Genomic DNA, 57671 nt, shown 5'->3' on the forward strand with positions numbered 1-57671 from the left:
TCACGATATGGGCCGCGCGCCATCCGACATCGGGGTCAAAATTGGCACCAATCGTAACAGGCGCAGTGCAACTGGCGCCCGTTGACAATGTGCACATACCCATCATCGTGCTGGGGCTTGTGTCACCTACGCCAATGGAATCATCGACGTTAAATATTAACGCCTTGTGGCATCGTCGCCAATGGCACCACCGAAACATAAATTTCGTGTAGATCGGGCAAGCGCCGGGGCGATATTAATCTTGTCACTCGGTGTAGCCGGCGCGCCCGTTGCATGGCGCCTTCGATATTTGAGCCAAACGATTAATAAAACTCACAACAAAGTGTCAACACGCTAGTCCGTATCTCTATCTATTCGCGCCTGCAGGGCATCAAACTTGTCGTGCAGGCGCATTAGCTCGAGCTCGAGTTTTAGGTTGATTTCGTAGGTGGCTTTTTGCTCCATCCTATCTTTTGCCGCTTGGCGGTTTTGCGACATCATGATGATAGGCGCTTGGAAAGCCGCCAGACTGGACAATCCTAGGTTAAGCAAAATAAATGGATAAGGATCAAAAGAAGTGTCCCCCACCAACCAAACCGTATTCACGACAATCCAGCCAATAATGAAAGCGAAGAAAAGTCCGATAAACGACCAAGAACCACCAAATGAGGCAATTTTATCCGCCACCATTTGCCCGGGTGTCAGACTTTCGTGAAAGGACTTGTTAACGTTTTCAGAGACAGACGTATTATTGGCAATGCTTTCAATGACTTTTTTCTCACCTGAACTCAGGCTACCAAACGGCTGGCCGAGCAAGGCTTTTGCTAAATTCTCAAAATACTTTTTCATTTTCCACTCCGTGTAAATACGCGCGACACGAAAAACGGTGTCGTGCGTACCTCTTCAATTAAGCGATTGAAATAGAGTAGGTTAATTTAGCAGCTTAGCAAGCTAATCTATAGCTTACGGTAAAAACTAAACCCGGCGTGCGCGAATGGTGCGGCTTTTCACTTTTCCATCATTCAACTTACGCAACGCGGCTTTAACGCAAGATTGTGACACTGCAATAAACGCCACATTATCGAGCACATTGATTTTACCCACCTGTTTACCGTCAATACCATCTTGACCGGTTAGTGCGCCTAAAATATCGCCCGCGCGTACTTTTTGCTTTTTACCCGAGTCAATCATCAAGGTTGCCATCTCAGGCTGGTAAGGCGCAGTGTCAAGCAAGTGCTGCGACGGCAGGGCTTCGGGGAGAAAATCGCGGTCATACTGATCGCCAATCATCGCCAGCTTATAGTGCTCAGCATCGTTATACAGCGAACACGCCACCCCTTTTTTGCCAGCGCGACCGGTACGGCCGACGCGGTGCACGTGAGTTTGCGGATCGTGGGCGAGTTGATAGTTGATCACCATATCCATGTCATCAATATCTAAGCCTCGCGCGGCGACATCAGTGGCCACCAGCACGGACGCACTTTTGTTGGCAAATTTTACCAAAGTGCGCTCACGGCCACGCTGTTCAATATCGCCATGCAAGGCAACAGCGCTAAAACCATCATCTTCTAAGTTATCGCACACTTGTTGTGTTTGGACTTTGGTCGTACAGAACACCACACAACTTTGCGGCTGAAAGTGCAATAACAGTAGTTTTAACGCTTGGTAACGCTGCCTGTTGTCATCAACTTTATAGACGTGTTGCGAGATTGTACTTTGCGTTTGCACCTCATCCACTTTAACGGAGACAGGGTGGCTCAGCACTCGCTGGGCAATAGCATTGATCGAGCGCGGGAAGGTGGCGCTGAATAATAAGGTTTGGCGATGAGCGGGAACACGCGCAATGATAGCATCCAAGGTATCTTGGAAGCCCATATCCAGCATCTGATCGGCTTCATCCAACACCAAGGTTTCAACATCATCGAGGCGCAATGTACCCTTGCGTAAATGATCGTCGACACGCCCTGGAGTGCCGACAATAATGTGTGCACCATGCTCCAGTGAGCCAATTTGCGGGCCAATCGATACCCCGCCACACAGCGTCAGTACTTTGACATTATGGCGGCCACGCGCCAACTTGCGCATCTCCTCAGCAACTTGCTCGGCCAACTCACGGGTTGGACACAGCACCAAGGATTGCACGCGAAAGCGCTTCACGTTCAGTTTGGCTAACACGCCAAGGCTAAACGCCGCTGTTTTCCCTGAACCTGTCTTTGCTTGAGCAATAATGTCTTTACCATCGAGCACAGACGGCAAGCTCTGCGCCTGAATCGGTGTCATTTCGGTGTAACCCAGCGTCGCTAAGTTATCGAGTAAATCAGCAGGTAACGCGAGCGAGGAAAAAGCGGTATCAGTCAAAGTCGTATCCACAGCAAAAGTAAACAAAGCCGCGCCCAAGCACGGCCAAAAAGGGGACGTATCATACCAGAATCTGGCTGCTGCCACATTAGTCGATTATAGCCACACGCTTTGCTCCCTGCTTTGCCACTTTATTCATTTTGTTACGCAATTGTTAGACCAAGCTCCGTATTTACACTTGCCCAGCTTGTCTTGTCATTGTGCTTGGTGTGCAATCAAGGCACACAATAAAGGAGGATTGTCTTGTGGCAAATATCCCAGTAGAAAACTACCCACTCTCTCATACGCAGGCGATTGTTTGGAACGACATGGACGCCCTGCAACACATCAATAACACCGTGTACTTTCGCTATTTTGAAGATGTGCGCGTGGTGATGCTTGAAAAACTGGAAGTGTTCGAGCTAGCTAAACGACTGCATGTTGGCCCGGTGGTTGGCTCGACGCGCTGCGATTATCGCGCCCCTTTGGTGTATCCAGATACCATCACCACCGTGGCTTGGGTGGAGGATATTCAAGAAAAGCGCTATGCGATGAAGTATGAAATCTACAGTCACAATCAAGAACGCTGTGTGGCCGAAGGCGAGGCTTTGATTGTCTATTGCGATTTTAAAACCGGTAAAAGCTGTCCTATCCCAGCCGAAACGTTCGAAGGGTTAAAAGCCTTTGTGGCGAAATAGTAAGCATAGAGACGAGCACTGCGCGTTGCCTGACGTGACGCGCAGTCAGTAATCAATAGAGAACTTTTAAGTGTAATGACAAATTTAACGCGATAGTAAGAACTTACGTAGATCCTGCTCTGAACGCATAACGAATAAGATAAACACCGTGTCTTCTTCTTGTTTATAGAAAATACGACAAGGGTTCACCACTACCTCTCGGTAATTCAAGTGCGGTAGTTCAGGTGGCACCCGACCAGAATCAGGAAAAAGCACTAACCGCTCCACTGCGGTAAAGGCCGCTTGCACTAGCGCTTTCGCTGCAACCAGATTGTCCAGAGCAATATATTCAGCAACGTCATTCAGATCCGCCAGCGCAGGCTCAGTCCAAACTATTTGAGCCATTTGGACATTTGTTCCTTGGCATCATGGTGACTCAAGAGCTTCTCTTCGGTAATTGCGCGCTCGCCACGCGCGATCCCTTCTAAGATAGCAAGACGACTCTGCATTAATTCGTAATCATCCACACTTAATAAGTACGCTGAAGGCTTACCATGTTCGGTGATCAAAACAGGCTCTTTATTCGCCTTCAATTCAGACAAAATTTTGGTTGCCTGACGCTTCAGTGTGGTCACAAGTTCTACTTTCATCGCTCGCCCGAATAGTGGTATTAAAGTATCAGTATTGTAGCACTTAAGTATCACTGAAAAAGTTTTTTTTGATTCGCCTTATCAGCGACCGTCATTTCAAACTAATCTCTTCAGGCTCGCCCACTCTGGTCACAGTCGGCGCGCCTGGGGCGTTCCAGCGAAACAAGGTGATATGCCAAGTGCTGGGATCTTTTCGCGACGGGTCAATTAAGCCAATTTCATTACCACTTCTCAGCTTATCGGCCACCAACCAACTGGATGGTACTTCGCCATTTGCTAAGGCGGCTTGCCAATCAACGCTGGATAAGGCTTTGTATTGCAGAAGTTCAGGATGACGCAAATCCACCAGCTCACAGAGGTCAACCTGATACCGCACGAGCACGCGTGGCGTCGTGATCTGGCTGGCGTACTTTTGCATGGCCACGCGCGCACTCTCTGCACTCTCAGTCAAATACAGCGCGCTTTCACCCTGACGATTATACCGACCGCTCGGTCTGTCTTTACTTTCTCGCACCAAGGCAGCGTCGATGTGATCAGGGTGACATACTCTGACAAAAATACCCGAGATAGGCGTGCGGCACAGGCAGGGGATAGTTTTCGGTTCAAGTCCGTCCATGACTTGTGAATGTCCTTTATAAATCAATTATCAAGGCGTAGCTTAGCAAACAAAGAGGGTACAAATTGCGTGCTGACTAACGGATTACATCATCGCGTCTGGCTTGCTGTCGATACCACACAGGGGTACCATCCGTGCTCTGTGTAACACTGGGTGAGCAGCACCGCCAGAGGACAAACCGATGAAAAAAGCCGTTGTGGTATTTAGCGGAGGACAGGATTCAACCACCTGTTTGATTCAAGCGCAGGCAGAGTACGACGAAGTGCATTGCCTCACTTTCGACTATAACCAGCGCCACAAACAAGAAATTGATGTTGCCCGTGAGATTGCTGCAAACCGCAACGTCAGTGCGCACAAGGTACTGGATGTTGGTTTGCTCAATGAATTGGCGATTAGCTCGCTCACACGCGACAATATTCCCGTTTCCAACGCGCTGAACGAAAACGGCCTGCCCAATTCCTTTGTGCCGGGACGTAATATCTTGTTTTTGACGTTGGCCGGCATCTACGCCTATCAAATTGGCGCTGAGGCGGTGATCACCGGTGTCTGCGAAACCGACTTTTCTGGCTACCCTGATTGTCGCAATGATTTTATTCAATCAATGCAGCAAGCCCTTGAGCGCGGCATGGACAGAAAACTCGCGCTAGTCACACCACTGATGTGGCTGAATAAAGCCGAGACCTGGGCACTGGCCGATCAGTATCACGCCCTCGATTTTGTACGCGACCACACCCTAACCTGTTATAACGGCATTAAAGGCGTCGGCTGTGGAGAGTGTCCAGCCTGTCACTTACGCCAGCGTGGCTTAGATGAGTACCTCGCCAACCAAGCGGACGTGCAAGCCGCACTGCAGCAAAAACAAGCTAAAAACGCGTAACGGCGCGCACCCAACTGGAGCGACAAGAAATAAAAAACCGCCTCGCAATGAGGCGGTTTTTGTATCGAGTATCAAACAGCGGTTATTTATGCGGCTCATCATGCGGATGGGTATCAAACTCACCATGACTAGCCCGATGCACGGTTTCCACTGCAAGCGCTTTATCCAATTGCTGCGCCACATACTCAGGCGAGTGCGTGTGCACTGAAAGCAAGCGATACATCGCCGGGATCACCAGCAAGGTGACAAAGGTCGCAAAGGCCATGCCGGTGAAGATCACCGTCCCAACCGCGATACGACTTTCGGCTCCCGCCCCGGTTGACAGGATCAGCGGGATCATCCCTGCCAAGGTGGTAAACGCCGTCATCAAAATCGGTCGCAAGCGACGGACTGACGCATCGATAATCGCTTTTTCAAATGCAATACCACGATCACGCAATTGGTTGGCAAACTCCACGATTAAGATACCGTTTTTCGTCACCATCCCAATCAGCATGATCAAACCAATTTGGCTATAGATATTGATCCCTTGGTTGGTCAGCCACAAACCTAAAAAGCCACCTAGCATCCCCATGGGCACCGTCAACATCACTACCAAGGGGTTGATAAAGCTTTCAAATTGCGCCGCTAACACCAAGTACGATACCAAGAGGGCTAAACCAAACACCACCAGCACACTGGTTTGGTTGTCCCGAAAATCTTTCGACTCGCCCGAGTAGCCCACCGAGATATCAGCTGGCAGCGTCTCGGCCGCCGCGGAGTCGAGATAATCGAGTGCTTGGCCGAGCGTCACATCCTCACCTAAGTGCGCCGATAAGGTGATCGATTTTTGCTTGTTGGTATGGCTTAGACGCTGCGCAGAGGCGGTTTCTTCCACCGTGGTTACCGCATCCAGCGAGACCAATTGACCACTACGACTGCGCATATAGATACGACTCAGATCGCTCTTGCTGCTAAACGCATTTTCATCGCCACGGACATACACATCATATTCTTCACCGCGATCCACATAGCTGGTCTGCGCGCGACCACCTAACATGACTTCCAAGGTGTCGGAGACGTCCCGTACCGAAATGCCAAGTTCAGACGCACGACGGCGGTCTACTTTGACGACTAGCTCAGGCGTATTTTGGCTGTAGTCATAGTCCGGGCTATCAATCATGCCCGCATCACGACTCATTTCACCTAAGGTCTCAGCCCAGCGATGCAACTCAGGGTAGTCTGGGCCGCTGAGTACAAATTGCACCGGCTCAGAGCTTCGACCGCCAAAACCAGGGGCAAACGGGAACACTTGCACATCTGGCACGCCATTCAGTACCTGACGCACTTCCCCGAGAATGGCTTGTGCTGAACGGTCGCGCTCATCCCAATCGGGTAAAAGCATGATCACAAAGCCAGTTTGGTCGCCGGCGCGCCCCCCAAAGGCAGGCGTTTGCAAACTCACTGAGCTTAACGTGCCTGCTTCTACCAGTGGCATTAAGCGCTGTTCGATTTGCTCAATGTTGCCCACCATGCGGTTATATGCCGTCCCTTCAGCGCCTTTCACAAAGGCTAACAGTACACCACGGTCTTCTTGCGGCACCAACTGAGACGGTAAAGATTGCATTAACGCCCCACTGCCACCAAGGCAAAGTAGAATTACTACTGGGGCCATCCAACGCCAGCGCAGCACCTGCACTAAAGCGCGCCGATAATAACTTTCAAGCCGCTCAAACCCACGTGTCACAATGCGGTTAACCGGACTGGATGACACATTTAATCGCAGCAACTTACTGCCCAGCACGGGCGTCAGCGTCAGAGCAATCAAGGATGAACACAACACGGTCACGGCCAGCATCACCGCAAATTCTGTGAATAGCTTGCCTATCATGCCGTCCATATAGGTGATGGGTAAGAACACCATCACCAGTACCGCCGTGGTCGCAATCACCGCAAAGCCCACCTCCCGTGCGCCACGGTAAGCGGCTACCAACGGCTTATCGCCTTGCTGTAAATGGTGGAAGATATTTTCCACCACCACGATGGCATCATCCACCACTAACCCAATCGCTAAGATCAGCGCCATCAAGGTGAGAAGGTTAATCGAGAATCCCAGTGCCGAGGCGACGATAAAGGCCGAAATCAATGACACGGGCACGGTCACCGCGGGAATCAGTGTCGCGCGGGCTTGGCCAATAAAGATATACAAGACTAATACCACCAACGCGCCAGTCACAAAGAGCGTGCTGTACACCTCTTCAATCGAGCGCTCGATAAATATGGTGGTATCATAGTCGACCCAAAGGCGTGTACCTTCAGGGAGAAATGCCTGCATCTCATCTACGAGCTTGTGGGCACGCTCAGAGATATCGAGCGGATTGGCATCGGATTGTGGGATCAATGCTAAGCTAAGGTTGTTGATACCATTATTTTTATAGGTGGCATCTTCATTACGTGAGCCAATGGCGACGTCCGCCACATCCGACAAATAAATCGCCGTTCCATCGGCCGTGGTACGGATCACCAGCTGGTTAAAATCTTCCGCATTACGATATAAACGATCGCTACGCACCGGCATGGTCATCACGTCATTACGGATTTCCCCGCCCGGGCTTTCTAGGTTTTCCTCCCGCAATGCATCGAGAATATCTTGGGTCGTGATCCCATGTCCTGCCATCTGGGTGGGGTCCAGTTTGACATACATCACTTTATACAGCGCGCCGTATAAGTCGACCGAGCTCACCCCAGAAATCAAACTGAATCTGTCTTCCAGGGTGCGCTGAGCGTACTCGGTAAGCTGGTTGCGATCCATTTCCGATGACGCTAGGTTGATGTATATCGCTGCTTCACCGGTGCCGTTATCTTTATACACAATCGGATCATTGGCATCATCGGGCAGTCCACCTTGCGCACGCGCCACCGCATCGCGCACATCACTCACGCCTTCAGTCAGTGGATGATCGAGGTTAAATTCCACCGTGATACGCGATGAGCCATTACGACTGACTGACGTAATTTCATCAATACCGCTAATGCCGGACAGCTCATCTTCAATCAACTGTGTGACTTGGCTTTCCATAATGCTTGCCGACGCGCCCGAATATCCGGTGTAAATACTCACCACAGGGCTATCAATATCCGGCATCTCACGCACAGAGAGCGTCGAAAAAGACACAGCACCAAACACACATAGCAGTAAACTCAAAACCACCGCCATCACCGGCCGCTTCACCGACACATCAGATAACCACATTAGCTGGCCTCCGTCTCAGGTGCGGTCTCATCGACACGGCTTTGATCATCAGCTTGATGTTTAGGCGCTTCTGCATTTAACACTGATACTTGTGCGCCATCGCGCATGTTCACCAAGCCTTGTATGACGATGTTTTGCCCCGGTTCAAGTCCTTTACTTACTACCACTTGGTTATCAATGCGTGCACCGAGGGTAATTTCGGTACGATGGGCGATACCTTCATCATCAACACGAAACACATAGCGACGGGTGCCGGAATACTGCAGCGCTTGCACCGGGACAATCACCGCTTGCTGTTGTGGTAAGGCCAATTTTGCTTCCATCAGCATACCAGGTTGCAGTTGGCTTTCAGGGTTATCCAACGCGACCCGGACACCAACAGATAACGCGTCTTGATTGATACGAGAGTCCACGACCCGAACCTCACCATTGAACGTTTTGTCCGGCCAAGCTTGGGAGGTCACTACCACCGGCATATCAGGATATAAGCGGCTGAAATACTGCTCTGGGACTTGAATATCCAGATTCATACGCGACAGATTATCGAGACTGAACAAGGTTTCACCGATGTCCACACGCTGACCGACGCTAAGATCAAACAAACCGATACGCCCGGAAAATGGCGCGGTTAGGCGATGATCATCTAAATCAGATTGCGCCGACTGCAGACGGGCTTTGGCAATGTTGACGCTGGCTTGTTGTGCTTCTAGTTCGGTTTGCGTCAATGCGCCACGTTGCGCCAACTTATTGTATTCTTTAAGTTTACGCATCTCATCATTCAGATATGCCGACGCTTCCAGCACAGCCGCTTGGGCTTTGGCGCGGTTAAATGTCACCAAAGGTGCGCCCTTTTCAACCGTTTCCCCCGGCTGCACATGGACCGCTTCAATCCGTGCTGACACTTCCGATTCAATACTGATCTGTTGATGAGCTTTGATGTTTCCCACTAACGACAGAGACGGTGAAACAGACTGGGTTTCTACCGGCGCGGTCATCACATCCACAGCGCGAGCGCTGGGTGGTGGCGCTGATGTCTCACCGTTAGATGACGCCGAGTCACCAAACTGCCAGTACGCGATCCCCGCCAACACAGCGACGCCCAATAGCATCCATTTTTTCATTGCATGACACCTTATTATTTGAATAGCACCAGTGTACTGATCTACGTTTTTTTGTCCTTAAAGAATTGTAAAGACGTTGTTTTTTATCGTTATTACATCCAAATTCGAGATTTAGCTACATAGCACTCAGACTGTGAAAACGCAGGCAGGTTTCAAAAAGCGATAAAAACGACGCTTATCGCTGATTTTGGCCGCAAGACGTTGAAAAAAACACCAACCGCATTCTGAGATTAAGAAAACCCTTTACAGATCCAGTCGGTTTGGTAAGATTCGCCTCAATCGCGTGGTGGAGTTCCCGAGCGGTCAAAGGGATCAGACTGTAAATCTGACGGCTCAGCCTTCGAAGGTTCGAATCCTTCCTCCACCACCATTATTTAAAGGGCCAGCATTTGCTGGCCCTTGCTCGTTCTATCAAACGACATGCACTAAACGACATATTCATTATCTACTCAAGGCCGCTCGGCCATGCGGTGACCACAAATCTTGCTCTGGACCTTTAGGTACGATCCGTGTCGGATTGATGTTGCCATGGCTGTAGTAATAGTGGGTTTTGATATGGTGCATATCGACCGTTCCTGCCACGCCTGGCACTTGAAATAACTCTTTCATATAGCAGAACAAATTGCAGTAGTCGGCGATACGTTGTTTGTTACATTTAAAGTGACCCACGTACACAGGATCAAAGCGGATTAAAGTGGTAAATAATCGCCAGTCTGCTTCTGTGATCTGATTCCCAGCCAGATAGCGGTTGCGACTCAGATGATCGTCCAACACCGTCAACGCACTGAATAGCTTATCAAAAGCGTCTTCATAAGCCGCTTGTTCGGTGGCAAAGCCACATTTATACACGCCGTTATTCACGTTCGGATAAACAAATTCATTCCACTGATCGACCGCTGCACGCAGGTTTTCTGGGTAATAATCGTCATCATTCCCCGTAATGGCATTAAAGGCCGAATTAAACATCCGAATGATATCGGCCGATTCATTACTGACAATGGTCTGGGTTTGCTTATCCCACAAAATCGGCACAGTGACCCGACCCGTGTAGTCAGGCTTGGCTTTGGTGTACAACTGGTGCGCGTAGTCAAAGCCATATAAGGGCTCGGGCTCTGAGAATGTCCAGCCATGCTCCAGCATTTCGGGCGCAACAACAGTCACGCCGATATGGGATTCAAGCCCTTTCAGATGACGCATAATCAAGGTGCGATGTGCCCACGGGCAAGCGAGAGACACATAGAGATGATAACGATCAGACGCTGCTTTAAAACCCGCATCCCCGCTTGGGCCGGCTTCACCGCTCGCGGTTATCCAATGTCGGAATCCAGCATCTTCACGAACAAAACGCCCGCCTGATGCTTTGGTGTCATACCATACATCGTGCCAAATACCGTCAATCAGTTTTCCCATAGGTCCTCCTTTCTTTCTGAGCACAGTATATGAAGCATCGACGGTAATGTCGGTAGACCCGATTGTTGGAGTTATTCGAAAAAGCTGAGCAATGGCTCTGACATTGAGAATGTCATGATTTTGTTAGAACTTTCTTAATCGCCTTTTTCGCGTTTGACCTTCATTCACTATGTCCTCTACTGTGAACAGCGATGAATAAAAGGAGAAAATTGATGAAACGTATATTAGCGACCCTATCTTTTGCGTTTGTTGTTGCAGCCAGTCTGCCAAGTTTCGCTGCCAATGAGACAACCGAAATGTCAGCAGAACAGCTGACTGACCAAGTGGTGAGCAGCTACGCAGAAGCGGCTGAACAGGTTGTTTCAATATCTAAAGACTATCAAAGTAAGCTCGAGAGCATCAGTGATGAAGAGCAAGCTAAAGCACTGATGGCGGAGACGCAGAAAGAAATGGCACAAGCGATTGAAGCAACTGGCTTATCCATCGAAGAATATAACAATGTCTTTCGTCAAGCACGTGAAGATAAAGAACTACAAAAGAAGATCAGCAACATGATCAATGAGTAGGCATAGTCTGAAATAAGGGCAAGTGTATTCTCTTGCCCTTGTTGCTCTTCGTTTAGGCTTGAGCCGCTGATATGTGCGATTGAGGCAACCACAGTGAAATCACCGTGGTGATCAGTAAAAATACAAACGACACCCAAAGACACGCGGCGAGTCCCCATACTTGGAACACCCAACCGGATAACACGGTGCCAATTAAGCGTCCCATCGCGTTAGCCATGTAATAAAAGCCCACATCCAGGGACACACCATCACCTTTGGCGTAGCTGACAATCAAGTAGGAATGCAGTGAAGAGTTAATCGCAAATATCGCTCCAAACACCATAAGCCCGACGATAATCACCCCTTGCGGATGCCACTGCTCACCAATCGCGTAAGCAATAACACCCGTCACCACGGCTAATAAACCTGCCCAACCTAACGCCGCTTTACCGCCCGGCGAATGGCCAGCTTGGCGCCCGGTAATTTTCGGCGCAATCCCTTGCACCACGCCGTAACCAATCACCCATAGTGCAAGAAAGCCACCGACCATACTATGGCTCCAACCAAATGTGGTGCCAAGATAAATTGGCAAGGCCACCACAAACCACACATCTCGCGCGCCGAAAAGGAACATCCGTGCCGCTGAGAGAATATTGACGCTGCGCGACTTGGAAAATATTTCCGAAAACTTTGGCTGACTTTTGGCTTTCCCCAAATCGGCATGGAGCGATACCAGACTGCCGATAAACACCAAGACCAATACACCCGCCATGGCTGCCACCGCGTATTGAAAGCCAATCCATGAGAGCAATGCGCCACCGACAAAAAAGCCCACACCTTTGAGTGCGTTCTTCGAGCCAGTGAGGATCGCAATCCACTTAAACAGCGCTCCTTGTGCGTCTTCGGGCACTAGGGTTTTGATCGCACTTTTGGCACTCATTTTATTAAGATCTTTCGCAATCCCAGACAAGGCTTGAGCCGCCATCACCCAGGGAATGGTAAGCCAAACGGCTGGCACCGCTAACATGGCGAGCGCCACAATTTGCATGCCTAGGCCAATATTCATGGTGCGGTTAAGCCCTAATCGAGCCCCTAACCAGCCTCCGACCAGGTTAGTCACCACGCCAAAAAATTCGTAAAACAAAAATAGCGACGCGATTTCTAAGGTGCCATAGCCTAAATCATAAAAATACAGCACCACCAACATACGCAGTGCGCCGTCGGTGATGGTAAAATTCCAATAGTTAAAGGTGACCAGCATGTACTGGCGCACGGATTGGCTTAATTGAGCAAACATAGTGGCTGTCTAATTAGGTTTAATAAGAGCGGTAAATAAAGGCGATGCTCTGTATGCACCGCCACCGTTAAAAAGCATCACTTACTGATCGACTAAGCCAACGTTGCGTACCAGCTCGGCGGTACGCGTGGCATACCCCATCTCGTTGTCATACCATGCATAGATTTTGACCATACGCTTGCCCACTACCATGGTGGATAAACCATCGACAATGGTGGAGCGCTGATCGCCACGGTAATCAATCGAGACTAACGGACGCGCCTCAAAGCCAAGAATGCCTTTAAGCTCAACGTCCGCGGCCTCTTGCAACAGTGCATTCACCTCATCAGCAGTGGTATCGGTTTCCACATCAAAAATCACATCCGTTAGCGACGCATTGGCGAGGGGGACACGCACCGCGTGGCCATTAATCTTACCTTTTAGATCCGGGAAAATTTCTACGATGGCGGTCGCCGATCCTGTGGTGGTCGGGATCAAGCTCATGCCGCACGCGCGAGCACGACGTAAGTCTTTATGCGGCGCATCTAAAATCGTTTGAGTATTGGTTAAATCATGAATGGTAGTGAAGGTCGACTGCGCAATCCCCAGCTTTTCATGGATCACTTTCACAATCGGAGCCAAGCAGTTGGTGGTGCACGACGCTGCGGTAACGATTCGATGTTTGCTGGGATCAAATATCGCGTCATTCACTCCCACCACGATATTCGCCACACGCTCATCTTTGACTGGCGCAGAGACAACCACACGCTTTACGCCTTGGTCCAAGTATTTTTGCAGCAAATCCGCGTCACGGTGTTTTCCCGTTGCTTCAATCACCACATCGCAGCCTGACCAGTCGACGGCATCAATCGCTTTTTCTTGGCTTGTCGTCAGTGTTTGACCGTTAATCTGCACGCGGTTGCCTTCTGCACTCACCGCGTGATGCCAACGCCCTTGTACCGAATCAAACTCCAGCAAATGCGCCAGTGTTTCCGTATCTCCCGCCACGTCATTAATGTGGACAAATTCGAGCTCTGGCCAGTCAAATGCAGCTCGTAATGCCAAACGGCCGATACGGCCAAACCCATTAATCCCGACTTTAATTGTCATAACTCTCTCCTTTATACGCAGCAAGTTGGGCGTGACGCCATCTTGGCAAGCCGCGTGATATCGTCTTGATAAGTGTCTTTTAGGCAGTTGGAATCAACTAAGCCTTGAATTTGTTTGCGCATCCAGCCCGGTAAATCGTCGGCGAGACGATAAAACACCCATTGCCCTTGGCGCGTATCAATCAACACACCACTGGCACGAAGCTGCGCCAAGTGGCGTGAAATCTTCGGCTGAGAGGTATCTAGCGCTTCAGTAAGTTCGCACACACATAACTGTCCTTCACGAGCAATGAGCAGCAAACACCGCACGCGTGTTTCATCGGCCAATAATTTGAAAAACTGGTGAGGCAACATATCCTTTCTCACACTCTTCACTAAATGAACATATGGATATGCGTATATTATTACTAACGTATAAAAATGCAAGCAATCGGAGAAAGCTGTCATAAAAATTTAATCGTGGTTGTCTGGGAACCAAAAAAAGCAGCCCGTGGGATGGACTGCTTGGGGACGTCTCAATATATTGACTTTTATTAGACTAGAGCAACCATTGTTTAATCGTCTCGTTACTGGGCACGCCGCCAGCATGGACCACTTGCTCATCCATCACCACCGCCGGTGTCGACATCACACCATAAGCCATCATGGTTTCAAGATCGGTGATTTTTTCGACGGAGACGTCAACCCGCTGCTCTGACGCGATATCTTCAATCTGTTTGGCCGTATTCGTGCAATTGGTACAGCCTGATCCAAGGACTTTAAATTGTTTCATTGTTTTCTCCTAAAATTGCCAAAAAGGTAAATTAAAGACCCACCCTGTCACCGTGAACCCAGTCAGTAAAAGCGCAAACAGGATCGCGAGTAGGCGCCACTGCATCACCTGCTTTAGCATCACAAACTCTGGTACACTGGCTGCGACAGTGCTCATACAAAACGCTAGCGTGGTGCCCAATGGCAAGCCGTTGCGAAGCAAACTTTCCATGATGGGGATAACACCTGTTGCGTTCGAATACAGCGGGATCCCGATAAACACCGAGGCGGGCACCGACCACCACTGCCCCGCCCCTAAGTGAGATTCGATCCAGCCATCTGGCACAAAACCGTGCAATGCCGCACCAATACCCACACCAATAAACACCCATTTCCAAATGCGCCCAACAATGTCTTTCATTTCTTGTTTGGCGAACTGATGGCGGGCATTCAGTGAGATCGCCGATGCACTCGACGGTGATGCTGGGGTTGATGAAGTGGTCGGTGAAGCGGGTTGTGCTTGCGCCTTTTCCATCGCATTCGCCGCAAATGGCTGTAACCAGCGCTGTGCGCCGATGGCATCTAAAAACCAGCCACTAACGATGCCAATGGTGATCCCCAATGCCACATATGCAAGCGTAAATTCCCATCCCAAAAGACTAAATAACAACAAAATGGCCACTTCGTTAATTAGCGGCGAAGTGATGAGAAAGGCCATAGTGATCCCAAGCGGGATCCCTGCCGAGGTAAAGCCAAGAAAAACCGGAATACTCGAACACGAGCAAAAAGGCGTGATTGCGCCGAAAAAGCTTCCCGAGGCATAACCAAAGAAACGCTTTTTGCCCGCTAAATAATCACGGACACGCTCAACCTTGAGCGACGCGCGCAACAGCGCAATGACATAAATCATCACGACCAATAGCGCGAGGATTTTGGTGGTGTCTTCAATAAAAAAGTGAATCGCCTCACCCAATTGCGTATCCGGTGATAGCCCGATAAGTTGGTAAGCGAGCCAATCGGCAAAATAGGTAAAAACGTCAAACATACTGCGTCCTCTTATCGTGTGTTACACGCCGATGGTTTGAAGGCCATCAGCGCTCGTTATAGATAAGACGGACGAGGGCTAAAAAGGATGCAAAAAAATCACTCAGAATCGCGTAGGTGGCAACAGATTCGATGGTGTTCATCGAATTGAATGTTGCACTGCACCAGCAGTATTTCTCGCAAATGCTGTCGCGCACGCTGAATGCGTGATTTAACCGCCGGCAGTGAAAGTTGATGAAAGTCGGCATAATCACGCTGGGTGACGCCGCCGAGATCACATTGCTCAATCACATCACGCTGTTCGTCTGGCAAGCGCCACAACGCTTGGGGTAAGCACGCCATTAATCCGGTGATCGCTGGCCGCGTATCGCGGCTATCGGGGAGTGGCTCAGGATCCGCAACCAGTAATACTTTGTTTTGTTTTCTATACCTGTCGATCAACACATGCCGGGCGGTACGATACAACCAGGCGCGCGGCTGTTGCACCGCGCAAAATTGCTCATTGTGTTGCAATACTCGCAGAAAGGTCTCCTGTAACACATCGGCACTCAGCACGTCATCATGGGTTTGTTTGATTAGCCAACGATAAAGCGACGATTCATAATCATGCCATGCCTCAAGCAAGCATGGCATAGTCGACGTTGACGACAACTGACTAGTCATAACGCCGTTTCATCCGTAGCGCCACATTCACCAAGGCAATCAGCACGGGCACTTCAACCAGTGGCCCAATTACTCCTGCAAAGGCTTGATCAGAGTGAATGCCAAAGACTGCTATTGCCACCGCAATCGCCAATTCAAAGTTATTACCGGATGAGGTAAACGCAATTGACGCGTTGCGGTCATAGGGGATCCCCAGTTTTTTGCCCACAAAGAAGCTAATAAAGAACATCAACACAAAGTAGGTCACTAGCGGTACAGCGATACGCAACACATCAAGCGGCAACGCAATAATCGCTTCCCCTTTGAGGCTAAACATCAACACAATGGTCGCCAACAAAGCAATTAACGTCATCGGTGAGATACGTGGCAAAAAGACATCTTCGTACCAATGTTCACCCTTTTTAGCGACCAGCACAGTACGTGATAGATAACCCGCTACAAAAGGGATACCCAAGTAAATCAGCACACTTTGCGCGATGTCCCCCATGGTCACATCCACCACAAAACTTTGTAGACCCAGCATGGGGGGTAAAACGGTGATAAATAGCCATGCCATCACACTGTAGGTCAGGATCTGAAATAAGCTATTTAGGGCCACCAATGCCGCGCCATACTCTTTATTTCCGCCACTGATGTCGTTCCACACCAAGACCATGGCAATACAACGGGCAAGACCAATCAATATCACTCCCGCCATGTAGCCTGGCTCATCACGTAAAAACAGCACCGCCAGCGCGAACATAAGAATGGGACCCACGACCCAGTTCATGATCAGCGACAGCGTGATGGCTTTTTTATCGCGTGTGACCGAACCCAATAAACGATAATTCACTTTTGCCAGTGGCGGATACATCATTAAAATCAAGCCAATCGCCAGCGGCACATTGGTGCTGCCGACCGATAAGCGCTCACTGAGAGTTGCTACTTCTGGATAAATCCACCCTATACTGACCCCAATGGCCATGGCGAGAAAAATCCACACCGTCAAATACCGATCAAGCCACCCCATCTTTTGGGCGGCCGACGGCGCACAGGTTTCAGATTGAGACATAATACAAATCCTTGGTGATTACTGACGTTGAATAACAAGCACCATCATGATGCGATAGGTTAACTATTGATGATCCTCACAAGCCGTCTTTCCCTGCATCACAGGCGTGACAGGGCTCAGAAGCGAGGAATTATTGATGGCAGTGGTGCGCAAAACACCGCGCATCCACTCAGGTAATGCAGGATGAAGCTGATAATAGACCCACTTACCACGACGTTCTCCGACAACCAATTGGTGCTTACGTAGCTCCGCCAAATGCCGAGAAATCTTTGGTTGGCTTAGGGCTAACGCCTCCATCAGATCACATACACATAGCTCACCATGCTGAGAGAGCAGCAATAGAGAGGTCAGCCGAGTGGGCTCGGATAAGGCTTTGTAAAACGTTAGGGTGTCACACATTGAGATCATCCGCGCTTTTTATATATGGAAAATCATATATATGTTTTTCATATGTCAATTAAAATACTGAGCCATGATAGCCAATTGAGAACAATAGCCTCGTCTGCAGCCTGACATAACTTTTTAAAGACAACTCGGCTTTACCAAGCAACCTTCGCTGAGCGTTGCGTTATAGGTATAACGCTAGGCAAGCACTGACGCTTAATATTGATGTACGGACTCGACTAAAGCATGCAGCTGAAGCTTCTTAGCTTTGAGACAAAGCTAGGTAGTTTTTGCCGTTGCAAACAGGCTAAAAAGTCATCTGAAGTCATGGGAGGGTTCTTCAGGCCATGCCTTTGTTGTTGAGCAGCCTTAACGCAAGCGCTGCTATCTAGTTCAAACATGTCGCATAGGAATTCGTCTGGATGTATGGCAGATAAACCAAGTGGATCAAGTGCCTCTGAAGGGAAGTCTTTTAAATTGAAGGTGATGATAGACTCTGCTTGCCCTTTAATGGCAGCGGCAACAACATGTCTATCATCTACATCTGGTAAGGTTAAACCGTCTACCAATGGCTCATATCCTTCAATCAAGCAATCAGGAACATGCGCATTCATCAATTGTCTGGTTCTTGCTAGCCGTTCTGGATCGATATCTGGATTATTTTTGAGAAGATTTCTGATCCATTCATCATGTATTTTTTCTGTCCATCGTGCTCTAAATAACCCCGTGTTGGACAAATACATCAAATAGCTACGAAGCGGCGCGGGGTACATAACACATGCGTCTAAAATTACCGTATAGGATGTCATCAATACCCCATATCCATTTCTTGATCTAACGCTGATAGTTCAGCAAGTGCTGCTAGCCGTTTCTCTTCTAAGCGATTCTTATACGCCATCAAATCGGCATAGGCCACCTTCCTGCGGTTACCTGTACGACTATATGGGATCTCATTAGCATCAAGCAGCTTGATAAATGTCGGACGAGACATATTGAGCATGTCAGCCCCTTCTTGCGTGGTAAGCTCAGCATGAATAGGGGTAATACTCACTGAGTTACCATGGCCTAATTGCGTCAGCACCTCAATCATCATGTTTAGTGCACTTGATGGAATAGTGACTTCATGACTCTGACCAGACTTATCGACGACATGAATTTTTTGCGCTTCACCATTGGTTTCTATAACGGCTGATAACGCTTGGCTACTAAGCTTAGCCAGTGTGATTTCTTCGGCACTTGGCAGTGTTGTCATATTCATCGTATTTTTCTCAGCTTTGATTTCAGGCTGTATAAGCCTATGTACTGTTCAGTATCTGAAATATTCGAAAATCTGTCAACATTCGAAATTTTCGAAAGCCATTCAAACGCTCATTGCCGATATAGTCGAACACGAAACATAAAGGCACCGGGTTTCTAAAAAGCCCTTTACATCCGCATAAAATGCTGTAGTGTGACCAAAGCTCTAGATACGGAGCATCAAAAGACATCAAGTCAAAGTCGAGACAGACCACGCTATTTCCCGCATAGACTCTCTGCAGCAATCCACTTTCGCTTTTTTCCTAGATTGATAACCCGTTAACACCCCTTTTGCTATCACTCATTGGTAAGTATCACTGTATGGATGGTGATCACTTAATCCAAAGAAACCGACGCATCTGCGCGGCCCATGATGGATAACCACTGAGGGGGGCAGAGCAATAATCATTTAACTCATGGAGATAAAATATGGCCGCGACTAACGGCAGACTGCGTCACTGGTATCATTTACGCCGGGCGCAAACACAACCGCAAACACCATCAACCACATTTAAATCAGTAAGGAACGCCATTGATAGTTAATTTTGCTCTTCCCAACCTTGCCAACTGGCAGGTCGTGATTCATCAGTTTAACGGGGATATTATCCTCAAGCATTTGCTTCATCGTCTTCCTGTTTTGTCTCAACCTACCCTGCGTTTTGACCCCTGCACCCAAGAAGGCGCGATTTTTAGTCAAGGTGAGTGCTTAGGCGCCTTTTCGATCGCAAGCTAATCTCCCCCCATTACGTACCACGCATCCTCGTCACCATACGCCGAGCATTGCATTGAGGCCGCCTTTCCGTTCATTGAACGAAGCTGGTAAAGTGTCTTACTATCAATAAGACAACAAAGGCAGCCTCACACGTGAAAATCATCTCTTTTAATATCAACGGTATTCGAGCGCGTTTACATCAACTGCAAGCCTTAATTGAAAAACACCAGCCTGACGTGATCGGGTTGCAAGAAACCAAGGTGCATGATGATGCCTTTCCACTCGCCGATGTCGAAGCCATAGGCTATGAAGTACACTTTCATGGCCAAAAAGCGCACTATGGTGTGGCGATGCTATGCAAAAAGTCGCCAATCAGCGTACAAAAAGGGTTTCCAACCGATGATGAAGACGCCCAACGCCGTATGATTATGGCCACGTTTGAAGGCGAAAATGGCCAACCTGTCACCGTTCTCAATGGTTACTTTCCCCAAGGGGAAAACCGTAGCCACGAAACCAAGTTTCCTGCCAAGCGTAAATTCTACCAAGATTTGATGACCTATTTAGAGGGTCGTGATCCCAGCGAACACCTGGTGGTCATGGGCGATATCAACATCAGCCCTAAAGACGACGATATTGGTATTGGCGATCACAATGCCAAGCGCTGGCTACGCACCGGTAAGTGCTCTTTCTTACCTGAAGAGCGTGAGTGGTTAGAGACGTTGATGAATTGGGGCTTCGTGGATACATTCCGCACTCTACATCCAGCGGTGAATGATCAGTTCTCGTGGTTTGACTACCGTTCGCGCGGTTTTGATGATAACCGTGGCTTACGCATTGATGTGGTGTTAGCCACCCAAGATCTTGCCAGCCGCTGTATTGATGCGGGGATTGATTACGAGCTGCGCGGCATTGAAAAACCCTCCGATCACGCGCCAATTTGGGCCACCTTTAAATAAGCCCTCGAATTGGCCGCGCAAGCGCGCTTAACAATATCGCTTAAGACGCCGCTTAATATTATTACGCCGCAGCATGGCTATGCTGCGGCGTTTGTCATTTTGCGATATATGCCTATAACAGCTAGCTCAAGGGCCGCATATGACGTAAAAAGCGACGCTCTGCTAAGCGGAACATCCATAGGATGCTAAATGTCAGCGCCATATAGAACACACCCGCGGTCAAAAAAGATTCAAAGGGCGCATAATAACGCGAATTCACAATCCGAGCCGCCCCAGTGAGATCAACAATGGTGATAATGCCGGCGACGGCCGAGCCGTGAAGCATAAATACCACTTCGTTACTGTATGCCGGTAAAGCACGGCGCATCGCACTGGGCAGAATGATCCGCGAAAAGGCTTTATACGGGCTCATGCCATAGGCAATCGCCGCTTCCACTTCTCCTTTGGGTAAGCCATTGATGGCGCCACGAATAATTTCAGCGGTATACGCTGCAGTGTTGAGGACGAATGCGACGAGCGCACAAAACCATGCATGTTGCCACAACGAATCTTCAACGTTTACCACTTGGCTTAGGCCGTAGTAAATCAAATACAGTTGGATCAGTAGCGGCGTCCCCCGAAAAAAGTAAATAAACGCCCACGCAGGATAACGCCAAAGGGGAAACTGTGCATTGCGCGCCACGGCGACAGGCACGGCCACCAGCAAACCAATCACTAACGCGGAGGCCACCAGCCATACGGTCGTCCAAAGGCCATCGAGATAAATCGGCCATGTTTCGAGTACAAGTGAAAAATCCATAGTCACCTACCGCGTATGAATACTAAAGCGACGCTCCATCCAACGCAGCCCGGTGGTCGAGATGCTGGTAAAGAGCAAGAAAATAAGCGCGACGGTAAAGTAAAACGTAAATGGCATTTGGGTCGAGCCGGCTGCCAACGCGCCTTTACGTACCATGTCATCCAAGCCAATAATGGACACCAGCGCGGTGGTTTTTAACAGTACCAACCAGTTGTTACCAAACCCTGGCAGCGCATGGCGGATCATTTGTGGCAACAAGATGCGGCGAAACGCCAAACTACTGCTCATACCATAGGCGCGCGCGGCTTCCATCTCGCCGGCGTCGACCGCCATGATGGCCCCCCGAAAGGTTTCAGCCATGTAAGCACCAAAAATAAAACCAATGGTTAGGATCCCGGCGATAAACGGGCTAACGTCGATATAGTCGGGTAAATAGGCAGTCCAGTCATGATCGGGATTTTGTCCTGCCATGTACTCATTGAGCCATTCATTCATGCCATATAAGCTGTTATTGAGCAGCATTTGACCGCCGTAAAAAATCAGCATCATCAGTACCAAATCAGGGATTCCACGAATCACCGTGGTATAAACGGTCGCAATGCCACGCAACCAACCCAATTTAGATAATTTGGCAAGCGCCCCGAGCATCCCGAGTAACATGGCCAAGCCCAGTGATAATAGCGCAACCTGAAGGGTCACCCATGCGCCTTCAAGCAGGGACCACTCGTAACCTTTCAAATCAATCATATGATTCGGGCAGCACTTTCATGCTGCCCGCCTGCCTTTTACTCGCCGTAAACGTCGTAGTCGAAGTATTTGGCAGCAATCTCGTCATACACGCCTTTTTCACGTAATGAATCAATTGCTTGATTAAGTTTCTCAGTCAGCGCTTTGTCTTGTTTGCGTGTCGCAATCCCAAAGCCCTCGCCAAACCACTCAGGGTTAGTCAAAGAAGGACCGATAAATTCAAATTCATCGCCACCCTCTTTATCGAGAAGCCCTTGCTGCAAAGCGGAAGCATCACCCAAAATAGATTCAATACGACCCGCTTTTAGATCAAGATAGGCCTCATCAAACGTACCGTAACGGACGATATCAACCGCGTCGCCATAGTTGTCGGTAAGATATTTGTCGTGTGTGGTTGCACGCTGTACACCAATTTTCACCCCGTCGAGTCCTTCTTTGGTGAAGGTGAGATCCGTGCCCTTTTCGGCCACAAACTTGTTCGGGATTAACGCGTATTTATTGGTAAAATCTACCTTTCTTTTACGCTCTTCTGTGATCGACATCGCTGCGATAATGGCATCGTATTTACGCGCCAACAGTGACGGAATGATCCCATCCCAATCTTGCGCGACGATCTTACACTTGGCCTGCATTTCCTCACACAGCGCATTGGCCATATCGACATCAAAACCTTTGAGATCACCTTCGTTTGTGGTCCAGCTAAAAGGAGGGTAGGCGCCTTCAATACCAAAACGTACGACCTTCCAATCCTTGGCTGCAACGGAGGTTGACCCAACTGCGGCCATCACGGCGGCGGCAACTAGCCATTTTTTCATCTTCCTTTCTCCTGTCGTTTAACGATGTTGTGTGGGCAAAGGCCCTATTGCATGGTTATGCTATTGATAATTATATTTAATTAATCAGTATATTGACGATATAAATTGCTGCAGACGCTCAGAGTCAGGTGCATCAAACAGTTCTTTCGGGTTGCCCTGCTCTTCCACTAATCCTTGATGCAAGAACATCACATGATTAGAGACATCACGCGCAAAACTCATTTCATGGGTTACCACCAACATGGTGCGCCCTTCCTCGGCCAGTGAACGCATCACGCCCAACACTTCCCCCACTAACTCGGGGTCAAGCGCGGAGGTTGGCTCATCAAACAGGAGTACTTCTGGCTCGACGGCAAGCGCTCGTGCAATGGCAGCACGCTGCTGCTGGCCGCCTGACAAGTGGCCGGGATAGTAGTCACGGCGCTCGTATAAGCCAACCCGATGGAGAAAGGCTTCAGCATCTTCAATCGCTTTTGCTTTGGGCACGCCGAGCACATGCACTGGCGCTTCAATCACATTTTGCAGCACGGTCATGTGCGACCATAGATTGAACCCCTGAAACACCATCGCCAGACGAGAGCGAATGCGCTGTACTTGTTTATCGCTGACGGGCACCGGATCGCCTGCACGGTTATTTTTCATTTTGATCAATTCACCATTGACCCAAATTTCACCGCCAGTAGGGGTTTCAAGTAAGTTAATACAGCGCAAAAAGGTACTTTTACCAGACCCGGAAGACCCGATAATCGAGATGACGTCGCCGCGGTGGGCATCGAGTGAAATGCCTTTGAGCACTTGATGCTGCCCAAAGCTTTTTTTAAGTGACTTAACCTGTAGCGCTACTGCATCCGTCATGCGCTAACTCCTATCATCCGTGATAATTATTGTATTGAGTTTATCAATTGAAAATATCACCCCTTCTCTTAAGGAGCAACATTTTGTTAACCTTTAAATCTGTTTTATTATAGTCACTATTACTGCATAAAAAGTCAAATACAATATTTAATGCTGAAAAAATAAACACTCAGTATCTGGGCGACTACCCGCGATGCCTGAGTCCTCAACCACAATAAGTGTAGAGGCAAACGCAAGAAAAAAGATTGTTTTTATTGATAAAGACAAAATAAAAAGGAGGATAAAAGAGGATAAAGATGCAATTGATTTTATTTTTGCGACAAAACACAGGTGACAAAACTGTGAACAAAAAGGCGTTTCTTTTCTATTAGAAGACAGTATTGTACTCAATAATAGACATTTGCTAGATCGGATTACGAGGTGCGACTGTCACGCCGTGTTGCACGTTTTGCTTTAAGCAGTTCAAGCGTGTCTCGCCAGCGATCGACAAGCTCAGACGGATCCTTGCTTTGCCATTGGTCAAGCGCATAGTCAGCAAGCGTGTAGTCGCCCGCTTTAATCGCACTAATGGCCAGCCACTGCCAAAGCATCTTATCGTCTTTCAACCCATAAGACAGTGCCACTTGCGCCGTATCAATGACCTCTTTCCAATGGCCTAATTGATAAGCCAGCATTACCTGCAACTTCAACGTCTGTTTATCCGGCTGGGTTAAATTCACTTCACTAATTCGATTCAGAGCCGCTACACGCTGGTTATTTTTGATCAGACATTGCACCATAAATAACTGCTCATCACGCGTTGCTACACGGTCAAGCTGCTGTAGCCCCTGCTGCCAGTACAATAACGCCTGCTCAGCCTCGTTGGAATCAAGTCGAGAAACAGCAATCGCTCGGTATAGCGCAATATCCGCCCTGGCCCTTGCTAAATATTGCCGAGCAGTGCGATGCGTCCCCGCTTTAACATGCGCACGCGCGGCTTGCTCGAGCCACTTGGGCGCCACATCAGCCGCATTCACGAACTGATCAAACGTCGCCGCCGCGGCACCATAACGCGACAACGCCATTTCACTCAGCGCCTTTGTTTGCAATACAACGGCATCAAGTGCGTCGAGTTCTTGAAGCTGGTTGGCATGATCAATCGCCACATCAAATCGCGACAAAGAATAAGCAGCCTGCATCGCAAGACGGCCTGAAGAGGGGGATAAATGATGGTGCTCACTGAGTTGGCGCGCATAATTTAACACCTCATCATATTGCTTGACCCGATAGGCCAAACGGATCACGGCAGCAAGTGCATCCGCTTCGCTGGCTTCTGACAGTGAGTTCAAAGCTAACGCGTTTTGATAGGCACGATAAGCTTCGGCACGCTGATTAAGATAGAGATAGCTGATGCCCTGTAAGCGCCAGAGTTCGGCGCGCTGAGGTGACACAAGCTTTTGATCGCCTTGCTGCGCCAGTAACGCCGCTGACAACTTCAGAGCTTGCTGATAATTTCCACGCTCGATAGAGGCACTTACGTCCGCTATTTCTGCCGCCTGCGCCGTCGCGAATGACAGTAAAAACAGAAGCATCATTGCAAGTCGACGACTAACAGAAACAAGCATTCGAGACTCAACGGGAAACAAACATAAGCATCGCAACATGAAAATCCATTTTTAGAAGACAACACCTCGACTATAACCTATCTTTTTTATTCACTACAGCGAACAAACGTTTGCTGTCTTTATTTGTTAACATGCGCTCACAACAAACCCGACGAAACGCCACACAATAACGCCGTTATCTTGCTGTTTTGTGGCACATATTTACCGCCCTTATTGGTAATTAAATTACAAAATAGCGACTTTAGTAGGATTGTGAACGCGATAATGGGTCTAGAATCTCGGTAAACACCGGCGTAGCACGTAAAAAAATTACACGGTAATGATCTAAGTCAACATTCGGGAATCACCCTGTTGTTAGCATGCTGATAACGAAACAGAACACGGCCACAAGGCCAGCGTTAAAAATAAACCAAGACTGGCTAAGTCGCTGTTTCGAAAGCTTTTGCTTTCTGTAGACGAGGAAATTATGGCAACACATGCTCAAGACCGCAGTGTGAGTCACGATGAAAAGAGCGAATATCAAAAGAAGCACAAGCCGGCTTCTTCATTTGCCTCCCGGGCTGACTACCTGAATCACGAACTACAAATTATGCGTCCGCGCCGTTGGGGCTTGAACCTGCCTGGCCGTGACTTCCGTTTTGAAATTGAGGATCTTGTTCCCGCGCTGGCCGGTACCATCGGCATTATCGCTATGTATTCTGCAGTGATGATGTCATGGGCTGAGGGGCTAACCGCCGCGTGGGATCATGTGACTTTAGGTAAAGCGTTTGCTGTTGAGGTCGCGCGGGTTGAAATGCTTATCCCCGCACTCCTTTTTTGTGTCCTTTTATGCGGATTTATCAATCCACGCGCTAACCTGGCCGGTAACCATGGGCCAATGATCCCGCTTGTCGGGACCATCGCGCTCGCCGGCGCACATCCTCTCGCCTTGGGGATCCTAATCGGTGCCTTTGGCTTGATACTCAGTTATGTCAAAGGCGGGTCTAAATTAGTGAACCTAACCAGCCAAGGGGTAGCGGGTGGCTTGCTGATTTTCTTGGGCTTTGGCGGGGCAAAAGGTCAAATTGAGAGCCTGCTAGCCTGGGGTGCTGCCATTGATATGGGCTATATATCCATTGTCATTCTGGCCGTATCCATTGTGATTTATGCCTTTTTAGCTCGCATTGGTAAACGCTGGTTAGCGATTCCTGTCTGTGCCGTTACCGGTGGATTGATTGCTACCGCATTAGGTGCCGGCTCATCACTAGAGTTTGTGACACAACCGGGTGTGCCAAACCTAAACCCGGTTTACTGGTGGGGATCAACCGAGCAAGGTTGGCAAATGGGCTTACCAACCCTATCGCACTTTCTTGCGTCACTACCATTTGCTCTGCTCGCGGTAGCGATGTGGTCGCCAGACTTTCTTGGTCACCGTATTTTCCAGGAACTTAATTACCCGAAAAAGGCCGAAAAGGTATTGATGGACGTGGATGACACCATGACAGGGTGTTCTATCCGCCAAATCGTTGGGGCATCAGTCGGTGGGGGTAATATCACATCCTCATGGGGCACTTATATGATTCCTGCAGCGATTGCTCGTCGCCCGATTCCTGGCGGGGCTATTGTCCTCGGTCTGTTATGTATTGCGGTTGCGTTGATTGGTTATCCAATGGATGTAGCAACCTGGCCACCGGTGATGACCATTGCACTATTATCAGGTGTGTTCCTGCCGCTTCTTGAAGCAGGGATGCAAATGGTTAAAGACGCGAAGTCTAGCCAATCAGCCGGTATTTGTATTTTCGCCTCCATGGCTGTTAACCCAGTCTTTGGTTGGGCAGTCACTATGCTCTTGGACAACAACGGTCTTATCGGTGATAAAGAGCGTCCTGGTACGCTATCGACCATCGATCGTCTGGTGATTCCAACCGCCACAGTGATCATTTGTGTGGCTGCTATGTTGGCAGTCGGAATGATTCCCGGCATTCCACCTTTATTGTAATAACACGGCCCCGCTTTCGGGCGGGGCATCCGGATAAATCGATGGGTCACAGCGTCAGCCATACTGACACAACACTATGACTGGCCTTGGTCCCAACACATGTCTTTTTGAAAAGAGAACAGGTAGGTGCAACATGTCTGAGCACAATTCCAATGCATGGGAAGGATTTGTTGAAGGTAACTGGAGCAAAGCCGTTGACGTTCGCGACTTCATCCAAAAAAACTATACCCCTTATGAGGGTGACGAATCATTCCTAGTGTCTGAGCCAACTGACGCGACTCGCCAACTGTGGGCGCGCGTGATGGAAGGCATCAAGCAAGAAAACGCGACGCATGCCCCGGTTGATTTTGATACGTCTGTGGTTTCTACCCTGACCTCTCATGATGCCGGCTACATTGAGAAAGATCTGGAGCAGATTGTTGGTCTACAGACCGACGCACCGCTAAAACGCGCTATGCTGCCTAATGGCGGTATCCGTATGGTTCAAAGTTCGTGTGACGCATACGGCCGCGAACTGGATCCGCAAGTAAAGAAAACCTTCACCGAACATCGTAAGACTCACAACCAAGGGGTTTTCGATATTTACACCCCTGACATACTCAAGTGTCGTAAGTCAGGCATTTTGACAGGTCTACCTGATGCTTATGGCCGTGGCCGTATCATCGGTGACTACCGTCGCGTTGCTTTATACGGCATCGACTTCCTGATGGCGGACAAAAAAGCGCAATTCGATTCTCTACAAGAGAAATTTGAAAGCGGCGAAGATCTGCAAATGACCATGCAACTGCGTGAAGAAATTGCAGAGCAACACCGCGCGTTGGGCCAATTGAAAAAAATGGCAGCTTCTTACGGCTGTGATATTTCTCGCCCAGCAGAAAACGCAAAAGAAGCGATTCAGTGGACCTATTTCGGTTACCTGGGTGCGGTTAAAACACAAAACGGCGCGGCAATGTCGCTCGGTCGTACGTCTACCTTCCTTGATATCTACCTACAGCGTGATGTTGAAGCCGGTAAACTCACAGAAGAACAAGCGCAAGAGCTGATTGACCACTTCGTCATGAAACTGCGTATGGTACGCTTCCTGCGTACGCCTGAGTATGATGATCTCTTCTCTGGCGACCCAATTTGGGCCACCGAATCTGTTGCCGGTATGGGCCTAGACGGACGTACTCTGGTCTCTCGCACCAGCTTCCGTTTCCTAAACAGCCTTTACACCATGGGCCCAAGCCCAGAGCCAAACATCACAGTGCTTTGGTCTGAGCAACTGCCTGAAGGCTTCAAAAAGTTCTGTGCCAAAGTGTCTATCGATACCTCGTCTATCCAGTACGAGAACGACGATCTGATGCGCACTGACTTTGAATCTGACGACTACGCGATCGCTTGTTGCGTATCACCGATGATCGTTGGTAAACAAATGCAGTTCTTTGGCGCCCGTGCCAACTTGGCTAAAACGCTCCTTTATACCATCAACGGTGGTATTGACGAGAAGCTGAAAATCCAAGTTGCGCCAGAGCACCCAGCGATGACTGACGAAGTGCTGGACTATGACAAAGTCATGGACCGCATGGATCACCTGATGGATTGGTTAGCGAAACAGTACGTGACTGCGCTGAACAGCATCCACTTCATGCATGACAAGTACAGCTATGAAGCGGCATTGATGGCTTTCCACGATCGTGATGTTTATCGCACCATGGCCTGTGGTATTGCGGGTCTATCGGTTGCTGCTGACTCATTGGCCGCAATCAAGTACGCAAAAGTGAAGCCAGTTCGTGACGAAGACGGTATTGCTATCGACTTTGATATCGAAGGTGAATACCCAGCGTTTGGTAACAACGATGAGCGTGTTGATGCGATTGCCTGTGACCTGGTTGAACGCTTCATGAACAAAATCCGCTCACTGAGAACTTACCGTGATGCGGTTCCGACTCAGTCTATCCTAACAATCACCTCAAACGTGGTATACGGTAAGAAAACCGGTAATACGCCAGATGGTCGTAAAGCGGGTATGCCATTTGGTCCAGGTGCGAACCCAATGCACGGCCGTGATGAGAAAGGTGCGGTTGCGTCACTGACCTCTGTCGGTAAACTGCCATTTGCTCACGCTAAAGACGGTATTTCTTATACCTTCTCTATTGTGCCAAATGCTTTGGGTAAAGACGAAAACACCCAACGCGCGAACTTGGCGGGCTTAATGGATGGTTACTTCCACCATGAAAGCGGTCAAGAAGGCGGCCAGCACCTGAACGTGAACGTGATGAACCGTGAAATGCTACTAGACGCGATGGAAAACCCTGAGAACTATCCTCAGCTGACTATCCGTGTTTCTGGTTACGCGGTACGTTTTAACTCGCTGACTAAAGAGCAGCAACAAGACGTCATTACACGTACCTTCACGTCTTCACTGTAAGATGTAGCGATAAAGCGTACGCGATACGCTAATAAAAAAACCGCCGGCAAATGCTGGCGGTTTTTATTTGGGTTACACTTCAAAATGATCCAGTTGTCTATCCAACTCTCGTGCAGAATCTGCCAACAACTGGCTTTGCTCTGCCAGGTGAGAAGCCGCGCCACTGACTTCGTTCGCTGAGTTATGAATGTTGCTGACGTTTTGGTTCATTTCTTCAGACACCGTCCCCTGCTCTTCGGCCGCCGCCGCAATCTGTACCACGCGATCGTTAGAGCCATGCAGCGCACTCACCATATCTTTAAGCTGCTGCTGAGTTTCAAGCGCGGTTTCTACACTCGCTTCACTGGACGTATGGCTTGATTTCATCGCCTCTGCCGCTTCAATCGCGTTATTGGTCAGCGCTTCTATCGTGCCTTGGATTTGCGTGGTTGATTTTTGCGTACCTTGCGCCAGCGAGCGTACTTCATCGGCCACCACCGCAAAGCCACGACCTTGCTCACCGGCACGTGCCGCCTCAATCGCCGCGTTTAGGGCCAATAGATTGGTCTGCTCAGAGATCCCTTGAATAACCGTCGCGACATCACTGATCTCCATCACGCCTTGCTTGACCTGATTGACCAATTTATCTGCCCCAGCGATACGTTCGGCAACTTCACGGATACTGGCTACCGTGCTATCCAATTTATGATTGCTATCTTCCGCCATCGAGGAAATATCATTCGTGGCTTGCGCAGTTTGTTCTGCGTGATCCGCGACATCAGCGACAGTTGCTGTCATTTCGTTCATCGCCGTTGCCAGTTGCTCGAGTTGCGCGCGCTGAGATTGAATACTTTGTGCACTCTGCTCACTCGCTGATGCAATCGACGACGCCATGGTAGAAGACTGCTTCGCCTCATCATGGGCAACACGCATGGCTTCACGAACACTCCCCATGGCTGTATCCATACGCCGCGCCAATTTACCGATTTCATCATGACGGGTATAGCCGCACTCAATGCGTAAGTCCCCACCCGCAATCCGATCAAACTTTTCGACCAATTCATCTAACGGCACAACGATGTCGCGACTGACAAACGCACCACAAACTAACAGGATCACCCCCGCGATAAGCGTTAATCCGCCAATTTGCCACGCTGACTGGATAAACTGCGCTTCAATATCGCTCACATGAGTGCCCGAGCCAATAATCCAGTTCCAACCATTTACGCGTTTCACATAAGAGATTTTGGGCTTCATCTCACCTTCCGGTGAGCGCCAAGTATAATCCAACACACCGCCTTGTGACCCTTTGCTCACTGTTACCATTTCTCGCCAATGGTGCTTGCCGTCGCCATCGGTCAAACTGTTCGCACTGGTGCCATTCAACTTGGGCTTTATCGGGTGGTTAACAATCGTGAGATCAGGCTTGAGCACCCAAAAATAGTTATCGCCGTCATAACGAAGCTGGTTCAGTTGCGCGATCGCTTGCGTTTTGGCTTCCTCTTCGCCGATTCTTGATGCCTGCTGGCGGTAATAATTCACCACACTTTGCGCCACTTCTATATTGGCCCTTAGCGAAGCGGTTCGCTCAGCATAAGCTTGATCACGCTCTTTTTGGATAGTGAACATACTGATCGCAACCAGCAATGCAATGGCTATCAACATGAGCGCAACAAGCTTATTTTTCACTCTCAGATCACTGATTTTTTTCATTATATACCCTAGCGTTTGCTGTTGATCCTAGCCTGATACTCGGCTCTATTAAGCTCACATGCAGCCTGAAAGGCCATATATGGGTAACTCTGCATGTCGCACGTTAGTTTGGACAAAAAGGCCAGAAGACACAAAAACAACATGGAGATTATCTGGATTAGCTCTCATTGTGCTGGCATAGAAAACTGGAACTGTGATCAACCCAAAGACAGAGGTGTAACACCACAGCAACGTTCACAAAGAGAGTGCGAAAAAGAGGGGAATTTCCTTACGTTGAGGCCGGTTTTTGTAATAAAATGACAGTATCGCAATTCGCAGTCTGGAGACAGTTATGTCGGCAATTGGTCGCATCCATTCCTTTGAATCTTGTGGGACCGTAGATGGCCCTGGGATACGTTTTATTGTCTTTATGCAAGGCTGCTTGATGCGGTGTAAGTATTGCCATAATCGCGATACTTGGGACACTCACGGCGGGAAAGAAGTCACTGTCGATGAGATCATGAAAGATGTATTGGCCTATCGCCACTTCATCACCGCATCAGGCGGTGGGGTCACCGCATCGGGCGGCGAAGCTATGTTACAGCCAGAGTTTGTCCGAGACTTTTTCCAGGCCGCGCAAGCCAAAGGTATTCATACCTGCTTAGACACCAACGGCTATATCCGTAAGCACACGCCCGTGATTGATGAAGTGCTTGATGCAACCGATTTGGTCATGCTGGATCTAAAACAGCTCAATGATGAGGTTCATGAAGACTTAGTAGGCGTATCGAATCGCCGCACGCTCGATTTTGCCAACTACTTGCACAAAATTGGACAAAAAACCTGGATTCGTTACGTCGTGGTACCCGGCTATACGGATGACGATGATTCCGCGCACCGCCTAGGTCAGTTTATTAAAGGCATGGACAATATCGAAAAGGTGGAATTACTCCCCTATCACCAGCTTGGTGAACATAAATGGGAAGCGCTGGGTTACGAATATGAGTTAAAAGACGTGGGCACACCATCAAAAGAAATGATGGATAACGTCAAAAACATTATTGCCAGTTATGGTCATAACGTCATGTATTAATCCGACGCACCTCTGCGCACCACCCATCAGCCGGTCACCTTGTGGCCGGCTTTTTTTCGCGTCTTTATACTTTTTTCACGTCGTTATACCTCTGTCTCGCGACTTACATCTCGCGCCGGCGGGCTTTCGTCATCCTAATGGCTTCACGAATAATACAGTCACGCAAAGGGTTATCTGCGCCATCCGCTCGCCAGATAAAAGACAGTGTTCGACGCATATTGAGCTCTGGCACGTTCAGCGCCACCAGCTCCTCGCGTTCAATCCACTTTTCAACATCTAAATAGGGCAAGCAGCTTAGGTAATTGGAGTTAGCCACCAAAGTACGCAACACAGGCACCTGCTCATATTCTCGCCGCACATCAAGATCTTCGATAACGCCATGAATCGCACTATCAAAACTATGTCGTGTCCCGGCACCCGGCTCTCGCAATACCCACTGCGCTTGTTCAAGTTGCGCCAAGCTTACCTGATCACGCTGCGCATAAGGATGGTGCTTGCCCGCCACGACCACAAGGTGGTCATGGCACCATACCTGCTGCTTTAAGCGGCTATCATCGCAACGCCCCTCAATGATCCCCAAGTCGTGCTGATAACGGCGCACACTATCAATGACTTTCTCGGTGTTTTTCACGGTAAAGTCGATTCGCAGCTCGGGGAAATCACTATCAATAATACTGATAAGGTCTGGAATAAGGTGTTCTGCTGCGGTTTGACTGGCAATTAAGGCAATATCGCCACTGATAATGTGCTGTCCATCAAACCCTGCCTCAATCTGTTGCGCATCAAACAAGAGTTGGCGTGCTTTGGGTCGCAACCAGGCTCCCCAGTAGGTGAGCTGCATTTGCTTGCCTTGCCGCTCGAATAATGGCCGCCCTAACAACTTTTCTAGCTGCGACAGGGCCATACTGGTAGCCGACTGCGTCAACGCTAACTGGTCGGCCGCTCGGCTTACACTGCCGGTCGCGGCGATCGCTTCAAACACAGCCAACTGTTTCAATGAGTACCGCATCCAGGCTCCTTACTGTCTGGCTTTAATGGCAATACCCTATCAATTTTTATGATTCTTACCCTAAGTAATATCAATTTTACTCCTGATAGAGAGAAGAATAGGCTGGTTTTATTCACATTACGTCTAAAAAGGAGTACAACCTGTATGTTGATCTGTCTTTCCCCTCGGGCAAATAATGCCGACAGAGGAGACAACGCATGGTAAGTCCTACCCCAATTAAAACGGAGGGCCCCGCTGCATTGCTTGCCAACGCTGAAGCCTATGCAGAGAGTAAAACCCATAAATCGACCCGGATGGCGATTGGGCTAGCCATGATGGCCGGCTTATTTATCGGACTGGCTTTCGTGTTCTACCTCACGGTAACCACGGGCAGTAACGCCGGCTGGGGAATGACCCGGTTGATGGGCGGGCTTGCCTTTAGCATGGGCTTAATATTGGTGGTGCTTGGCGGTGCAGAGCTATTTACCAGCACAGTGTTGTCTATGCTGGCGCGTGCCAATGGCAAGATCTCCACCCGCGGCCTGCTCTATACCTGGGCAAGAGTGTATTTCGGCAACTTGTGCGGCGCCCTACTGTTGGTGTTTATCGTGATGGTGGCAGGGCTATACCAACTTGACGATGGGCAATGGGGATTAAACGCATTACACGTGGCCCAACACAAGCTACATCACAGTTGGATACAAGCCTTTGCGTTAGGGGTGTTGTGTAACTTGCTGGTTTGTCTGGCGATTTGGATGACCTTCACGTCGCAAAATCCACTGACCAAAGCAGTGATGGTGATTCTTCCCGTGGCCATGTTTGTCAGCACCGGCTTTGAGCACAGTGTCGCCAATATGTTCATGGTGCCACTGGGGATGAGCATTGCTACTTTCGCGCCCGACAGTTTTTGGCAAGCAGTAGGGAATTCACCGGCTGCCTTCAATGACCTTAACCTGATCCAGTTTATCAGTGCCAATTTAATCCCCGTCACGCTCGGCAATATTGTCGGTGGTGCTGGCCTTGTCGGCATGGGCTACTGGCTGATTATTAACCCTGAGAGAGAAAATAAAACAGCGCAAATTTCTTCATTGACGCTACCGTCTGCGAATTATTCTGAGAGACCCACTATGACCCAAGAAACCTTAACCATTGAAAAAAACATGAAGCCTGCCCACTGTGCCTTGCAAAGCCACCAGTTTGTGGCCGATGCATTAGAGCAACTCAACCGCTATCAGTTGCAAGGTGCGCCTGTCGTCGATAAACAAAATGAATTGGTTGGCTTTTTCTCGGTGCAAGATGTCTTTGTTGATTTATGGTGGAACGATTACCAACCCGACATGGACACCAAAGTCGAAGATTTAATGCGCACGGAGGTGCAGACCGTTGAGGCAGACCAATCCGTGATTGAACTGGCGCAGTACATGAGCATTGACAACCAAGTGCTGTATCCGGTCAGTGATGCGGGCATTGCCACGCGCTTTACCACCCAATCCGCACTAGAGCGCGCGAAAACACAAACACTGTCTAGACCGCACGTTTATCCTGTCATGAAAGACAACATCTTGGTTGGCGTTATCAGCCGCTCAGATGTGGTTCGAGCTTTGGCACCGTTATACGGCAACGCCATGGATATTCTCCCTGCCGATGCAAAAGAAGGACTTGTTAGCGCCTAACCAAAAATAAAAACACGCCTCAGAACGGTTCTGAGGCGTGTCGTGTTAGATCCCGCGTGTCGTGTTAGCTCCCCCGACGTTGTCAGGCGGCACTCAAGTTAGGCATTTGCCGACGCCCTCTCAGATAAGCGATCCACATATATACCGCCGTACTAAGCAAGCAACTGGCCAAGTACATCATCAACCCTTGCTCACCAGAAAATGCTTGATGCGCCAATACCGGACCACTGACAGATCCAACACTGTACGCGAGTAGAAGCGCCTCAGTAGCCGCGACAATTTTCCCCGGCGCCAGCGAGGCACACGCATAAGCAATCGCAATGGGATAAATGGCAAACACGGCGCCACCAAGCATCACGAGCCCGACGCCAAGCCACCCGTTGCTGTTAGCAAGTATAATGATGGCTACGGCAAGCAATCCCACCACACAGAAATAGAACATCAACAGGACTCGATTCACTCTGGTCGAGATGGCACCTAATAACGGCTGAACGCCCATGCCGCCAACAATGACTAACGCCATCATTGCTCCAATCTGTTGATGATCGTCAACACGTTCAGCAAGATAAAGGGGTAATAGACCATAGATCGCGCCTAAGGTGAGCCCCGACACAATGCAGGCGATATAGGCAGCTTTACGAATGGCTCTTAAGGTGCCTGTGTGCTCAATAGGGCCCATCATCGCTTGCGACGGCTCACCATGGCGCATAAATAAGGGCACGATAATCGCCGCCGTGACCAAACTACCGATCAACCAATACGGCTGAGCACCTGTCACACCGACATAACCGACGCCCAGCTGACCCAAGGCATTACCACCATATAAAGCGGCCATATAAAAGCCTAAACGCTTAGCCCGTTGACGCTCTGAATCGGCGATCAATAACCATGATTCAATCGCGACAAACACCCCTGCGACCGCAATACCGGCCACAAATCGTGACACTAACCATATCCCCTGCGCTTTGATCGTTGCCATCGCGGCAATAGACAGCAGCAGCACACTCATAAACAGCACTAATGCCTGTCGATGCCCCATCCGAGCGACGATACGTGCACTCCACAAAGCACCAAACAATAACCCTGCATAAAAGGCACTCGCCAGCCAGGCGGCCAGTTCAGCCGGCATCCCAAGCGGCATTAACGCCAATGGAATCAAGCTCATCAAATAGCCACTCGCGACCGCAAATGCCGTTAAGCTCACTAATGGCACCCATGGAAACACAGACAGGGCCATGCCGCTGCCATTTTGTGCAGAGGATAGATTATTCATGACAGTTCGTTCAATTCTCAGATAAGTGGCACGGACGGCCGGGGCCGCTAATATGTGCCATTATTTGAGATAAATACAGCGAACGTTTTTATTGGTCTCAATAAGAAAATTTAATGGATAGAATCCATTAATACCCAAGCGGTGTGCCATCAACGCTCTGGCGACAAATACTCTCTGTCATAAAAGGTGCGTAACCAATGGGGGCGATACACCGCCATCACCGTCACCGCCATGCCGTTAAGCAGCGCTTCGGGGAACCACATCAATAGCGCAATTTGCAGGTAGTTATGCACAATTTCATGCCAGCTGTGACGATCGGCAGCCCAATACCAGAGCGAGGTCACCGATAACTGGAACACAATGGTCAGCGCCGCACCGATAAACGCCGCAATAAAAATATAGATAAAAAGGTGGCGGGTTAAATACTGGTAGCTCAGCGCAAAAATCGCATAACTGAATACAATAGGCAGCATCGCCGTGGTAAGCGCCGTCATCCCCATATCAGCGACGGGGACAAAACCAAAAAGCCCCATCAGTGCCAACGGCACGGTGGTAATCCAAATGGCAATGCGCCAACCATGGCATAAGGCTAACGTGGTCACGCCCAGAAAGTGGATATCGAGCCCCTCTTTGATCCCCGCCTGCAACGCCCAAAGCGCAAACAGCACCACCGCCGATGAAAACGCTAAATGCTGATAACCCACTTCCTGGCGCAGTTTAGGAAAAAACTCACGTGGATAGGTTCCATATAATACCCCTGCCCAGCCTAACCAACCTATCCATTGCCAACCACTGACATCAGCCCACTCAAACATAACGTCCCCTTCATGAACGATCTTTTACCCAATCCCTTATGCGGGTGAAAAACGTGCTACGGACATAGCTCAGATCAAGATTTCAGCGATAAAGAGCTGCTAATCTCTGTCCATACCCTCATCGTTTGATGAACGACTATTGTAACTTCGAGAGTTAAGAGGCCAACCGCAATGGATATGACCCCTGCACAACGTTTAATTTTATCTAACCAGTACCAGTTAATGTGCCACCTCGATCCCTCTAATGGCGAAAAGTACCGTCGCCTACAAACCATCATTGAGCGCGGCTACGCGTTGCAAATGGCCGAGGTGATCAGCCAGTTTGAAGCACTGTGCGAAACCCAATGCCGCGAAGTGATTGATATCATGGAAATGCACCATGCGATGCAGGCCTCTTATCACCTCCTTGACGATACCAACCAAGCGGCATTATCGCCACGTCGCGTGCAGTTCTGGGGCTTTGACGCAGCAACCGAAGGGGCTTTGGTGCATTATGTGCGCTTTTTAGTCGATACTGAGGGGCTCTATCCGCAGTTTGATCAAGGGGAGCACTGCTTTAACAGTCAAATGCCAATGCGTGACAAATACCGTCGTATGCTCGACGTTTGGCGTCAGTGCCCGCGTCAATTTCACTTAAGCCTAACCGAGATCGAAAAGATCCTCGCCGCCTAGTGAAAGGGAAAAGGTAACAATGCAGCCGTCCTTGTGGGCGGCTTTTTGATTTCTCACGGCGCAAACTTGTCGAACGTCACACAAGCCCGTACCCTTAAGCGCATCAAAGACAAGACACAGACTCTGCCATGATTTATCGATGCCCGCTATGCCAACAGCCCCTGCAAGCCAAGCCACGTGGTGCTTATTGCGCTGCCAATCATCAATTTGATCGCGCCAAAGAGGGCTACCTCAACCTATTACCGGTGCAATTTAAACGCTCCAAAGATCCGGGCGACAATAAAGCCATGACTCAAGCCCGCCGCGCATTTTTAAACGCTGGCCATTATGCGCCCATGCGCCAAGCGATGATTGATTCCCTCACCCAGGCACTGAATGGCGAGCACCAGACGATCTTGGATGTGGGCTGTGGTGAAGGGTATTACACCCATGCCATCGCTGATCAGACAGCCGCACAACAGTGGTCTATTTATGGGCTGGATATCGCCAAAATCGCCGTGCGCTATGCCGCGAAATGGTATCCACAATGTCAGTTTTCGGTCGCCTCATCGCAACGCTTGCCGTTTGCCGACAACAGCCTTGACGGTGTGGTGCGTATTTATGCGCCCTGCAATGGCGACGAGCTTGATCGTGTTATCAAGCCCGGTGGCGTTGTTGTCACCGTCACCCCAGGTCCACGTCATCTATTTCAGCTTAAAGCGGGTATCTATGATGAGGTCCGGTTACACGAAACGCCAGCAGAGGCCCTGCCCGGTTTCCAGCTTGAAAGTGAGCGCTCACTGCATTACCCGATGACATTAGCAGGCGAGCAAGCCCTCACCCTGCTGCAGATGACACCGCTTGCCTGGCGCGCCTCCGATGAATGGCGTGAAACGTTAGCCAATGCCAACGGCTTTCACTGTGAAGCCGACTTTACCTTGCGTGTGTATCGTCATCACACAGAGATTGACTCGGCCAAAGGAGAAGCGTGATGCACACTTGCTCACCATGGACAAAAAAGGGCGTGATTGACCGCTTTTTGAAGCCGCGCTTTTTGCAACTGCGTGCCACTCAATGGCTATTGGCGGCCAGCTTAGTACTAAGCCCCGTCAGTGTCGCAGCGGCATCGCAACCGACATCGGCGTCTATCAATACCTTATTTGATTATCAAGTGACCACCGCCCAAGGGCAGTCACTTAGCTTGACTCAAGTGGCTGACAACGTCGAAAAAGCGGATATTGTTCTGATCGGTGAATGGCACAGCCATCCTGGGGTGCACCGTTTTCAAACCGAGTTGCTCAACCAACTTGCCTCACGTCATTCTGTCGCGCTTTCCATGGAGCAATTCAGCCGTGATGCCCAGCCAGTGGTGAATCAATACCTTGCCGGCGACATTGGCGAAGACACGCTTAAGCGTCGAGCCAATGCATGGGACAACTACAATGGCAGCTATCGCCCGTTGATCGAGCTAGCTAAACAGCGTCAATTTGACGTGATTGCCGCTAACGCCCCTAAACGCATGGTTAGCTGTATTGGTCGACAAGGTTTGGCTTACTTAAATAAATTGCCGGACCAGCAGCGTCAGTGGTTTGCCGCGACGATTGATACCCAAGACTCACCTTATAAACGTCAGTTTAAAGCCAACATGCATCATGGCACTCCCACCCAAACCGACGATCAATTTGCCGCGCAACTCGCCTGGGATGCCACCATGGCAGAAAGCATGGTCGATTATCACGCCCGTCACCCTGATACCCAAATTGTCCACATCGCGGGCCGCTTTCATATTGCCGAAGGATTAGGAACGGCCGCACAATTAAAAGCGCGAAATCCCGACCTGACCATTGCACTGATCACCGCGGTGAGTGATCAAGCCAAGCTTACCGACAACGCTAAGGATCTTCGCTTAAAGGTCATGCCTTTGCCCCAGCGCTGGCAGTCGATGGATGAAATGCGCGAAGCAGTCAGCCAAATGAAAGGGCAAGGCGCGCCGCAGTGTCGTTAAGCCACGCATCCATCACCGACCAATAAAAACGCCGACCCTGAGGTCGGCGTGTGTTGCCTGGGTGAGCGGCGCATTTCGGTTAGGTTAAAACCAGCGCTCTAGTGCTGCGCGATCCACTTTGAACGCCCGACTCAATGCTTGCGCTAGCTCTTTGTATCGCGGTTGGCTTTTTATCGGCTGCATCGCGTGCCCCTCACTGGTGATCTTTTGATGCAGTTCGCGATACCACCCCGCCAAAGCCGGCGGCAGCGGCGTATCACGGCGGCGTCCCAGCCACCACAGCCCTTGGAGCGGCAAGCTCAGCGCAAATAGCGCCACAATCACCGCTTGCGGCATGCCTTGTACATTGTTTGCTGCCATTTGAAGCAACACACTGATTGCGGCAATAGCAGGCATGACCTTGATCGCGAACCGCGTTATGGTGATCACACGATTTTCAGGAAAAACCGGCGCTAATTCCTTTTTCATCGGCCATTCTTGCATGTATTTCTGACCGTCTTGCAGGCAGCGCCAGATTGATTTGTTCGTTGTCATACCTACCTCACTTGTTCAGTGTGACCGAAAGGGGCTGTCACTCAACTTTTACAATAAAAACTAAACAAATTGTTTAAAAACTTTAAAATTTAACCCATATCGCTCAAAAAATTTTTGTTATCTGGATCAAGTCCCGCTATCCTTAGCGCACTTTTATCATTGTTGCTCGGATTCGATTGTCTCGCAACCCAATCCGGTTGTACTCAATGGAGCGTTCACTTATCCAGGACGGATAACGATAATTCTTTCCCCGCGACAAGGCATGAGATAATTCTTTTTTGAAAAGGTAGTGTCTCAATTTGTCCACTATCCTTTTTATTCCATACACTCTGTCTCACGAAACATAGGTAGTCATACATGTCAAAGCTGGTTCTCGTACTCAATTGCGGAAGCTCCTCTTTGAAGTTCGCCATTGTCGACGCACAATCAGGCGATGAGCATCTTACCGGTCTTGCCGAATGCCTTAACCTTCCAGAAGCCCGCATCAAGTGGAAAATGGACGGTAAGCATGAAGCCCAACTGGGCAACGGCGCCGCGCACACTGAAGCCCTCACCTTCATTGTAGACACAATTCTGGCCTCGAAGCCTGAACTGGCCGAGAACTTGGGTGCTATCGGTCACCGCGTTGTTCATGGCGGTGAGCATTTTACCCATTCAGCATTGATTACGGACGAGGTGCTCAAAGGGATCCACGATGCAGCGAGCTTCGCGCCATTGCACAACCCAGCACATATCGTTGGCATTGAGGCGGCGAAAAAAGCCTTCCCTGCGCTGAAAAATGTCGCTGTTTTCGATACCGCGTATCACCAAACCATGCCAGAAGAAGCTTATCTGTATGCGCTGCCTTATAATCTTTATAAAGAGCACGGCATTCGTCGCTACGGCATGCATGGTACCTCTCACTTCTTTATCGCCAACGCGGCCGCTGAGCAACTTGGCAAGCCTGTCGACGAAGTGAACATCATCAACTGCCACCTTGGTAACGGTGCGTCAGTATGTGCGATTAAAAACGGCAAATCGGTCGATACTTCAATGGGCATGACCCCATTGGAAGGCTTGGTTATGGGCACCCGCTCTGGTGACCTAGACCCAGCGATTATCTTCCACCTGCACGATGCACTCGGTTATAGCGTTGAGCAAATCAACACCATGCTTACCAAAGAGTCTGGCCTGCAAGGCTTGACCGAAGTGACCTCTGACTGCCGCTTTGTTGAAGATAACTACGGCGAGAAAGAAGAAGCAACACGTGCAATGAACGTGTTCTGCCACCGTCTTGCCAAGTACGTAGCCAGCTACACCGCGACCCTCGACGGCCGCCTGGACGCAATTGTCTTTACCGGCGGCATCGGTGAGAACTCAGGCCCAATCCGCGAATTGGTACTCGAGCGCCTAGCTCTGCTGGGTGTTGAGGTCGACAAAGAGCGCAACCTGAAAGCCCGCTTTGGCGGCGAAGGCGTGATCACTACCGACGCAAGCCGCGTGCCTGCGATGGTGATTTCAACCAACGAAGAGTTGGTGATTGCGCAAGACACTGCGCGCCTAACTGGCCTGTAAGACCATTTCCAACGGCTGATTCCACTCAGCCGTTTTTGTATTCGTGCCGGACCATCCGGCACGCCAACCAGATAGTAAGAGGAAGTCAACGTGTCCCGTACTATTATGCTAATTCCAATCGGCTCCGGCGTCGGCCTGACAAGTGTCAGCCTTGGCGTCATGCGAGCGATGGAGCGTAAAGGCGTCCGCGTCTCATTTTTTAAACCGATTGCTCAGCCACATCACGGTAGCGACACTGACGTCACCGATCTGACGACGGAAATCATTCACGCCAACAGTGATATGAGAGTCGCCGAATCGATGTCAATGAACCAAGCCGAAAACCTGCTGCGCTCGGATCAAGAAGATGTGCTGCTCGAAGAAGTGCTCGCGCGCTTTACTCGTGCCACTGAAAACGCAGAAGTTGCGCTCGTCGAAGGCTTGGTCACCACACGTAACCACCCCTTCGCGAACCAGATCAACTACGAGATCGCGAAAACACTGGATGCAGAAATCGTGTTTGTGACCACCCCAGGCACTGACAACCCTGCCCAGCTTAAAGAGCGTATCGAGTTTGCCTGCACCAACTTTGGTGGCAGCAAAAACGGCAACATTTCAGGTGTGATCATCAACAAGCTTAACGCGCCTGTTGATGATGCAGGTCGCACGCGCCCTGACCTGTCAGAAATCTTTGACGAAGCGGACGGCGCACGTCCAACTAACGTTGAAGTGATGCAGATTTTCAACTCCAGCCCAATCCGTGTACTGGGTTGTGTACCATGGAAAATCGACCTGATCGCCACTCGTGCTAGCGATATGGCCAAGCACTTGAACGCCACCATTATCAACGAAGGCGAAATTCACTCACGTCGCATCAAGAGCATTACCTTCTGTGCGCGTTCAATCCCTAATATGGTTGAACACTTCCGCCCAGGCTCCTTGCTCGTGACTTCGGCTGACCGCCCTGACGTGATCGTCGCCGCGTGTCTAGCTGCGATGAACGGCGTAGAAATCGGTGCCTTGTTGCTGACAGGTGGTTATGCCATCCCTGATCAGTTAAAAGCCCTGTGTGACCGCGCGTTTGAAACCGGCCTTCCGGTATTTACCACTGCAGGTAACACCTGGCAGACGTCGCTCAATCTGCAAAGCTTTAGCCTTGAAGTGCCGGCTGACGATAAAGCCCGTGTTGAGTTTGTGAACGACCACGTTGCTGGCCACATTGATGGCAACTGGATTGAATCACTCAGCTCAGGGTCGAACCGCGAACGTCGCCTCAGTCCACCCGCATTCCGTTATCAGCTCACCGAGTTTGCACGTCGAGCCGCTAAGCGCATTGTGCTACCCGAAGGTGACGAGCCACGCACCATCAAGGCCGCCGCTATCTGTGCCGAGCGTAAAATTGCCGAGTGTGTGCTTTTGGGTAACCCAGAAGAAATCAAACGCGTTGCAGAGCAACAAGGCGTGACCTTGGGCGCTGGCGTAGAAATTATCGATCCGGTAAAAGCACGCGATAAATACGTGGCACGCTTGGTCGAGCTGCGTAAGAGTAAAGGTATTACCGAGGTCATTGCCCAAGAGCACCTCGAAGATACCGTGGTACTGGGTACCATGATGCTAGAAGCGAACGAAGTGGATGGCCTGGTATCTGGCGCGGTTCACACCACCGCTAACACCATCCGTCCACCGCTGCAAATCATCAAAACCGCACCGAACGCTTCTTTGGTCTCATCAGTATTCTTTATGCTGCTGCCTGAGCAAGTGCTGGTATACGGTGACTGTGCGATTAACCCGGATCCAAATGCTGAACAACTGGCTGAAATCGCGATCCAATCTGCCGATTCTGCCGCGGCATTCGGTATTGAACCTCGCGTAGCGATGATCTCTTACTCGACCGGTAGCTCAGGCAAAGGGGCAGACGTGGATAAAGTCCGCGAAGCCACCCGTCTTGCCCAAGAGAAGCGTCCTGATCTGATCATCGATGGCCCGCTTCAGTACGACGCGGCCATCATGGAAAATGTCGCGAAATCAAAAGCGCCAGATTCGCCTGTTGCCGGTAAAGCCACCGTGTTCGTCTTCCCCGACTTGAACACAGGTAATACCACATACAAAGCGGTACAGCGTTCTGCCGAGTTGGTCTCTATCGGTCCAATGCTACAAGGCATGCGTAAGCCAGTGAACGATCTGTCACGTGGCGCCTTGGTTGACGATATTGTCTATACCGTGGCACTGACAGCGATTCAGGCTAAGCAAGCCGAAGACAACGGCCAAGCGTAACCCACGCTCAGCCCAGAAAGAGCAAAAGCCAGCACATGTTGCTGGCTTTTTTTTGCGTTTAACTTCACAACGTGACGCCCCAAAGCGATCTAGCATAGCCTTTCCATCCTTGTTTTGGAGTCGATGATGGCGATTGATTTTGATCCCCTAGCGTTTAGGCATGCCCTGCACCAATACCCTGAACTGTCGAATCACGAAGCGCAAAGTGCGCGCACCATTGCCGCCCAACTGCGCGACTTTGGTCTCTCTCCCCAGACCGACGTGGGCGGTCATGGCATTGTGGTAGACATTGCAGGTCGCGAGCCAGGGCCAACCACCTTGTTACGCGCCGATTTTGATGCGTTACCCATTCACGAACACACCCAACTTGATTATGCATCCTGTCACGATGGCATCATGCATGCCTGCGGTCACGATGGCCATGCTGCCGCCTTGCTTGCCGTCGCTGCTCAGCTATGCCAAACCCCCCCTAAACAGGGGACTGTGATCCTCGCTTTTCAGCCGGCTGAAGAAACCGGCGAAGGCGCGGCACGCCTGTGTGCCAATCCGCTTTTAGTAACCCGCCACATCGACAATGTCTATGCCTTTCATAACCTGCCAGGCTTTGCCCAACATCAGATAGTGGTGCGCCCAAGCACCTTTGCCTGCGCCTCAACCGGTGTTGCGATTCATTTGCATGGCAAAACCTCCCATGCCGCTTACCCAGAGCGCGGGGTCAGCCCGGCAAACGCCATGAGTGACGTGATGCGTATGCTCACACAGCTTCCTGACGCTTATCCTTCCACGTTCAGCTTAGTGACGCTAGTTCACGCCCAACTTGGCGACCCCGCGTTTGGCGTTGCGCCCGGCGAGGCCACCGTGATGGCGACCCTACGCAGCGACGACAACGCCACTTTTCATGCCATGCAAACCCGGTTAGTCGATCACGTAAACGCCATCGCCGACCGAGCAAAATTAACCGTGGATCTAAGTTGGCACGAGCCGTTTATTGCCGCCGAAAACAGCACAGCGCATAACCAAGTCGTGGTCAACGCGGCGCAGTCGCTGGGGTTAGAGGTTCACTGGCTTAAGGAGCCCATGCGTTGGTCAGAAGATGTCGCCGAATTTCTTGCCCGCTGGCCCGGCGCATTATTTGGCATTGGCAGCGGCGAGCACCACCCACAGCTGCACAACCCTGACTATGACTTCCCGGATGCGATTTTAGCGACCGCCAAAGCACTATTTTGCAGAGTGATTACACACCATCACGGCCGTTAATTACCCCAACGCCAGCCAAAAGCCGACGCCGATCATCAAGGTGCCGGCGATTCGGTTCAGCAATTGCACATTACCCTTTGCTGCAAAACTGACGTAAGGTGCGCCCACCGCTGGCATACAACATTAAACAACTGAATTCCGTGCAAAGAATGATCAACACCAGCACGCTCAGCTGGCTGGGCAATGAGATCGCAGGGTTAATAAACGGCGGCAACAGTGAGATCATAAATGCCCAGCCTTTCGGGTTGGCTATCGCAGTGACAAAACCTTGTGCCGCCAACGATAACGCAGAGATATCATTCGGCGCCGACGCCTCTTCCTTTGGGATTGCCATTTTGCCACGCGATCGCCACATTTGTACGCCGAGATACGCCAGATACGCGCCCCCCACATACTTAAACACCTGAAACACGCTAGGATAGTTCAGCATCACGGCCGCCACCCCTACCACTGACGCAATCGCCACAAGGCCGACGCCAATGAGCTCGCCCCACATCATATGTAGGCTACGCTTAACTCCGATAGTCATCCCCAGGGTCATGGATAGTGTCATACACATTCCCGGTGTGATTGACACAAAAAGAAGGTGGGAATAAATAGCGTCAACATCGTGGTATCAATCAAGGCAGTTGGCATATCACTTAATCAGAACAAAGGGTTAGAAAGGCTATTAGTGAACACGCTTTAGTCGATGAGATCAAGCATGCTTGAGATCTCGTTGACTGTTTTATTTATAACCAACTGATTAGCCTTATTGCCATTTAGACGTCCAGAAGTAAAAATATCCATTGACTTCATTTTACCTAACTCATAGCATCAATAACCAGAACGACAGCAAGAGCGCGGGATAGACCGCTGAGTCAGTCGGCTGTGATCAAATTTATCGCCAAGGACATGTGATGATTGAGATATCCAAACTCAACAAGGTATTCGAACTCGGGGAGCGCCGAATTCATGCCCTTAACGACATCAACTTATTTATCCCGAAAGGAAAAGTATTTGGTGTGATCGGTGCCTCTGGTGCCGGCAAAAGTACGCTGATCCGAATGGTTAACCTGCTCGAGCGCCCAACCAGCGGCACGGTAAAGGTAGGAGGCGTTAACCTCACCGCGTTATCCAATCGCGATCTAACCCAAGCTCGCCGTCAAATCGGGATGATTTTCCAACACTTTAACCTACTGTCATCTCGATCGGTCTTCGACAACATCGCCCTACCGCTTGAACTGAGCGGCGCGAGCAGTGACGCGATCGAAACCCGAGTCACCGAGTTACTCGATTTAGTTGGTTTAGCCGACAAGCGTCATGTCTATCCGGCTAGCCTCAGTGGCGGACAAAAACAACGTGTCGCGATTGCGCGCGCACTGGCGCCAAGCCCAGATGTATTATTGTGTGATGAAGCCACAAGCGCACTGGATCCTGCTACGACACAATCGATTTTGTCACTGCTACAAACCATTAATGAAAAGCTCAACCTGACCATTTTATTGATCACCCACGAAATGGACGTGGTGAAGCGCATTTGTCACGACGTTGCCATTATTGGTGACGGTGAATTGGTTGAATCTGGCCCGGTGGGCGACATATTTGCCCATCCAAAATCCGACTTAGCGAAACAATTTATCCGCTCAACCTTGGATTTATCGGTGCCTTATGACTATGCCCAACGCTTAAAAGATACCTACTTTGACGGCAGCTACCCCTTGGTGCGCCTAGAATTTACCGGCGCTACCGTGGATGATCCATTGATCAGTCAAATATCAAGGCTGTTTGATATCGACATCAGCATTTTAAGCTCTGATATCGACTACGCTGGCGGCGTCAAATTCGGCTTATTACTGGCAGAGATTATGGGCCCGAAAAAAGCGGTCGAAGACGCCATCCACTATCTCAACCAGCACCATGTCAACACGGAGGTACTTGGCTATGTTGATTGATCAACTTATAAATTGGGTCAACGAAAACAACGCCCTGCTTAACTTGCTTGCCGAAGCCACAGGTCAAACTCTGTATATGGTCTTTGCCTCCGGCCTGATAGGCTTTGCCATTGGGATCCCATTAGGTGTGATGCTACACGTCACCAAAAAAGGGGGGCTGCTAGCGCAACCCAAGTTTAACCAAGCGCTCGGCGCGGTGGTGAATATTGGTCGCTCGATCCCTTTTATTATCTTATTGGTTGCGATTATTCCCTTTACCCGCCTGCTCGTCGGCACCTCGATTGGAACAGCGGCAGCAATTGTCCCGTTGACAGTGGGCGCCATCCCTTTCGTTGCACGTCTGGTCGAAGCGGCGCTTTTAGAGCTGCCACCGGGACTAGAAGAAGCAGCCAAAGCCATGGGCGCTACCCCCTTGCAAATTATCTATAAAGTACTCGTACCCGAAGCGCTACCTGGCATTATTAATGGCGCAACCATTACCTTGGTCACCCTCGTCAGCTACTCTGCTATGGCTGGAGCCGTGGGCGGTGGCGGCCTAGGCGATGTCGGTATCCGCTACGGCTACCAGCGCTTTGATACCACGGTTATGCTGATCACCGTTGTCATGCTAGTCGTGCTGGTACAAGCCATACAATCTTTAGGCGATTACTTGGTACGCCGAACCGATCACCGATAATAAAACACAACACTTACCGTAAACGACGGACAATATTATCAAGGGAGACAGACAATGAAGACCACCATTAAAACACTTTTAACCACCTTAGGCCTCGCCTCCACACTCCTACTCACTGGGTGCGGAGAAAAAGAGCAAGCCGCTAGCGATGCCAACAGCATCACCGTGGGCGTGATGGCAGGCGAAGAAGCACAAGTGGCCGAGCACGCAGTAAAAGAAGCCAAGAAGTTAGGCCTCGACGTTGAGCTGATCACCTTTACCGATTATGTGTCGCCCAACGCGGCACTCGACGATGGATCGGTTGATGTGAATGCCTTTCAGCACAAACCTTACTTAGACGCGCAAATCAAAGATCGCGGCTACGAGTTTGCGATTGCTGGCAACACCTTTGTGTACCCGATTGCGGCCTATTCTTATAAGTTAGATAGCGTGGCCGATCTCCCAGAAGACGGGCAAATTGCCGTGCCGAATAACCCTGCTAGCCTCGGCCGTTCATTACTACTGCTTGAGCAGCAAGGTATCCTAAAACTCAAAGAAGGTGCTGGCATCAGCGCTACCAAGCTCGATATCGTTGAAAACCCGAAAAACATTGAAATTATTGAACTGGAAGGCCCACAACTGCCTCGCTCACTGGAAGACGTGGATATTGCCATCATCAACAATACCTTTGCCGCTGGCATCGGCCTAACCCCAAGCAAAGACGGCCTGTTTGTTGAAGGGAAGGACTCACCCTACGTGAACCTGATTGTAGCCCGCAAAGACAACGTAGACGCAGAAAACGTCAAGACCTTTGTAAAAGCCTACCAAACTGACGCGGTTTACAACGCGGCGATGGAAATCTTTGACGGGGCGGTGGTGAAAGGCTGGTAAGTCAGTCAGAAAAGCGACCTAAAGCCTGAAAATAGAATAGCCCGTGCTGAAAAGTGCGGGCTGCTTTATTTTTACGAGAACCACAATAGCCATAACGATTGATGCACGATGAGTCTGACAAGAGATTCTGGTATGTTGATTCGAATACCGCAGCTTCAACAATAGACGTCATTGATAAGATATCCCACTATGCAGATCCCCAACATCGATGTGACATCACTTTATATTCTCAAGTACTTGCTCGAGGAAAAGCATGTCTCCAATACCGCATTACTGCTTAATACCAGTCAATCATCGGTCAGCCGAGCGCTGCAAAAAATGCGACTTTTTTTCGATGACGAGCTGTTAGTCCGTACAAGTTTTGGTTTTTCCCTAACCCCGAAAGCTGACGAGATTAAGCGAGACATCTCTTCCTTAATCATCAATTTGGAAAAGCTGTCGCATAAGAACGCATTTGATCCGAAGAAGGTAGCAGGTACTGTTCGTTTCTATGGGTTACAGCCACAAGTCAACACAATGATGCCAGATGTTGTTGCCGCTATTCGCGAAAGAGCGCCGAATCTCGTTGTCAGCATAGATACCTCACCACAACAGCATTTTGAAAAACTCGTTGCGGGTGACATCCACTTTTCCTTGTCGTCACACGAACCACCAAAATCCGAGCAAAGCATTCACCGAAAAGCCGTTGCACAACGAGATTTTAGGTTATTGATGAATCGCAACCACCCATTGGCGAATGCGACATTGACAGCAGAGAACTTAAGTCACTGTCATTTTGGGCAAATATCACTTCAAGGAGAGAAAACCCTTTCGCTCGAGCACAAATTTATTGAATTGGGATTGGCAAATAAAAAGCAGCGTCTATCAACACCTGTGCAAATCACTAACTTCAGCTCTGCCCCCAACATTGCGGCACAAACCGATATCATTTTCCATTTACCCACTCCTTTTGCCCAAGCTGCCTGCCACGACGAGAGGCTTCTCACTCGAGCAGTCCCTGAGTCATTGCAATTGCACTTCTCGAAAGTCTATCTATGCTGGCACAAACGCTTTCACGATGATCCCATGTGTGTCTGGATTCGCGCAATATTTGATGAGCTATTTGATAGCACCGCCACTTACTCCTAACCCAAAGGACCATATTGCAAATACCGCATAGTGGGTTTTTGTTTTACGAATAAGGTATTGATTGAAAGCATTTGCTAATGAGTATTTAATTGATAACGATTATTAATTACCAAACTGTTAGCTGCCCAATATGTTTAAAACCAATCCCTTTATTTATCGTTTTGCGGTAGGGTTAACCTCAACACTCCCGCTGGTTTCTTTGGCTGAAACACCACACTCTGAGGCCTCGACGTCCAGTGACACCATGGTGATTACCGCCACTGGTTATGAACAGTCCACCCTGTCAGCCCCTGCGTCTATTAGTGTGATAAACCGTTCTCAAATTGAAAACCGCGCCTACAAAGACATCACGGATGCCCTTCAAGATGTTCCAGGCGTGGTAATCACAAGTGGCGGTTCACGCCAAGAGATATCCCTTCGCGGAATGCCGTCTGACTACACCGCGATTCTTGTTGACGGTCGCAAGCAGTCAGGACGAGAAACACAAGTCAGCGGTGGTGGCGGCTATGAGCAAGACTGGCTGCCACCGCTAAATACCATAGAGCGAATTGAAGTAGTGCGCGGTCCGATGTCTACGCTATATGGATCCGATGCGATGGGGGGAGTGATCAATATTATTACCCGAAAAGATAGCGCTGAATGGACAGGCCACTTGCGTGCTGAATCCATGCTGCAAGAAAATAATCAATCGGGTGATTATTATCAAGGAGAACTGTCTTTATCGGGCCCATTGGTCAACGATCGTCTCAGTGGCAATCTCTCAACGCGATATCAGGAACGGATTGAAGACGACATTGCGTTCGCCAATGGAGGAAAAACACTCGAAAACTATCGCGCATCACTGCACTTTACTGCCACTGAAGACGATACCATCAGTGTAGACTACACCCACCACGACCAAACACGGGAAAACACCGCCGGAAAGACAAGAACCCGCGATTCAGAAACCAATAATAACCGGCAATCTATCGGAATTAGACACGAAGCAAGCTACAGCGATATTAGCGGATCCTCCTATCTTAGTATGGAATCAGTCGAGAACGAGGGTCGCTCGTTAGAAGTAGAAAACACTCGCGCTAAAACACAATGGTCAAAAGGGCTTGATCTTCATTATGTTTCAGTTGGCACCAGTTTTGAACGTGAAGTGCTCGACAACGGTAATTATGAATTTCGTAATAGCCAATGGTCTGTGTTTGCGGAAGATGAATGGTACGTTACCGACAATATTGCTCTAACCTTGGGGCTTCGCTACGACAACAATGAGCAATTTGGCTCTCACCTTAGTCCACGCTTTTATGCAGTATGGTCCCCAAATACAGCTTGGGCGGTAAAAGGGGGCGTATCAACAGGCTACCGAGCACCTAGCCTGACTGAAATGGAAGACGAGTGGGTACAAGAGAGCTGTAATGGTCGATGTGATATTTATGGCAACGCCGATCTAAAGCCGGAATCGTCAATTAATACCGAGCTTGGGCTATATTACGAAGACTTAAACGCGTTAAACGCAAATTTCACCGTTTTTTATAACGACTTTGAAGACAAAATTGACCGCGTTAACCTTGATCCAAACTGCACCGCGCGTGCCTGTGACGCCACCTATGCCAATATTGAAAATGCCATCACCTATGGTACTGAAGCGTCGGTCAAAAAAGCACTGACAAAAAGTCTGGATGTAACCGCGACCTACACCTACACACGCTCAGAAAAACGCGCTGGTGAAGACAAAGGTCAGCCATTAACTCAGGTCCCCACCCACTTGGTCGCGCTCAACACTGATTGGGCTATTCAAGATGACATTGGCTCATGGCTACGCGTTTCCTATCGTAGTGAAGAATCCGATCCGATTAGTATCGATTCAAGAAGTCAGACCGCACCATCCGTTACTTATGTTGACTTTGGCACCAATTGGCAGCTAAACCGCCATTTCAAACTGATGGCCGGCATCTATAACCTTTTAGACAAGCAAACCACTTACGATGAATATGGCTATGTGGAAGATGGTCGTCGTTATTGGTTAGCTGTTGAAACATCCTTTTAATGCGAGCAATAAGTATGAAGTTTCTGATAAAAATATTTTGCGTATCTCTCCTTTATGTATCCTCGGTGAATGCCAGTGAGCACGCGATGATCGACAAAGATATTGTGTATAAACGTATTGACGGCAACGCGATAAGCTTGGATCTCTATACACCCAGCGCTCATGCTGGTCAGCCTTATCCTCTTTTGGTTTGGGTGCACGGAGGTGCATGGAAGCGAGGAAGCAAAGATGCCATCCCAACTAAGAACCCAACATTACTCAAGGCCGTGTTAGAAAAGGGCTATGCATTGGCTGCTGTCGATTACCGCCTAAGTGGTGAAGCGATATTTCCAGCCCCACTAAAAGACATTAATGACGCGCTCAATTTTCTTCACGATCATGCTAACCAATACAATATTACTGCGGATAAATTGGTTGTGATGGGTCGCTCAGCTGGAGGTCACTTAGCCGGCTTGGTGGGTGCCACTAACTCACAGAGCAATATCGCCTTTTACACTCCCCAGCCCAAATACGAAGTGAAAGCGGTGGTCAGTTTCTTTGGCCCTACCGACTTGCTTGCGTTAGGTAAAAAACATGGCAAGAAAGCAAGCAAGCGATCATCCGTATCACGCTTTTTAGGTGACATCCCTAGCAACATACCGGATATTGCACAACGCGCGTCGAGTACCCACTACATCAATTCAAATACGCCCCCATTTATCCAGTTACATGGTGCGGAAGACAGGCGTGTTCCAGTATCACAAAGCCAACGGCTTAAATCTAAACTTGATGAATATGGCGTTGATAATCAGCTATTTATTGAGCCAGGTGTCGGACACAGCGCAGCCGTGTTTGATACCGAAAAATACGTGCCACGCGTGATGGATTTTCTTGAGCAGCATTTCCCTGTACAGCGTTAACGTGAGTGAACAAAAAAGCCCGCGTGCAATCGAGCGGTTTTTTTCGACTAAGGAGATCAGCGCCCCGGTGGAGGCATCAAATCTCGTCACCATCGTTCGCAATAGAAACGATAGCAATAAAAACGAAAGCAATAAAAACGCCACAATCACTTGTGGCGTTTTTTTTAATCATGGCGCACTGTCTTTTAACTTGCTGCCGTGACGGGAAGCACGCGTTTTAAAATATCCGCAAGCGTCACCACGCCAATCATTTCCCCCTCTTTACTGACCACCGCAAGCTGAACGCTGGCTTCACGCATGCGCGCTAGCGCTTCGTAGATGGGGGTGTTGGCATCCAAAACATAGGCATTGCGAGCGACATCGCGTGCGAGTCGGTCTGCCGGTTCGAGTAGCGTATCCCGGACGTGAACCACCAATGGCTTAAGCCCTTTGTTACCAAACACCAAAATACGCAGATGCCCTGACGACACGGCGACAGCGCGCACCTCTGCGACCGTTGCATGTTTATCAACATGTGCCATCACCTGTCCCTGGGTAACCAAGGTTTCGATCGCAATCGAGCTCAGATCGATCAACCCCGACAATTGTCGTTGAATCGCTGGTTGCAAGGTACCGACTTTGCCCGAGTGTTCAACCAATTGACGAATGGTTTGAATATCTTGTCCCCCTACCGCGGCGCTTTCTACTGGCTCAACCCCTGAGGCTTTCACCAAGCGATTGGCAATACGGTTGACCCAGCGAAGTAACGGACGTAACGGCCACACATAAGCACGCGAGACAACACCGATTGCCAGTGCTGACTTTTCTGGATGAGCAATCGACCAAGATTTCGGTGCCATCTCACCCACGACGAGGTGCAAAAATGTCACCACGAACAGCGCAAACCCGAAGGCCGCCGCATCAGCCGCCCAAGCGGGTAAGCCAACCGCGAGAAAGACGGGCCCTAACCATACATCTACCGCCGGCTTGGTGACCGCCCCGAGTGCAAAGGTACAAAAAGTGATCCCTAATTGCGCCCCTGCCAGCATCAAGGTCAAATCATTCATGCCACGCAGCGCTGCCCGCGCCGACCCACTCTCAACCGCCATTTCTTCCAGACGATGTCGACGCGCACCCATCAAGGCAAACTCGATAATGACAAAAAAGCCACTCAATACAATCAAAGCCAGCGTGACAACACTAACCATCAAAGGATCGGTCATTGGTTATCCTCCGCAATGGGCTGCTCGATGAGCGTAACCCGCACTGACGTGGGGATATGTCGCTCAATGCTTAACACATCCACCTCAAGATGACGCACGATCGGCTGACTCTCCGCCAGTTCGGATGGATCAATCGGCAGCGCGATGGTCACCGTATCCCCTACGGCTGGCAATGCGCCACATGCCGCAATCAATACCCCTGCAATGGTTTCGACATCGTCCCGCGGCAGAGCATAGCCAATCGCACGCTCCACTTCGTCGATGTGCACATCACCATCCATCAACCAGACATTGTCACTTTCAGGGATAACCGCCTCGGCATGATCACTATCATGCTCGTCGGTAATTTCTCCCACGATCTCCATGGCCAAATCTTCAATCGTTAACACCCCGGCAAAGCCGCCATATTCATCAATCACACACGCCAGTTGATTGGTCGAACGCACCAACTGATCTAGCGCATTTGGCAACGGCATTAATGTGGGGAGAACACTGGCAGGACGCATCACTGACGCCACGGTATCATTTGAATCCGCCTCTGTTTTCGCGAGGACATCTGACAGGTGAACCACGCCCACAGGCGCATCATTATCATCAAGCACCGGATAACGGGTGTGGGCTTGCGCCATCAGCGCCAACAATTCGGACAGCTTGGTTTCTAGCGACACCCAATCAACTTGCGAACGCGGCACCATTGCATGCTCAACATCGCGCGCTGGAAAATCCAGGATCCGATCCATCATCAGTGACAACTCCACCGGCAAATCTCCGCTTTCTCGCGAGTCGGCGATAATATGGTGTAAGTCGTCTTCTGAGGCACTCATATCAAGATCATGCACCGGTTGAATCCCCACAATACGCAGCACCAGGTTGGCGGATTTATCAAAGAAACTGATGATCCAACCAAACACCGACATATAAATCAGTGTCGACCGCGACATCATACGCGCCATGGGTTCAGCATTGGCAATGGCTAAGTTTTTCGGGTAAAGCTCACCCAAAATCATTTGCACAATCATCGCCACCGCAAGCGTCGCCATGGTGCCAATCGCGATTCCTGTTTCCAACGACAGTCCAAACCGTTGCAATAATACCCCCATCGACTCGCCGACCAGCGGCTCAGCAACAAAGCCCAACACCAAGCCGGTGACCGTGATACCAAGCTGCGCGCCAGATAGCATAAAGCTCGTCCGTTTTGTCACCGCCAGCGCCCGTTTGGCCGATGCATCGCCCGTCGCAGCTAAGGTCGCAAGCTTTGCGCGATCGACCGCCATATAGGCAAACTCTTGCGCCACAAAGTAGCCATTAGCGGCAATAATTAACAAGATAAAGAAAAGACCGAGCAGGAGGGTAATCATAGGTTCAGTCATGACTGCATCCTTTGTTGGTGACAACGTACCAGTGAAGGGGAGTGACAATCGACGCGTGTTGGATCCACAAAATATGCCTTATGTAGAAAGAGGAATCGGAGTATATTCTGGTGATATCGATACAGTCTAGTTAATTTTTGTACACCTCACCGTCGCGCGTTTGGTAGCCAAGAGCGGCTGTGCTTTTTTTCAGGAAAATGGTGGACTTAGCTTGACCCGGCCAGTGGCCGCCCCTCATCATTATTTCTACCATTCTTTGTTCATTTGTGATCATGCGCCTTGAATACACAGGTCCAATGCCGGAACGTCTCGGTTTTCTGCTACTCCCCCGCTTTTCGATGATGGCCTTTTTCTCTGCTGTCGAGCCATTGCGTATAGCCAACCAGATCAGCGGCGAATCGCTGTTTGATTGGCAAATGATCAGTGAAGACGGCAAGCCGGTGACGGCGTCCAACGGCATGTCACTGCTGGCCGACACAGCCATCGACGCCGTGCATGATCTTCCCTCACTCGCGGTCTGTAGCGGTTTTGATCCTGAAGCTTACCTTAGTCGTCCTTTGATGCGTTGGCTGCACCGTCTTGATGCGGCAGGCTGCGTGCTGGGCGGACTCGATACCGGCTGCTTTTTGTTGGCCGCTGCCGAGCTACTCAAGGGCGAGCGGGTCACCCTGCATTGGGAAAGTTTGCCCTCGTTTCAAGAGCGCTTCCCAGAGGTGAGAACCTCAGATGAGCTGTTTGAACTGGGACCGCGGCGCTTCTCCTGCGCAGGCGGTGCGGCGGCAATGGACATGGCGCTCGATGTGATAGCGCGTCGTCACGGCAACCAGTTGGCAATCGACGTCTCCGAGCAGCTGGTACACGAGCGCATTCGTACTCGACGCGATCAGCAGCGAATGACGTTAGCGCGCCGCTTGGGCACCCATCGCCGACGTCTGGTCGACGCGGTGGATGTGATGGAGCGCCATATAGAATCGCCCTTGTCCTTGGCAGAAGTCGCTGAGCGCAGTGGTATCTCGCTTCGTCACCTACAACGCCTTTTTGACAGCGAGCTTAATCAGTCGCCGCGCAGCTGGTATTTGGGATTGCGGCTAGATCGTGCCCGTTACTTGCTTAAAGAAACCGATCTCGATGTGTTAACGGTGGGATTGGCCTGTGGCTTTAGCTCAAGCTCGAGTTTTTCCCGCGCGTTTCGCACCCATTACGGCGTGTCACCGCGTCAAATGCGTAAAACCCAAAGCCAGTAAAAGAAGAAAAATAAGATAGATAAAAAAGCCGCTCACCCCACCACCTTAATCGGCAACGGAATGAGCAGCTTGTCTCGCGTTTAGCGCGTCTTGGTGCGACACCTTAAACCGCTATTTTTTCACGGCCAGCTATTTTTGGCAGCTAGCTTTTTTTAGCCGCGACAAGCGAGCGGCGCGATTCACCAAACAGTGAGATCAGCACCCCGGCGGTCATCACCAGGATCACCACGCTCAGTGGCAAGGCCGCGGCGATCAATGCTGTTTGTAGCGCTTTAAGGCCGCCGGCCATCAGCAGCGTTGCAGCGACTAAGCCAATCACCACGCCCCAAAGCACCCGGAAACGCTTCGGTGGCTCTTCATCACCTAGTGACAAAATCGTCGTCAGCACTAAGGTGCCTGAATCAGACGAGGTCACAAACCAGCTCATCAACAAGAACACCATCAGGGCTGAGAGTATCCAGCCGAACATCCCAGAACCTACGATCCCATCCGCTGCGGCAAATAATGCGGCGGGAAGCTCCCAAGCGTTCACCAAATCGATAATCCCAGCACTGCCGACGCCACCACTGGCATACAGCTCTTGGTAGATGGCATTGCCACCGAAGATAACCAGCCAGACAAAGATCAGTAAGGTGGGCACAAATAAGACC

At 49.9% G+C, this 57671-nt stretch carries 54 protein-coding genes, 1 tRNA gene and 1 pseudogene (1 of these 56 running past the window's edge); 24 read left to right on the plus strand and 32 right to left on the minus strand.

The genetic code is table 11. The features are described from left to right. Nucleotides 1-212 (plus strand): hypothetical protein (locus tag HLG76_RS14820; RefSeq protein ID WP_217706568.1); only part of this gene is annotated, 212 nt, incomplete at its 5' end. 121 nt (nucleotides 213-333) lie between these two features. On the opposite strand, the gene HLG76_RS11555 is transcribed toward HLG76_RS14820, so the two are convergent. Both HLG76_RS11555 and dbpA read right to left on the minus strand, forming a co-directional pair. Further along, a complete protein-coding gene (locus HLG76_RS11555) occupies nucleotides 334-828 on the minus strand; it encodes a DUF1003 domain-containing protein (protein WP_021024566.1) in 495 nt (164 codons plus the stop codon). A 126-nt stretch (nucleotides 829-954) separates the two neighbouring features. Continuing rightward, nucleotides 955-2337, minus strand: a complete 1383-nt coding sequence (gene dbpA, locus HLG76_RS11560; RefSeq protein WP_175993689.1) for an ATP-dependent RNA helicase DbpA — start codon at nucleotides 2335-2337, stop codon at nucleotides 955-957. 245 nt (nucleotides 2338-2582) lie between these two features. Between dbpA and HLG76_RS11565 the strand changes: the two genes are divergently transcribed. After that, the gene (locus tag HLG76_RS11565; protein WP_368656358.1) at nucleotides 2583-3014 is read left to right on the plus strand and encodes an acyl-CoA thioesterase; all 432 of its coding nucleotides are present in this window, start codon (nucleotides 2583-2585) and stop codon (nucleotides 3012-3014) included. A gap of 84 nt (nucleotides 3015-3098) precedes the next feature. Here the strand turns inward: HLG76_RS11565 and HLG76_RS11570 are convergent, their stop codons facing one another. The 3 genes from HLG76_RS11570 to HLG76_RS11580 all read right to left on the minus strand — a co-directional run bounded on the left by HLG76_RS11570 (nucleotide 3099) and on the right by HLG76_RS11580 (nucleotide 4259). Next, nucleotides 3099-3398, minus strand: coding sequence for a type II toxin-antitoxin system RelE/ParE family toxin (locus HLG76_RS11570; protein WP_077676824.1), 300 nt, complete (start codon nucleotides 3396-3398; stop codon nucleotides 3099-3101). Then, on the minus strand, nucleotides 3386-3643 hold the full coding sequence (locus tag HLG76_RS11575; RefSeq protein ID WP_077456206.1) for a type II toxin-antitoxin system Phd/YefM family antitoxin: 258 nt from the start codon (nucleotides 3641-3643) through the stop codon (nucleotides 3386-3388). The genes HLG76_RS11570 and HLG76_RS11575 overlap by 13 nt, the downstream gene beginning before the upstream one ends. 91 nt (nucleotides 3644-3734) lie before the next feature. Beyond that, complete coding sequence (locus HLG76_RS11580) at nucleotides 3735-4259, minus strand: RES family NAD+ phosphorylase (RefSeq protein ID WP_175993690.1); 525 nt, start codon at nucleotides 4257-4259, stop codon at nucleotides 3735-3737. A 181-nt stretch (nucleotides 4260-4440) separates the two neighbouring features. Here HLG76_RS11580 and queC point away from each other — a divergent pair, with 181 nt between their 5' ends. Beyond that, a complete protein-coding gene (gene queC, locus HLG76_RS11585) occupies nucleotides 4441-5136 on the plus strand; it encodes a 7-cyano-7-deazaguanine synthase QueC (RefSeq protein WP_175993691.1) in 696 nt (231 codons plus the stop codon). Nucleotides 5137-5218: 82 nt separating this feature from the next. On the opposite strand, the gene HLG76_RS11590 is transcribed toward queC, so the two are convergent. After that, nucleotides 5219-8368, minus strand: a complete 3150-nt coding sequence (locus tag HLG76_RS11590; RefSeq protein WP_175993692.1) for a multidrug efflux RND transporter permease subunit — start codon at nucleotides 8366-8368, stop codon at nucleotides 5219-5221. Continuing rightward, nucleotides 8368-9489 carry an efflux RND transporter periplasmic adaptor subunit gene (locus HLG76_RS11595; protein WP_175993693.1) on the minus strand — a complete coding sequence of 374 codons (1122 nt, stop codon included), beginning with the start codon at nucleotides 9487-9489 and terminating at the stop codon, nucleotides 8368-8370. The genes HLG76_RS11590 and HLG76_RS11595 overlap by 1 nt, the downstream gene beginning before the upstream one ends. A 285-nt stretch (nucleotides 9490-9774) precedes the next feature. On the opposite strand from HLG76_RS11595, the gene HLG76_RS11600 reads away from it, so the two are divergent. Then, nucleotides 9775-9859 (plus strand) — tRNA-Tyr (locus tag HLG76_RS11600). Nucleotides 9860-9930: 71 nt separating this feature from the next. Here the strand turns inward: HLG76_RS11600 and HLG76_RS11605 are convergent. Next, nucleotides 9931-10899 (minus strand): glutathione S-transferase family protein, encoded by a 969-nt coding sequence (locus tag HLG76_RS11605; RefSeq protein WP_175993694.1) that lies wholly within the window; start codon nucleotides 10897-10899, stop codon nucleotides 9931-9933. 212 nt (nucleotides 10900-11111) lie between these two features. Between HLG76_RS11605 and HLG76_RS11610 the strand changes: the two genes are divergently transcribed. Beyond that, nucleotides 11112-11465: a DUF4168 domain-containing protein gene (locus HLG76_RS11610; RefSeq protein WP_175993695.1), complete on the plus strand. Its 354-nt coding sequence runs from the start codon at nucleotides 11112-11114 to the stop codon at nucleotides 11463-11465. Nucleotides 11466-11517: 52 nt separating this feature from the next. Here the strand turns inward: HLG76_RS11610 and arsJ are convergent, their stop codons facing one another. From arsJ to HLG76_RS11660, 10 genes are all read right to left on the minus strand, one after another. After that, entirely contained in the window at nucleotides 11518-12741 is a 1224-nt protein-coding gene (gene arsJ, locus HLG76_RS11615; RefSeq protein WP_175993696.1) for an organoarsenical effux MFS transporter ArsJ, read from the minus strand. Between the two features lie 81 nt (nucleotides 12742-12822). Beyond that, on the minus strand, nucleotides 12823-13830 hold the full coding sequence (locus HLG76_RS11620; protein WP_175993697.1) for an ArsJ-associated glyceraldehyde-3-phosphate dehydrogenase: 1008 nt from the start codon (nucleotides 13828-13830) through the stop codon (nucleotides 12823-12825). 11 nt (nucleotides 13831-13841) lie between these two features. After that, on the minus strand, nucleotides 13842-14183 hold the full coding sequence (locus tag HLG76_RS11625; protein WP_175993724.1) for a metalloregulator ArsR/SmtB family transcription factor: 342 nt from the start codon (nucleotides 14181-14183) through the stop codon (nucleotides 13842-13844). A gap of 184 nt (nucleotides 14184-14367) precedes the next feature. Continuing rightward, a complete protein-coding gene (locus HLG76_RS11630; RefSeq protein ID WP_175993698.1) occupies nucleotides 14368-14601 on the minus strand; it encodes a thioredoxin family protein in 234 nt (77 codons plus the stop codon). Nucleotides 14602-14610: 9 nt separating this feature from the next. Then, nucleotides 14611-15624, minus strand: coding sequence for a permease (locus HLG76_RS11635; RefSeq protein WP_175993699.1), 1014 nt, complete (start codon nucleotides 15622-15624; stop codon nucleotides 14611-14613). 98 nt (nucleotides 15625-15722) lie between these two features. Beyond that, the gene (locus HLG76_RS11640) at nucleotides 15723-16286 is read right to left on the minus strand and encodes a sigma-70 family RNA polymerase sigma factor (protein WP_175993700.1); all 564 of its coding nucleotides are present in this window, start codon (nucleotides 16284-16286) and stop codon (nucleotides 15723-15725) included. Further along, nucleotides 16279-17337, minus strand: coding sequence for an ACR3 family arsenite efflux transporter (gene arsB, locus HLG76_RS11645; protein WP_175993701.1), 1059 nt, complete (start codon nucleotides 17335-17337; stop codon nucleotides 16279-16281). Before arsB ends, HLG76_RS11640 begins: the two co-directional genes overlap by 8 nt. A 63-nt stretch (nucleotides 17338-17400) precedes the next feature. Further along, on the minus strand, nucleotides 17401-17736 hold the full coding sequence (locus HLG76_RS11650) for a metalloregulator ArsR/SmtB family transcription factor (RefSeq protein ID WP_175993702.1): 336 nt from the start codon (nucleotides 17734-17736) through the stop codon (nucleotides 17401-17403). 224 nt (nucleotides 17737-17960) lie between these two features. Further along, nucleotides 17961-18530, minus strand: coding sequence for a PIN domain-containing protein (locus tag HLG76_RS11655; protein WP_175993703.1), 570 nt, complete (start codon nucleotides 18528-18530; stop codon nucleotides 17961-17963). Then, on the minus strand, nucleotides 18530-18979 hold the full coding sequence (locus HLG76_RS11660) for a helix-turn-helix domain-containing protein (protein ID WP_175993704.1): 450 nt from the start codon (nucleotides 18977-18979) through the stop codon (nucleotides 18530-18532). Before HLG76_RS11660 ends, HLG76_RS11655 begins: the two co-directional genes overlap by 1 nt. Before the next feature lie 570 nt (nucleotides 18980-19549). Here HLG76_RS11660 and HLG76_RS11665 point away from each other — a divergent pair. Beyond that, nucleotides 19550-19750 (plus strand): hypothetical protein, encoded by a 201-nt coding sequence (locus HLG76_RS11665; RefSeq protein WP_077460110.1) that lies wholly within the window; start codon nucleotides 19550-19552, stop codon nucleotides 19748-19750. 131 nt (nucleotides 19751-19881) lie between these two features. Next, on the plus strand, nucleotides 19882-20685 hold the full coding sequence (xthA, locus tag HLG76_RS11670; protein ID WP_175993705.1) for an exodeoxyribonuclease III: 804 nt from the start codon (nucleotides 19882-19884) through the stop codon (nucleotides 20683-20685). 121 nt (nucleotides 20686-20806) lie between these two features. On the opposite strand, the gene HLG76_RS11675 is transcribed toward xthA, so the two are convergent. The 5 genes from HLG76_RS11675 to HLG76_RS11695 form a co-directional block, all read right to left on the minus strand. Continuing rightward, a complete protein-coding gene (locus tag HLG76_RS11675; RefSeq protein WP_021024004.1) occupies nucleotides 20807-21484 on the minus strand; it encodes an ABC transporter permease in 678 nt (225 codons plus the stop codon). 6 nt (nucleotides 21485-21490) lie between these two features. Then, a complete protein-coding gene (locus HLG76_RS11680; RefSeq protein ID WP_077460108.1) occupies nucleotides 21491-22231 on the minus strand; it encodes an ABC transporter permease in 741 nt (246 codons plus the stop codon). A 38-nt stretch (nucleotides 22232-22269) separates the two neighbouring features. Beyond that, nucleotides 22270-23046 (minus strand): ABC transporter substrate-binding protein, encoded by a 777-nt coding sequence (locus HLG76_RS11685; protein WP_175993706.1) that lies wholly within the window; start codon nucleotides 23044-23046, stop codon nucleotides 22270-22272. Between the two features lie 84 nt (nucleotides 23047-23130). Further along, nucleotides 23131-23901, minus strand: coding sequence for an ABC transporter ATP-binding protein (locus tag HLG76_RS11690; RefSeq protein ID WP_077460107.1), 771 nt, complete (start codon nucleotides 23899-23901; stop codon nucleotides 23131-23133). A 413-nt stretch (nucleotides 23902-24314) separates the two neighbouring features. Then, entirely contained in the window at nucleotides 24315-25475 is a 1161-nt protein-coding gene (locus HLG76_RS11695; RefSeq protein ID WP_175993707.1) for a lipopolysaccharide assembly protein LapB, read from the minus strand. Between the two features lie 496 nt (nucleotides 25476-25971). Here HLG76_RS11695 and HLG76_RS11700 point away from each other — a divergent pair, with 496 nt between their 5' ends. Then, entirely contained in the window at nucleotides 25972-27483 is a 1512-nt protein-coding gene (locus tag HLG76_RS11700) for a DUF3360 family protein (RefSeq protein WP_077460105.1), read from the plus strand. 133 nt (nucleotides 27484-27616) lie between these two features. Beyond that, complete coding sequence (gene pflB / locus HLG76_RS11705) at nucleotides 27617-29893, plus strand: formate C-acetyltransferase (protein ID WP_077460104.1); 2277 nt, start codon at nucleotides 27617-27619, stop codon at nucleotides 29891-29893. A gap of 72 nt (nucleotides 29894-29965) precedes the next feature. Here the strand turns inward: pflB and HLG76_RS11710 are convergent, their stop codons facing one another. After that, nucleotides 29966-31585: a methyl-accepting chemotaxis protein gene (locus tag HLG76_RS11710; protein WP_077460103.1), complete on the minus strand. Its 1620-nt coding sequence runs from the start codon at nucleotides 31583-31585 to the stop codon at nucleotides 29966-29968. A gap of 331 nt (nucleotides 31586-31916) precedes the next feature. On the opposite strand from HLG76_RS11710, the gene pflA reads away from it, so the two are divergent. After that, a complete protein-coding gene (pflA, locus tag HLG76_RS11715) occupies nucleotides 31917-32657 on the plus strand; it encodes a pyruvate formate lyase 1-activating protein (RefSeq protein ID WP_021023997.1) in 741 nt (246 codons plus the stop codon). A gap of 103 nt (nucleotides 32658-32760) precedes the next feature. Here the strand turns inward: pflA and HLG76_RS11720 are convergent, their stop codons facing one another. Beyond that, nucleotides 32761-33666 (minus strand): LysR substrate-binding domain-containing protein, encoded by a 906-nt coding sequence (locus HLG76_RS11720; protein WP_077460102.1) that lies wholly within the window; start codon nucleotides 33664-33666, stop codon nucleotides 32761-32763. A 197-nt stretch (nucleotides 33667-33863) separates the two neighbouring features. Between HLG76_RS11720 and focA the strand changes: the two genes are divergently transcribed. After that, nucleotides 33864-35318, plus strand: coding sequence for a formate transporter FocA (gene focA, locus HLG76_RS11725; protein WP_077669785.1), 1455 nt, complete (start codon nucleotides 33864-33866; stop codon nucleotides 35316-35318). 82 nt (nucleotides 35319-35400) lie between these two features. Here focA and HLG76_RS11730 read toward each other — a convergent pair whose 3' ends face one another. After that, nucleotides 35401-36591 (minus strand): MFS transporter, encoded by a 1191-nt coding sequence (locus HLG76_RS11730; RefSeq protein ID WP_241824034.1) that lies wholly within the window; start codon nucleotides 36589-36591, stop codon nucleotides 35401-35403. Between the two features lie 149 nt (nucleotides 36592-36740). Beyond that, complete coding sequence (locus tag HLG76_RS11735; RefSeq protein WP_077677652.1) at nucleotides 36741-37406, minus strand: energy-coupling factor ABC transporter permease; 666 nt, start codon at nucleotides 37404-37406, stop codon at nucleotides 36741-36743. Nucleotides 37407-37577: 171 nt separating this feature from the next. Here HLG76_RS11735 and HLG76_RS11740 point away from each other — a divergent pair, with 171 nt between their 5' ends. The 3 genes from HLG76_RS11740 (at nucleotide 37578) to HLG76_RS11750 (ending at nucleotide 40062) form a co-directional block, all read left to right on the plus strand. Further along, complete coding sequence (locus HLG76_RS11740; protein ID WP_021023992.1) at nucleotides 37578-38078, plus strand: YfbU family protein; 501 nt, start codon at nucleotides 37578-37580, stop codon at nucleotides 38076-38078. 128 nt (nucleotides 38079-38206) lie between these two features. Next, nucleotides 38207-39049 carry a 23S rRNA (guanine(745)-N(1))-methyltransferase gene (gene rlmA, locus HLG76_RS11745; protein WP_077575896.1) on the plus strand — a complete coding sequence of 281 codons (843 nt, stop codon included), beginning with the start codon at nucleotides 38207-38209 and terminating at the stop codon, nucleotides 39047-39049. Then, nucleotides 39049-40062 carry a ChaN family lipoprotein gene (locus HLG76_RS11750; RefSeq protein WP_254877686.1) on the plus strand — a complete coding sequence of 338 codons (1014 nt, stop codon included), beginning with the start codon at nucleotides 39049-39051 and terminating at the stop codon, nucleotides 40060-40062. Before rlmA ends, HLG76_RS11750 begins: the two co-directional genes overlap by 1 nt. An 84-nt stretch (nucleotides 40063-40146) precedes the next feature. Here the strand turns inward: HLG76_RS11750 and yfbV are convergent, their stop codons facing one another. Next, on the minus strand, nucleotides 40147-40596 hold the full coding sequence (gene yfbV / locus HLG76_RS11755; RefSeq protein WP_077460099.1) for a terminus macrodomain insulation protein YfbV: 450 nt from the start codon (nucleotides 40594-40596) through the stop codon (nucleotides 40147-40149). A gap of 357 nt (nucleotides 40597-40953) precedes the next feature. On the opposite strand from yfbV, the gene HLG76_RS11760 reads away from it, so the two are divergent. From HLG76_RS11760 to HLG76_RS11770, 3 genes are all read left to right on the plus strand, one after another. Further along, a complete protein-coding gene (locus HLG76_RS11760; protein ID WP_175993708.1) occupies nucleotides 40954-42150 on the plus strand; it encodes an acetate kinase in 1197 nt (398 codons plus the stop codon). Between the two features lie 105 nt (nucleotides 42151-42255). Continuing rightward, nucleotides 42256-44403 carry a phosphate acetyltransferase gene (pta, locus tag HLG76_RS11765; protein ID WP_175993726.1) on the plus strand — a complete coding sequence of 716 codons (2148 nt, stop codon included), beginning with the start codon at nucleotides 42256-42258 and terminating at the stop codon, nucleotides 44401-44403. A gap of 123 nt (nucleotides 44404-44526) precedes the next feature. Beyond that, on the plus strand, nucleotides 44527-45660 hold the full coding sequence (locus HLG76_RS11770; RefSeq protein ID WP_175993709.1) for an amidohydrolase: 1134 nt from the start codon (nucleotides 44527-44529) through the stop codon (nucleotides 45658-45660). Here HLG76_RS11770 and HLG76_RS11775 read toward each other — a convergent pair. Next, nucleotides 45661-46281, minus strand: a pseudogene (locus HLG76_RS11775) (LysE family translocator). A gap of 278 nt (nucleotides 46282-46559) precedes the next feature. On the opposite strand from HLG76_RS11775, the gene metN reads away from it, so the two are divergent. The 6 genes from metN (at nucleotide 46560) to HLG76_RS11805 (ending at nucleotide 53205) form a co-directional block, all read left to right on the plus strand. Next, nucleotides 46560-47594 (plus strand): methionine ABC transporter ATP-binding protein MetN, encoded by a 1035-nt coding sequence (gene metN / locus HLG76_RS11780; RefSeq protein WP_021023982.1) that lies wholly within the window; start codon nucleotides 46560-46562, stop codon nucleotides 47592-47594. After that, nucleotides 47584-48270: a methionine ABC transporter permease gene (locus HLG76_RS11785; RefSeq protein ID WP_021023981.1), complete on the plus strand. Its 687-nt coding sequence runs from the start codon at nucleotides 47584-47586 to the stop codon at nucleotides 48268-48270. The genes metN and HLG76_RS11785 overlap by 11 nt, the downstream gene beginning before the upstream one ends. A gap of 54 nt (nucleotides 48271-48324) precedes the next feature. Further along, a complete protein-coding gene (metQ, locus tag HLG76_RS11790; protein WP_077460093.1) occupies nucleotides 48325-49140 on the plus strand; it encodes a methionine ABC transporter substrate-binding lipoprotein MetQ in 816 nt (271 codons plus the stop codon). Between the two features lie 189 nt (nucleotides 49141-49329). Further along, the gene (locus tag HLG76_RS11795) at nucleotides 49330-50268 is read left to right on the plus strand and encodes a LysR family transcriptional regulator (RefSeq protein WP_175993710.1); all 939 of its coding nucleotides are present in this window, start codon (nucleotides 49330-49332) and stop codon (nucleotides 50266-50268) included. Nucleotides 50269-50398: 130 nt separating this feature from the next. Continuing rightward, nucleotides 50399-52306 carry a TonB-dependent receptor gene (locus tag HLG76_RS11800; RefSeq protein WP_175993711.1) on the plus strand — a complete coding sequence of 636 codons (1908 nt, stop codon included), beginning with the start codon at nucleotides 50399-50401 and terminating at the stop codon, nucleotides 52304-52306. 14 nt (nucleotides 52307-52320) lie between these two features. Next, nucleotides 52321-53205 (plus strand): alpha/beta hydrolase, encoded by an 885-nt coding sequence (locus tag HLG76_RS11805; protein ID WP_175993712.1) that lies wholly within the window; start codon nucleotides 52321-52323, stop codon nucleotides 53203-53205. A 185-nt stretch (nucleotides 53206-53390) separates the two neighbouring features. Here HLG76_RS11805 and HLG76_RS11810 read toward each other — a convergent pair whose 3' ends face one another. Then, nucleotides 53391-54407 (minus strand): CNNM domain-containing protein, encoded by a 1017-nt coding sequence (locus HLG76_RS11810; protein ID WP_077460092.1) that lies wholly within the window; start codon nucleotides 54405-54407, stop codon nucleotides 53391-53393. Then, on the minus strand, nucleotides 54404-55777 hold the full coding sequence (locus HLG76_RS11815) for a hemolysin family protein (protein ID WP_175993713.1): 1374 nt from the start codon (nucleotides 55775-55777) through the stop codon (nucleotides 54404-54406). Before HLG76_RS11815 ends, HLG76_RS11810 begins: the two co-directional genes overlap by 4 nt. Before the next feature lie 296 nt (nucleotides 55778-56073). Here HLG76_RS11815 and HLG76_RS11820 point away from each other — a divergent pair, with 296 nt between their 5' ends. Beyond that, the gene (locus HLG76_RS11820; RefSeq protein ID WP_198532294.1) at nucleotides 56074-57021 is read left to right on the plus strand and encodes a GlxA family transcriptional regulator; all 948 of its coding nucleotides are present in this window, start codon (nucleotides 56074-56076) and stop codon (nucleotides 57019-57021) included. Between the two features lie 142 nt (nucleotides 57022-57163). Here the strand turns inward: HLG76_RS11820 and HLG76_RS11825 are convergent, their stop codons facing one another. Then, nucleotides 57164-57671, minus strand: the final stretch of a protein-coding gene (locus HLG76_RS11825) for a BCCT family transporter (RefSeq protein WP_198532293.1). Its footprint extends 1049 nt past the window's final position; 508 of the gene's 1557 nt are visible here — the last part of the coding sequence; its start codon lies beyond the right edge, outside the window; the stop codon is at nucleotides 57164-57166.

It is taken from the genome of Salinivibrio sp. EAGSL, assembly GCF_013366455.1.
In the GTDB taxonomy this organism is placed as follows: Bacteria; Pseudomonadota; Gammaproteobacteria; order Enterobacterales; family Vibrionaceae; genus Salinivibrio; species Salinivibrio costicola.

What these genes read in the sequence shown, in the direction of transcription:
- HLG76_RS11555 (WP_021024566.1), bottom strand. Translation starts at nt 828, where the DNA reads ATGAAAAAGTATTTTGAGAATTTAGCAAAAGCCTTGCTCGGCCAGCCG.
- HLG76_RS11570 (WP_077676824.1), bottom strand. Translation starts at nt 3,398, where the DNA reads ATGGCTCAAATAGTTTGGACTGAGCCTGCGCTGGCGGATCTGAATGAC.
- HLG76_RS11575 (WP_077456206.1), bottom strand. Translation starts at nt 3,643, where the DNA reads ATGAAAGTAGAACTTGTGACCACACTGAAGCGTCAGGCAACCAAAATT.
- HLG76_RS11580 (WP_175993690.1), bottom strand. Translation starts at nt 4,259, where the DNA reads ATGGACGGACTTGAACCGAAAACTATCCCCTGCCTGTGCCGCACGCCT.
- queC (WP_175993691.1), top strand. Translation starts at nt 4,441, where the DNA reads ATGAAAAAAGCCGTTGTGGTATTTAGCGGAGGACAGGATTCAACCACC.
- HLG76_RS11590 (WP_175993692.1), bottom strand. Translation starts at nt 8,368, where the DNA reads ATGTGGTTATCTGATGTGTCGGTGAAGCGGCCGGTGATGGCGGTGGTT.
- HLG76_RS11595 (WP_175993693.1), bottom strand. Translation starts at nt 9,489, where the DNA reads ATGAAAAAATGGATGCTATTGGGCGTCGCTGTGTTGGCGGGGATCGCG.
- HLG76_RS11605 (WP_175993694.1), bottom strand. Translation starts at nt 10,899, where the DNA reads ATGGGAAAACTGATTGACGGTATTTGGCACGATGTATGGTATGACACC.
- HLG76_RS11610 (WP_175993695.1), top strand. Translation starts at nt 11,112, where the DNA reads ATGAAACGTATATTAGCGACCCTATCTTTTGCGTTTGTTGTTGCAGCC.
- arsJ (WP_175993696.1), bottom strand. Translation starts at nt 12,741, where the DNA reads ATGTTTGCTCAATTAAGCCAATCCGTGCGCCAGTACATGCTGGTCACC.
- HLG76_RS11620 (WP_175993697.1), bottom strand. Translation starts at nt 13,830, where the DNA reads ATGACAATTAAAGTCGGGATTAATGGGTTTGGCCGTATCGGCCGTTTG.
- HLG76_RS11625 (WP_175993724.1), bottom strand. Translation starts at nt 14,183, where the DNA reads ATGTTGCCTCACCAGTTTTTCAAATTATTGGCCGATGAAACACGCGTG.
- HLG76_RS11630 (WP_175993698.1), bottom strand. Translation starts at nt 14,601, where the DNA reads ATGAAACAATTTAAAGTCCTTGGATCAGGCTGTACCAATTGCACGAAT.
- HLG76_RS11635 (WP_175993699.1), bottom strand. Translation starts at nt 15,624, where the DNA reads ATGTTTGACGTTTTTACCTATTTTGCCGATTGGCTCGCTTACCAACTT.
- HLG76_RS11640 (WP_175993700.1), bottom strand. Translation starts at nt 16,286, where the DNA reads ATGACTAGTCAGTTGTCGTCAACGTCGACTATGCCATGCTTGCTTGAG.
- arsB (WP_175993701.1), bottom strand. Translation starts at nt 17,337, where the DNA reads ATGTCTCAATCTGAAACCTGTGCGCCGTCGGCCGCCCAAAAGATGGGG.
- HLG76_RS11650 (WP_175993702.1), bottom strand. Translation starts at nt 17,736, where the DNA reads ATGTGTGACACCCTAACGTTTTACAAAGCCTTATCCGAGCCCACTCGG.
- HLG76_RS11655 (WP_175993703.1), bottom strand. Translation starts at nt 18,530, where the DNA reads ATGACATCCTATACGGTAATTTTAGACGCATGTGTTATGTACCCCGCG.
- HLG76_RS11660 (WP_175993704.1), bottom strand. Translation starts at nt 18,979, where the DNA reads ATGAATATGACAACACTGCCAAGTGCCGAAGAAATCACACTGGCTAAG.
- HLG76_RS11675 (WP_021024004.1), bottom strand. Translation starts at nt 21,484, where the DNA reads ATGGATTTTTCACTTGTACTCGAAACATGGCCGATTTATCTCGATGGC.
- HLG76_RS11680 (WP_077460108.1), bottom strand. Translation starts at nt 22,231, where the DNA reads ATGATTGATTTGAAAGGTTACGAGTGGTCCCTGCTTGAAGGCGCATGG.
- HLG76_RS11685 (WP_175993706.1), bottom strand. Translation starts at nt 23,046, where the DNA reads ATGAAAAAATGGCTAGTTGCCGCCGCCGTGATGGCCGCAGTTGGGTCA.
- HLG76_RS11690 (WP_077460107.1), bottom strand. Translation starts at nt 23,901, where the DNA reads ATGACGGATGCAGTAGCGCTACAGGTTAAGTCACTTAAAAAAAGCTTT.
- HLG76_RS11695 (WP_175993707.1), bottom strand. Translation starts at nt 25,475, where the DNA reads ATGATGCTTCTGTTTTTACTGTCATTCGCGACGGCGCAGGCGGCAGAA.
- HLG76_RS11700 (WP_077460105.1), top strand. Translation starts at nt 25,972, where the DNA reads ATGGCAACACATGCTCAAGACCGCAGTGTGAGTCACGATGAAAAGAGC.
- pflB (WP_077460104.1), top strand. Translation starts at nt 27,617, where the DNA reads ATGTCTGAGCACAATTCCAATGCATGGGAAGGATTTGTTGAAGGTAAC.
- HLG76_RS11710 (WP_077460103.1), bottom strand. Translation starts at nt 31,585, where the DNA reads ATGAAAAAAATCAGTGATCTGAGAGTGAAAAATAAGCTTGTTGCGCTC.
- pflA (WP_021023997.1), top strand. Translation starts at nt 31,917, where the DNA reads ATGTCGGCAATTGGTCGCATCCATTCCTTTGAATCTTGTGGGACCGTA.
- HLG76_RS11720 (WP_077460102.1), bottom strand. Translation starts at nt 33,666, where the DNA reads ATGCGGTACTCATTGAAACAGTTGGCTGTGTTTGAAGCGATCGCCGCG.
- focA (WP_077669785.1), top strand. Translation starts at nt 33,864, where the DNA reads ATGGTAAGTCCTACCCCAATTAAAACGGAGGGCCCCGCTGCATTGCTT.
- HLG76_RS11730 (WP_241824034.1), bottom strand. Translation starts at nt 36,591, where the DNA reads ATGAATAATCTATCCTCTGCACAAAATGGCAGCGGCATGGCCCTGTCT.
- HLG76_RS11735 (WP_077677652.1), bottom strand. Translation starts at nt 37,406, where the DNA reads ATGTTTGAGTGGGCTGATGTCAGTGGTTGGCAATGGATAGGTTGGTTA.
- HLG76_RS11740 (WP_021023992.1), top strand. Translation starts at nt 37,578, where the DNA reads ATGGATATGACCCCTGCACAACGTTTAATTTTATCTAACCAGTACCAG.
- rlmA (WP_077575896.1), top strand. Translation starts at nt 38,207, where the DNA reads ATGATTTATCGATGCCCGCTATGCCAACAGCCCCTGCAAGCCAAGCCA.
- HLG76_RS11750 (WP_254877686.1), top strand. Translation starts at nt 39,049, where the DNA reads ATGCACACTTGCTCACCATGGACAAAAAAGGGCGTGATTGACCGCTTT.
- yfbV (WP_077460099.1), bottom strand. Translation starts at nt 40,596, where the DNA reads ATGACAACGAACAAATCAATCTGGCGCTGCCTGCAAGACGGTCAGAAA.
- HLG76_RS11760 (WP_175993708.1), top strand. Translation starts at nt 40,954, where the DNA reads ATGTCAAAGCTGGTTCTCGTACTCAATTGCGGAAGCTCCTCTTTGAAG.
- pta (WP_175993726.1), top strand. Translation starts at nt 42,256, where the DNA reads ATGCTAATTCCAATCGGCTCCGGCGTCGGCCTGACAAGTGTCAGCCTT.
- HLG76_RS11770 (WP_175993709.1), top strand. Translation starts at nt 44,527, where the DNA reads ATGATGGCGATTGATTTTGATCCCCTAGCGTTTAGGCATGCCCTGCAC.
- metN (WP_021023982.1), top strand. Translation starts at nt 46,560, where the DNA reads ATGATTGAGATATCCAAACTCAACAAGGTATTCGAACTCGGGGAGCGC.
- HLG76_RS11785 (WP_021023981.1), top strand. Translation starts at nt 47,584, where the DNA reads ATGTTGATTGATCAACTTATAAATTGGGTCAACGAAAACAACGCCCTG.
- metQ (WP_077460093.1), top strand. Translation starts at nt 48,325, where the DNA reads ATGAAGACCACCATTAAAACACTTTTAACCACCTTAGGCCTCGCCTCC.
- HLG76_RS11795 (WP_175993710.1), top strand. Translation starts at nt 49,330, where the DNA reads ATGCAGATCCCCAACATCGATGTGACATCACTTTATATTCTCAAGTAC.
- HLG76_RS11800 (WP_175993711.1), top strand. Translation starts at nt 50,399, where the DNA reads ATGTTTAAAACCAATCCCTTTATTTATCGTTTTGCGGTAGGGTTAACC.
- HLG76_RS11805 (WP_175993712.1), top strand. Translation starts at nt 52,321, where the DNA reads ATGAAGTTTCTGATAAAAATATTTTGCGTATCTCTCCTTTATGTATCC.
- HLG76_RS11810 (WP_077460092.1), bottom strand. Translation starts at nt 54,407, where the DNA reads ATGACCGATCCTTTGATGGTTAGTGTTGTCACGCTGGCTTTGATTGTA.
- HLG76_RS11815 (WP_175993713.1), bottom strand. Translation starts at nt 55,777, where the DNA reads ATGACTGAACCTATGATTACCCTCCTGCTCGGTCTTTTCTTTATCTTG.
- HLG76_RS11820 (WP_198532294.1), top strand. Translation starts at nt 56,074, where the DNA reads ATGCCGGAACGTCTCGGTTTTCTGCTACTCCCCCGCTTTTCGATGATG.